Origin of the sequence: Parahaliea mediterranea (assembly GCF_017255185.1) — a bacterium.
In the GTDB taxonomy this organism is placed as follows: domain Bacteria; phylum Pseudomonadota; class Gammaproteobacteria; order Pseudomonadales; family Halieaceae; genus JAFKCZ01.
In genome coordinates this window covers 346,029-403,423 of the sequence record NZ_JAFKCZ010000004.1, presented here as the reverse complement: position 1 = coordinate 403,423, position 57,395 = coordinate 346,029, and the positions used below count along the sequence as shown (strand labels likewise).

The 57,395-nt window shown below is 65.8% G+C and carries 53 protein-coding genes and 1 riboswitch (2 of these 54 cut by a window edge); of the genes, 24 read left to right on the top strand and 29 right to left on the bottom strand.

Annotated elements, in window-relative coordinates:
• The 3 genes in view from JYP50_RS06600 to JYP50_RS06590 are tightly spaced (at most 54 nt apart) and all read right to left on the bottom strand, a layout consistent with a single transcriptional unit that may run on beyond the window.
• Window positions 1-834 carry the 5' portion of a general secretion pathway protein GspB gene (locus tag JYP50_RS06600; protein WP_206559692.1) on the bottom strand. The gene continues 78 nt to the left of window position 1, outside the view, so the window shows 834 of its 912 coding nt (coding positions 1-834); the start codon lies at window positions 832-834; its stop codon lies off the left edge, out of view.
• A 40-nt stretch (window positions 835-874) separates the two neighbouring features.
• Window positions 875-2,497, bottom strand: coding sequence for an AAA family ATPase (locus JYP50_RS06595; protein WP_206559691.1), 1,623 nt, complete (start codon window positions 2,495-2,497; stop codon window positions 875-877).
• Window positions 2,498-2,551: 54 nt separating this feature from the next.
• Window positions 2,552-3,127, bottom strand: coding sequence for a PadR family transcriptional regulator (locus JYP50_RS06590; protein ID WP_206559690.1), 576 nt, complete (start codon window positions 3,125-3,127; stop codon window positions 2,552-2,554).
• Window positions 3,128-3,269: 142 nt separating this feature from the next.
• On the opposite strand from JYP50_RS06590, the gene JYP50_RS06585 reads away from it, so the two are divergent.
• A complete protein-coding gene (locus tag JYP50_RS06585) occupies window positions 3,270-4,235 on the top strand; it encodes an NAD(P)H-dependent flavin oxidoreductase (RefSeq protein WP_206559689.1) in 966 nt (321 codons plus the stop codon).
• A gap of 139 nt (window positions 4,236-4,374) precedes the next feature.
• Here JYP50_RS06585 and JYP50_RS06580 read toward each other — a convergent pair whose 3' ends face one another.
• Window positions 4,375-5,070, bottom strand: coding sequence for a methyltransferase domain-containing protein (locus tag JYP50_RS06580; protein WP_206559688.1), 696 nt, complete (start codon window positions 5,068-5,070; stop codon window positions 4,375-4,377).
• Between the two features lie 139 nt (window positions 5,071-5,209).
• Between JYP50_RS06580 and JYP50_RS06575 the strand changes: the two genes are divergently transcribed.
• Window positions 5,210-5,455 carry a hypothetical protein gene (locus JYP50_RS06575; protein WP_206559687.1) on the top strand — a complete coding sequence of 82 codons (246 nt, stop codon included), beginning with the start codon at window positions 5,210-5,212 and terminating at the stop codon, window positions 5,453-5,455.
• A 282-nt stretch (window positions 5,456-5,737) separates the two neighbouring features.
• A complete protein-coding gene (locus JYP50_RS06570; protein ID WP_206559686.1) occupies window positions 5,738-6,406 on the top strand; it encodes a GntR family transcriptional regulator in 669 nt (222 codons plus the stop codon).
• Between the two features lie 3 nt (window positions 6,407-6,409).
• Here JYP50_RS06570 and JYP50_RS06565 read toward each other — a convergent pair whose 3' ends face one another.
• On the bottom strand, window positions 6,410-7,237 hold the full coding sequence (locus tag JYP50_RS06565; protein WP_206559685.1) for a sulfite exporter TauE/SafE family protein: 828 nt from the start codon (window positions 7,235-7,237) through the stop codon (window positions 6,410-6,412).
• Between the two features lie 95 nt (window positions 7,238-7,332).
• Here JYP50_RS06565 and JYP50_RS06560 point away from each other — a divergent pair, with 95 nt between their 5' ends.
• Entirely contained in the window at window positions 7,333-8,766 is a 1,434-nt protein-coding gene (locus tag JYP50_RS06560) for an alpha/beta hydrolase family protein (RefSeq protein ID WP_206559684.1), read from the top strand.
• A gap of 35 nt (window positions 8,767-8,801) precedes the next feature.
• On the opposite strand, the gene JYP50_RS06555 is transcribed toward JYP50_RS06560, so the two are convergent.
• Window positions 8,802-9,914, bottom strand: coding sequence for a DUF1214 domain-containing protein (locus JYP50_RS06555; protein ID WP_206559683.1), 1,113 nt, complete (start codon window positions 9,912-9,914; stop codon window positions 8,802-8,804).
• Window positions 9,915-9,934: 20 nt separating this feature from the next.
• A complete protein-coding gene (locus JYP50_RS06550; RefSeq protein ID WP_206559682.1) occupies window positions 9,935-11,089 on the bottom strand; it encodes a sulfotransferase in 1,155 nt (384 codons plus the stop codon).
• A gap of 162 nt (window positions 11,090-11,251) precedes the next feature.
• Between JYP50_RS06550 and JYP50_RS06545 the strand changes: the two genes are divergently transcribed.
• Window positions 11,252-12,331, top strand: coding sequence for a DUF481 domain-containing protein (locus JYP50_RS06545; protein WP_206559681.1), 1,080 nt, complete (start codon window positions 11,252-11,254; stop codon window positions 12,329-12,331).
• 1 nt (window position 12,332) lies between these two features.
• Here the strand turns inward: JYP50_RS06545 and JYP50_RS22105 are convergent, their stop codons facing one another.
• The 3 genes from JYP50_RS22105 to JYP50_RS06530 form a co-directional block, all read right to left on the bottom strand.
• Window positions 12,333-14,012, bottom strand: a complete 1,680-nt coding sequence (locus tag JYP50_RS22105; RefSeq protein ID WP_206559680.1) for a mechanosensitive ion channel domain-containing protein — start codon at window positions 14,010-14,012, stop codon at window positions 12,333-12,335.
• A gap of 70 nt (window positions 14,013-14,082) precedes the next feature.
• Window positions 14,083-14,940 (bottom strand): LLM class F420-dependent oxidoreductase, encoded by an 858-nt coding sequence (locus JYP50_RS06535; protein WP_206559679.1) that lies wholly within the window; start codon window positions 14,938-14,940, stop codon window positions 14,083-14,085.
• 139 nt (window positions 14,941-15,079) lie between these two features.
• Entirely contained in the window at window positions 15,080-16,132 is a 1,053-nt protein-coding gene (locus tag JYP50_RS06530; protein ID WP_206559678.1) for a 3-deoxy-7-phosphoheptulonate synthase, read from the bottom strand.
• A 140-nt stretch (window positions 16,133-16,272) separates the two neighbouring features.
• Between JYP50_RS06530 and JYP50_RS06525 the strand changes: the two genes are divergently transcribed.
• Window positions 16,273-18,729, top strand: a complete 2,457-nt coding sequence (locus tag JYP50_RS06525) for a prolyl oligopeptidase family serine peptidase (RefSeq protein ID WP_206559677.1) — start codon at window positions 16,273-16,275, stop codon at window positions 18,727-18,729.
• 12 nt (window positions 18,730-18,741) lie between these two features.
• On the top strand, window positions 18,742-19,146 hold the full coding sequence (locus JYP50_RS06520; protein ID WP_206559676.1) for a nuclear transport factor 2 family protein: 405 nt from the start codon (window positions 18,742-18,744) through the stop codon (window positions 19,144-19,146).
• Window positions 19,147-19,168: 22 nt separating this feature from the next.
• On the opposite strand, the gene JYP50_RS06515 is transcribed toward JYP50_RS06520, so the two are convergent.
• The 6 genes from JYP50_RS06515 to JYP50_RS06490 form a co-directional block, all read right to left on the bottom strand.
• Complete coding sequence (locus JYP50_RS06515) at window positions 19,169-19,732, bottom strand: NTP transferase domain-containing protein (RefSeq protein WP_206559675.1); 564 nt, start codon at window positions 19,730-19,732, stop codon at window positions 19,169-19,171.
• On the bottom strand, window positions 19,729-20,685 hold the full coding sequence (locus tag JYP50_RS06510) for an XdhC family protein (protein ID WP_206559674.1): 957 nt from the start codon (window positions 20,683-20,685) through the stop codon (window positions 19,729-19,731). The genes JYP50_RS06515 and JYP50_RS06510 overlap by 4 nt, the downstream gene beginning before the upstream one ends.
• 36 nt (window positions 20,686-20,721) lie before the next feature.
• The gene (locus JYP50_RS06505) at window positions 20,722-21,321 is read right to left on the bottom strand and encodes an IMPACT family protein (RefSeq protein WP_206559673.1); all 600 of its coding nucleotides are present in this window, start codon (window positions 21,319-21,321) and stop codon (window positions 20,722-20,724) included.
• A gap of 14 nt (window positions 21,322-21,335) precedes the next feature.
• Window positions 21,336-21,794: a hypothetical protein gene (locus JYP50_RS06500; RefSeq protein WP_206559672.1), complete on the bottom strand. Its 459-nt coding sequence runs from the start codon at window positions 21,792-21,794 to the stop codon at window positions 21,336-21,338.
• Complete coding sequence (locus tag JYP50_RS06495; protein ID WP_206559671.1) at window positions 21,778-23,814, bottom strand: tetratricopeptide repeat protein; 2,037 nt, start codon at window positions 23,812-23,814, stop codon at window positions 21,778-21,780. Before JYP50_RS06495 ends, JYP50_RS06500 begins: the two co-directional genes overlap by 17 nt.
• 187 nt (window positions 23,815-24,001) lie before the next feature.
• Window positions 24,002-24,499, bottom strand: a complete 498-nt coding sequence (locus tag JYP50_RS06490) for a DUF501 domain-containing protein (RefSeq protein WP_206559670.1) — start codon at window positions 24,497-24,499, stop codon at window positions 24,002-24,004.
• 61 nt (window positions 24,500-24,560) lie between these two features.
• Between JYP50_RS06490 and cobS the strand changes: the two genes are divergently transcribed.
• The 14 genes from cobS to JYP50_RS06420 all read left to right on the top strand — a co-directional run bounded on the left by cobS (window position 24,561) and on the right by JYP50_RS06420 (window position 39,086).
• Entirely contained in the window at window positions 24,561-25,355 is a 795-nt protein-coding gene (cobS, locus tag JYP50_RS06485; RefSeq protein WP_206559669.1) for an adenosylcobinamide-GDP ribazoletransferase, read from the top strand.
• Window positions 25,356-25,910, top strand: a complete 555-nt coding sequence (locus JYP50_RS06480; protein ID WP_206559668.1) for a histidine phosphatase family protein — start codon at window positions 25,356-25,358, stop codon at window positions 25,908-25,910.
• A 21-nt stretch (window positions 25,911-25,931) separates the two neighbouring features.
• Window positions 25,932-26,099: riboswitch (cobalamin riboswitch) on the top strand.
• A 106-nt stretch (window positions 26,100-26,205) separates the two neighbouring features.
• The gene (locus JYP50_RS06475) at window positions 26,206-28,077 is read left to right on the top strand and encodes a TonB-dependent receptor plug domain-containing protein (RefSeq protein WP_206559667.1); all 1,872 of its coding nucleotides are present in this window, start codon (window positions 26,206-26,208) and stop codon (window positions 28,075-28,077) included.
• Between the two features lie 25 nt (window positions 28,078-28,102).
• The gene (cobO, locus tag JYP50_RS06470; protein ID WP_206559666.1) at window positions 28,103-28,726 is read left to right on the top strand and encodes a cob(I)yrinic acid a,c-diamide adenosyltransferase; all 624 of its coding nucleotides are present in this window, start codon (window positions 28,103-28,105) and stop codon (window positions 28,724-28,726) included.
• A gap of 28 nt (window positions 28,727-28,754) precedes the next feature.
• Entirely contained in the window at window positions 28,755-30,206 is a 1,452-nt protein-coding gene (locus JYP50_RS06465; protein WP_206559770.1) for a cobyric acid synthase, read from the top strand.
• On the top strand, window positions 30,203-31,237 hold the full coding sequence (locus tag JYP50_RS06460) for a FecCD family ABC transporter permease (protein WP_206559665.1): 1,035 nt from the start codon (window positions 30,203-30,205) through the stop codon (window positions 31,235-31,237). The genes JYP50_RS06465 and JYP50_RS06460 overlap by 4 nt, the downstream gene beginning before the upstream one ends.
• On the top strand, window positions 31,237-32,016 hold the full coding sequence (locus tag JYP50_RS06455; RefSeq protein ID WP_206559664.1) for a heme ABC transporter ATP-binding protein: 780 nt from the start codon (window positions 31,237-31,239) through the stop codon (window positions 32,014-32,016). Before JYP50_RS06460 ends, JYP50_RS06455 begins: the two co-directional genes overlap by 1 nt.
• Window positions 32,013-32,528 (top strand): bifunctional adenosylcobinamide kinase/adenosylcobinamide-phosphate guanylyltransferase, encoded by a 516-nt coding sequence (gene cobU / locus JYP50_RS06450; protein ID WP_206559663.1) that lies wholly within the window; start codon window positions 32,013-32,015, stop codon window positions 32,526-32,528. The genes JYP50_RS06455 and cobU overlap by 4 nt, the downstream gene beginning before the upstream one ends.
• Window positions 32,525-33,571: a nicotinate-nucleotide--dimethylbenzimidazole phosphoribosyltransferase gene (gene cobT, locus JYP50_RS06445; RefSeq protein ID WP_206559662.1), complete on the top strand. Its 1,047-nt coding sequence runs from the start codon at window positions 32,525-32,527 to the stop codon at window positions 33,569-33,571. Before cobU ends, cobT begins: the two co-directional genes overlap by 4 nt.
• Window positions 33,568-34,434, top strand: a complete 867-nt coding sequence (locus JYP50_RS06440) for a cobalamin-binding protein (RefSeq protein ID WP_206559661.1) — start codon at window positions 33,568-33,570, stop codon at window positions 34,432-34,434. The genes cobT and JYP50_RS06440 overlap by 4 nt, the downstream gene beginning before the upstream one ends.
• Window positions 34,435-34,508: 74 nt before the next feature.
• Window positions 34,509-35,873 carry a DcaP family trimeric outer membrane transporter gene (locus tag JYP50_RS06435; RefSeq protein WP_206559660.1) on the top strand — a complete coding sequence of 455 codons (1,365 nt, stop codon included), beginning with the start codon at window positions 34,509-34,511 and terminating at the stop codon, window positions 35,871-35,873.
• An 8-nt stretch (window positions 35,874-35,881) separates the two neighbouring features.
• Complete coding sequence (locus tag JYP50_RS06430; RefSeq protein WP_206559659.1) at window positions 35,882-37,591, top strand: amidase family protein; 1,710 nt, start codon at window positions 35,882-35,884, stop codon at window positions 37,589-37,591.
• Complete coding sequence (gene glsA, locus JYP50_RS06425; protein ID WP_206559658.1) at window positions 37,588-38,604, top strand: glutaminase A; 1,017 nt, start codon at window positions 37,588-37,590, stop codon at window positions 38,602-38,604. Before JYP50_RS06430 ends, glsA begins: the two co-directional genes overlap by 4 nt.
• A gap of 116 nt (window positions 38,605-38,720) precedes the next feature.
• The gene (locus tag JYP50_RS06420) at window positions 38,721-39,086 is read left to right on the top strand and encodes a hypothetical protein (RefSeq protein ID WP_206559657.1); all 366 of its coding nucleotides are present in this window, start codon (window positions 38,721-38,723) and stop codon (window positions 39,084-39,086) included.
• 65 nt (window positions 39,087-39,151) lie between these two features.
• Here the strand turns inward: JYP50_RS06420 and JYP50_RS06415 are convergent, their stop codons facing one another.
• Window positions 39,152-39,892, bottom strand: a complete 741-nt coding sequence (locus tag JYP50_RS06415; protein ID WP_206559656.1) for a YIP1 family protein — start codon at window positions 39,890-39,892, stop codon at window positions 39,152-39,154.
• Window positions 39,893-40,041: 149 nt separating this feature from the next.
• On the opposite strand from JYP50_RS06415, the gene JYP50_RS06410 reads away from it, so the two are divergent.
• Window positions 40,042-41,268: a hypothetical protein gene (locus JYP50_RS06410; protein ID WP_206559655.1), complete on the top strand. Its 1,227-nt coding sequence runs from the start codon at window positions 40,042-40,044 to the stop codon at window positions 41,266-41,268.
• A gap of 28 nt (window positions 41,269-41,296) precedes the next feature.
• On the opposite strand, the gene JYP50_RS06405 is transcribed toward JYP50_RS06410, so the two are convergent.
• From JYP50_RS06405 to JYP50_RS06385, 5 genes are all read right to left on the bottom strand, one after another.
• Window positions 41,297-43,216, bottom strand: coding sequence for an acyl-CoA synthetase (locus tag JYP50_RS06405; RefSeq protein ID WP_206559654.1), 1,920 nt, complete (start codon window positions 43,214-43,216; stop codon window positions 41,297-41,299).
• Between the two features lie 25 nt (window positions 43,217-43,241).
• Window positions 43,242-44,396 carry an alpha/beta fold hydrolase gene (locus JYP50_RS06400; protein WP_206559653.1) on the bottom strand — a complete coding sequence of 385 codons (1,155 nt, stop codon included), beginning with the start codon at window positions 44,394-44,396 and terminating at the stop codon, window positions 43,242-43,244.
• Window positions 44,397-44,467: 71 nt separating this feature from the next.
• Window positions 44,468-45,019 (bottom strand): cupin domain-containing protein, encoded by a 552-nt coding sequence (locus tag JYP50_RS06395; protein WP_206559652.1) that lies wholly within the window; start codon window positions 45,017-45,019, stop codon window positions 44,468-44,470.
• A 21-nt stretch (window positions 45,020-45,040) separates the two neighbouring features.
• Window positions 45,041-46,057, bottom strand: coding sequence for a TonB-dependent receptor (locus JYP50_RS06390; RefSeq protein ID WP_206559651.1), 1,017 nt, complete (start codon window positions 46,055-46,057; stop codon window positions 45,041-45,043).
• Complete coding sequence (locus JYP50_RS06385) at window positions 45,982-47,310, bottom strand: TonB-dependent receptor (protein WP_206559650.1); 1,329 nt, start codon at window positions 47,308-47,310, stop codon at window positions 45,982-45,984. Before JYP50_RS06385 ends, JYP50_RS06390 begins: the two co-directional genes overlap by 76 nt.
• Window positions 47,311-47,466: 156 nt before the next feature.
• Here JYP50_RS06385 and JYP50_RS06380 point away from each other — a divergent pair, with 156 nt between their 5' ends.
• Entirely contained in the window at window positions 47,467-48,114 is a 648-nt protein-coding gene (locus JYP50_RS06380) for a TetR family transcriptional regulator (protein ID WP_206559649.1), read from the top strand.
• A gap of 54 nt (window positions 48,115-48,168) precedes the next feature.
• Here the strand turns inward: JYP50_RS06380 and JYP50_RS06375 are convergent, their stop codons facing one another.
• The 3 genes from JYP50_RS06375 to JYP50_RS06365 all read right to left on the bottom strand — a co-directional run bounded on the left by JYP50_RS06375 (window position 48,169) and on the right by JYP50_RS06365 (window position 49,622).
• Complete coding sequence (locus JYP50_RS06375; RefSeq protein WP_206559648.1) at window positions 48,169-48,606, bottom strand: GFA family protein; 438 nt, start codon at window positions 48,604-48,606, stop codon at window positions 48,169-48,171.
• Between the two features lie 132 nt (window positions 48,607-48,738).
• Window positions 48,739-49,272, bottom strand: coding sequence for an SRPBCC family protein (locus JYP50_RS06370; RefSeq protein ID WP_206559647.1), 534 nt, complete (start codon window positions 49,270-49,272; stop codon window positions 48,739-48,741).
• Window positions 49,269-49,622: an ArsR/SmtB family transcription factor gene (locus JYP50_RS06365; protein ID WP_206559646.1), complete on the bottom strand. Its 354-nt coding sequence runs from the start codon at window positions 49,620-49,622 to the stop codon at window positions 49,269-49,271. The genes JYP50_RS06370 and JYP50_RS06365 overlap by 4 nt, the downstream gene beginning before the upstream one ends.
• A gap of 342 nt (window positions 49,623-49,964) precedes the next feature.
• On the opposite strand from JYP50_RS06365, the gene JYP50_RS06360 reads away from it, so the two are divergent.
• Complete coding sequence (locus JYP50_RS06360; protein WP_206559645.1) at window positions 49,965-51,689, top strand: bifunctional diguanylate cyclase/phosphodiesterase; 1,725 nt, start codon at window positions 49,965-49,967, stop codon at window positions 51,687-51,689.
• A 12-nt stretch (window positions 51,690-51,701) separates the two neighbouring features.
• Here JYP50_RS06360 and sstT read toward each other — a convergent pair whose 3' ends face one another.
• The 4 genes from sstT to JYP50_RS06340 form a co-directional block, all read right to left on the bottom strand.
• The gene (sstT, locus tag JYP50_RS06355; protein WP_206559644.1) at window positions 51,702-52,910 is read right to left on the bottom strand and encodes a serine/threonine transporter SstT; all 1,209 of its coding nucleotides are present in this window, start codon (window positions 52,908-52,910) and stop codon (window positions 51,702-51,704) included.
• 45 nt (window positions 52,911-52,955) lie between these two features.
• Complete coding sequence (locus JYP50_RS06350; RefSeq protein ID WP_206559643.1) at window positions 52,956-55,202, bottom strand: xanthine dehydrogenase family protein molybdopterin-binding subunit; 2,247 nt, start codon at window positions 55,200-55,202, stop codon at window positions 52,956-52,958.
• Entirely contained in the window at window positions 55,199-55,681 is a 483-nt protein-coding gene (locus JYP50_RS06345; RefSeq protein ID WP_206559642.1) for a 2Fe-2S iron-sulfur cluster-binding protein, read from the bottom strand. Before JYP50_RS06345 ends, JYP50_RS06350 begins: the two co-directional genes overlap by 4 nt.
• 135 nt (window positions 55,682-55,816) lie before the next feature.
• Window positions 55,817-57,395: the 3' portion of a TonB-dependent receptor gene (locus JYP50_RS06340; protein ID WP_206559641.1), read on the bottom strand. Its footprint extends 773 nt past the window's final position; 1,579 of the gene's 2,352 nt are visible here — the last part of the coding sequence; the start codon falls outside the window, past its right edge — the gene reads right to left on this strand; the stop codon is at window positions 55,817-55,819.

The window sequence follows — 57,395 nt, the reverse complement described above, 5'->3', positions numbered from 1 at the left end:
TATCTCCACCACGGTGACTCCCTTGCCCAGCGCCTGGCCGGCGCGGGCGGTCTTGCCGTTGATCAGTACGGTGGAATTCCAGCCGCCACCGCGGTAATCGTGGGCGCTGTACAACAGTGTCGGAATGGCGTCCTTGCGCTGCTGCGACAGCTCCGAGAGGAAGGGCGCCGGGTGCTCGCTCAGTTCCTCGCCGCCCATTTCCCGCTGCGCGGCCCGCAGCAGGGCCTCGACATCCAGCGCCTGCTCTTCCGGCACGGCCGGTTCAGGCACGGCCGGTTCAGGCACGGCCGGTTCCGGCGCCGTTGCTTGCGCGGCCCTTTCCACCGAAGCCCTTTCCACCGCAGCCTTTTCCGCGGAAACCTTGCCCTGCGACCCCGGCTCACGCCGCGCCGCCGCTGGCGCGGTTTGCGCCCCGGCCGCGCTCTGCGGCGAGGCCGGCTCCGCGTACAGCGCGGCCACTTCCGGCGCCACCGCCGGCCGCGAGCCCGCGCCGTTGACCGCGGGCACGGGGCCTTCCCCTTTCACTTCCGGCTCCACCGCCCGCGGCGAGGGTGTGGCGACGGGCTGCGCGGGGAAATCGGCGGACGGCGTTGGCGCCGCGCGCTGCGGCGGGGCGGCTGCCGGCAGCGCGCGCTCGGCCACCGGCGCCGGGCGCCACAGCAACCAGGCGATCACGCCCACCGCAATCACCAACAGCAGGCCGAGCAGGCCCTGGCGCCAGGCGCTGGGCGCCGCCGTGGCCCCGGCGTAGTGGACGGTAGCCACCCCCGGCACCTCGCCGGGGGCGGCCCGCTCCCGCTGCGAGCGATTGATGGCGTCGAGAATCAGCGACACGGCAAATCTCCCCGGCTGGCGCCGGTACATCCGGACCCTGTCATGAGCGCTCTCCCGTTTCCAGTTGCGACAGCGCCAGGGAACGGGTGATGTCGATCCCCAGCTGTTCGTTGAGTTTGAGCAAGGTGCGCACCCCCACGACCCCATCGGCCGCGAGCTGGTTGGACGCCTGGAACAGGCGCACCCGGGACTGCAGCGCCTCGTTGAAACGGCCCTGGGTCAGCGGCCGGTCCTGGCCATCCAGGCGCGCCAGCATGCGCGCCACTGCGGCCACCGCCGGCCCCTCGTCTCCCAGGGACAGGGGACCGTCGAAGCCCTCGGGGGGCTGCCACAGCAGGTAGAACTCCCCCGACCACAGCGGCGTCAACTCGGCCAGCGGTACCACCGCCACCGTCTCCCCGGCCGCCAGGCGGGCCCGCTGCCCCTCGATGCCCAGCAACAGGGCGGCGGCGCGAAAACGCTCCGGCGTCACCAGTTCCAGCACCAGCGGACGGTCGTAACCCTGCAGGGCATCCCAGGTGCGCACCGCGTCGCGGTAGCAGGCCAGGCCCGCCACCGTTTCCAGCGGACAGGCCTGGTCCGGCGCCACCGCCACCGCGTGCAGGGCCCACAGCTGCTGCCCCGCCGCGTCCGGGGGCTGCAGCCAGGGCGCGGCGGTTGTACTCCCCTTGTTCGCGGCGGGCGCTTCCGGCGCGACACGAGCGGGTGCGGCGGCGGCCACCGCCGGCGCCTCCGCCCGCGGCGCGAGAGCGCCCCGGTTCCACAACCAGGCCCCGGCGGCGGCGATGACCGCCCCGACCAGCGCGGCGACCACCCAGGCCGGGCGCCGCCGCTTTGAACTTGCGCCCTCCTCGCCCATAACCTCCCGCGCCGCGGCCTCCACCATCGCGCGGTCGGCCCGCGACTTGTTGCCGCCGTAGGCGCCGAGCAGGCTGCGGTCGCACAGCAGGTTGATCAGTCGCGGGATGCCGCGGGAGCGGCGGTGAATGGCGCGCACCGCGCCGTCGGCAAACAGCTCGCGATCGGCGGTCAGGCCGGCCACCTGCAGGCGGTGGCGAATATAGGCCCGGGTCTCGTCCAGGCTCAAGGGCCCGAGATCGTAACGCGCGGTGATGCGCTGGTTGAGCTGGCGCAGCTCCGGGCGCCGCAGCATAGCGGCCAGTTCGGGCTGGCCGATCAGCACGATCTGCAGCAGCTTCTCGTGGTTGGTCTCCAGGTTGGTGAGCAGGCGGATCTGCTCCAGTACATCGAAGTCCAGGTGCTGGGCCTCGTCGATCATCAGCACCGTTTTGCGCCCGCGGGCGTGGTTGTCCAGCAGGAAGCGGTGCAGTTTGTCGGTGAGGCTCTTGAGGCTGTGGTGCCGCGTATCGCAGTCGATGCCCAGCTCGTCGCACACGCTGGCCAGCAACTCCAGGGCGTTCAGGGCCGGGTTGAGGATGATGGCGATGTCGGTGTCGTCGGGGAGCTGTTCCAGCAGGCAGCGGTTGATGGTGGTCTTGCCGGTGCCCACCTCACCGGTGAGCAGGATGAAACCGCCGCCGGCGCCGACCCCATACAGCAGGTGCGCCAGGGCGTCCCGATGGCGCGGACTCATGAACAGGTAGCGCGGATTGACCGCGATGGAAAACGGCGCTTCCCTCAAGCCGAAATACTGGTGATACATGTCAGGGCCTGCTCCACACGAAGGGGGCATTATGCCCAAGGGGCCCGGCGCAGGCTACGGTCGGGGCGCGGTCGGCCGGGCCGGGTTCGCGGATTCCACCTGCGCCAGCAACGCCAGCGCCTCGTCGCACCAGGCCAGGAACTGCTCGCCCTCGCGAATACCCGCCAGCAGGGCCAGGTACACGCCCTGGCGCCGCACCGGCAGCGCCTCCGGCTCGGCGTAGTGCCGCCGGCGGATTTTCTCGTAGAGGTAGAGCCGGCGCATCATGCCGTCGCGGCGCCCGGCAATCTCCGCCGCCAGGTGGCCGACGTTGTCCGGCGACAGGTTGTAGAGCTTGACCCACAGGTCGTCCTTCCCCGCCTGCACCCGGCTCTCGCCCCACACCCACTCGGCCAGCGCCTCGCGGCCGGCGCCGGTGAGCCGGTGCACGATCTTGTCGGGCTTGCCCTGCTGGGGCACAGTCTCCTTCTCCAGCAGCCCTTTTTCCACCAGCTTGCGCAACTCCTGGTAGATCTGCTGGTGGCTGGCGTGCCAGAACAGGCCCAGGGAGACGTCGAAGGCCTTGGCCAATTCGTAGCCGGACATGTCGTCGTCCAGCAGGGCGGTCATGATGGCGTGGGACAGGGCCATGGCGGCTCCTCGGCTAGTGCGGTGGGGCGAGCATACCCCGGAGAGGCGGCATATACAAAAACTTGCATATTTGTCTCCCGGGACTTAAATTATGCAACAAGTTGCATATTGGCAAGCACAACCACCACGGAGAACACGCACTATGTCCCTGCCCGAATCCCTGGCGCGCAACCTGCAGCTGCCCGCCGTCGCCTCCCCCATGTTCATCATTTCCAATCCCGACCTGGTGATCGCCCAGTGCAAGGCCGGCATCGTCGGCTCCTTCCCCGCCCTCAACGCCCGTCCCGCCGAGGAGCTGGACCGCTGGCTGGCGCGCATTACCGAGGAGCTCGACGCCTACAACCAGGCCAACCCCGACCGGCCCGCCGCGCCCTTCGCGGTGAACCAGATCGTGCACGGCTCCAACGACCGCCTCCAGCACGACCTGGAGTTGTGCGTGAAATACAAAGTGCCCATCGTCATCACCTCACTGGGCGCCAAGGAATTCGTCAACGAGGCGGTGCACTCCTACGGCGGGATCGTGCTGCACGACGTGATCAACAACCGCTTCGCGCGCAAGGCCATCGACAAGGGCGCCGACGGCCTGATCGCGGTGGCCGCGGGCGCCGGCGGCCACGCGGGCGCCACCTCCCCCTTCGCCCTGATACAGGAAATCCGCGAGTGGTTCGACGGCCCCCTGCTGCTGTCGGGTTCCATTGCCACCGGCGACGCCATCCTCGGCGCCCAGGCCATGGGCGCCGACCTGGCCTATATCGGCTCGGCCTTCATCGCCACCGCCGAGGCCAACGCCGAGCAAGCCTACAAACAGGCCATCGTCGACAACTGCGCCGACGACATCGTCTACACCAACCTGTTCACCGGCGTGCACGGCAACTACCTCAAGCCCTCCATCACCGCCGCCGGCCTGGACCCGGACAACCTGCCCGAGAGCGATCCCTCGGCGATGAATTTCGGCTCCGGCGGCGACAGCGCCAGCAAGGCCTGGAAGGACATCTGGGGCTGCGGCCAGGGCATCGGCGCGGTGAAGGCGGTACAGCCCACCACCGAGCTGGTGAACCGGCTCAAGGCCGAGTACCAGGCCGCCCGGGAACGCGTGCTGGCGGCCTAAGGAGCTATAGAAAAAAGAGGCTGCGTCATTGGCCGTGCAGTGGCCAATGGCGCAATCAAGCGCGGAAGTGATTGATTTTCCGCGCCCCTCTTTGCGGACATGCGCGGACATGCATCGCAGTCCCCTCGCGAGATTCAGGCTATGGCCACCTGGACAACCATCCGTGCATCAAGCCGGCCTGAAAAAACTGTGCCGGCGCCTCGAAGCCGCCCTCCTGAATGATTGAAGCAACACGCCGCGGCGGGAGAATCCCCACGTCTTTCGCGTAGGCTGCTTGCATCCGCTCGATGGCCTCGGGCGTGAAATCGGCATCCGACATCATATTCATCCAGGCACGCAGTAGTACGGCATACTCGGAAGACTGTACGTCGGCCGCCAGATCGCTGCTCGCCAATATACCGCCCGGCCGAAGCCTGCTGCCAATCTCGCGAAAAAAGGCCGCGCGCGCACGTTCGTCGAGAATAAACTGGGAGACAAGAAAGCTCGTGGCGACATCGAACTCACCGACCATGCCCAGTGACTCGAGGTAGCCTTGGTGGAAGACGCAGCGCTCCGCGAAGCCTTCTTTTCGTGCCAGCTGGCGGCAGAGATCGAGCATGGCCCCGGATGGCTCGACCGCGGTAAACGCCCACTCGGGTTTCCTCTGGGCAAGATAGGCCAGTTCCGCGCCGGTACCTACCCCGACACACAGAACATTTGCGTTTGCGGGCAGTTCCGCAAGCGCCGACTCCAGCAGCAAATGCAGACAACTGCGAATCGGCCAGAGTTTTGCCCACTGGTTATCGTAGCCCGCGGCCTGCTGGTCGAAGAGCGCTTTGATCTCGTCCTGATTCACTGTTCGTCACCTCATACCATCGGTCAGCCAGATTCTGCCCGTCTATCTGGCAAGGATACAATCTCGCCGGACTCCTGAGCGACAGTAACCTCGCCTATAATTTGCCGGCTACTCGCCAAAAAAGAAGGAGCGGTATCGCATGACGTTTACAGTGGGTTACCGCGCGGCTGAACCCGAAAAGGGCCGGGGCGCACTTGAAGCGTACACTCCCGAGCCAGATACTTCACGCGCCCACTGGGTCACCGAGGCTTGCTCCGGGCCACTGTGGACCTTGCATCGCATCGTCCCCAAGGTCTTTGAGCAGTACCTCTGTATTCGCCATCACGGCTGGCGCTGGCCGGAGGATTGCCAGCGTGAAGAATTCCCGGGCGCGGGCCCGGGCTGAACATCGAGCAGCGATCCAGCCACCCTCAGTGACCCTCAGTGACCCTCAGTGACCCCGGGTCAGGGCGCCGAGCCGGCTCCTCCGCGCGGCACCGGACTACAGGCGCCTACCGCGTGTTGCCTCCTGTGTTGTTTTGCGTGCATTTTGAATACAATTGCAAAAGTTTGTGTACGTGCAAATGAACGATCTGGCGGCCCTCTCGATCAGGGTCGGCCACGGTAAAGCCACAACCGTGTTCCAGCCGGCCCAATCGGCGGCACCCCGGGACGGGACCAACAAACAATGACCGCGACCATCGCCGAACACATCGCCCAGCAACTGGCGGACCGGATTCTCTCGGGGGATTTGGCGCCCGGGCAGCGCATCGAGGAGAAAACCGTCACCGAGCAATTCGGCGTGTCGCGCACACCCGTGCGCGACGCCCTGCGGCAGCTGGCGGCCACCGGCCTGGTCGCCATTCGCCCCCACCGCGGGGTCACCGTGGTCGACCTGGAAGTGGATCAGCTCAGCGACATGTTCGAGGCGCAGGCCGAGATCGAAGCCCTGTGCGCGCAACTGTCGGCGCGTCGCATGAGCGCGATCGAACAGCGCAAATTGCAGATGGTCGCGGAGGACAGCGAAGGCGCCCTGCCCGCCGCCGATCTCGCGCGCTACTCAAGCGCCAACGAGAAATTGCACAAACTGATCTACGCCGGCGCGCACAACGACACCCTGGAGCAGATCGCGATCAATCTGTGGAACCGGGTCGCCCCCTTTCGCCGCTCGATTTTCTTCAAGTTCGGCAACCGCATGGAGCACTCCTTCGGCGAGCACAATGCCGTGGTCGAGGCGATCCTGGCGGGTGACGAGGCACGCGCGCGGGAGGCCATGCACGCCCACATCACCAACTCCAGCGTCAACGCCATCGACTACCTGCTACAGCACGGCGGCGATGGCGATAAACCAGCCTAGCCCTCAGCCGGCCATCAGTGCCCGGTACAGCATGCGCACGGCAACCACCAGCAGGAACACGCCGAAAGCCAGGGTCAGGTGCCGCTGCGACAGCTTGTGCGCCAGCTTCGCCCCCAGCGGCGCCGTGAGCACCGTCATCGGCGCGATCAGGCACAGCCCCAGCAGGCTGACGTAGCCGAGATTGCCCACCGGCAGACGCGGGTCGCCCCAGCCGGTAACCACGTAGGTCACCGCGCCCGGCAGGGCAATCAACAGGCCGAACAGGGCCGAGGTGCCCACCGCCCGGTGCATCGGAATACCCATCATGGTCTGCGCCGGCACACTCAGGGTGCCGCCGCCGATGCCCATCATGCACGACAGGCCACCGATAAACACCGGCGGCAACTTGCCCGCAAGGCCGGCCGGCACACCGTCGCTCAGACGCACATCCCCCACCGGCAGTACCATTTTCACCGCCACCACAATGGCCACGACGGCGAAGATCAGCGACAGCGCCGAACTGTCCAGCTGGCTGGCCAGCACCGTGCCGGCCACCGCGCCGCCGAGGATGTACAGGCCCCAGGCCCGGGCCAGGCCGAAGTCCACCGCGCCCCGTCGGTGGTGGGCGCGGGTGGAGGAGATCGAGGTCAGGATGATGGTCGACAGGGACGTCGCCACCGCGATGTGCATGCGGATGGCCGGATCGACGCCCATGACCCCCAGGGTAATTTCCAGCACCGGCACGATCACGATACCGCCCCCCACGCCCAACAGGCCCGCCAATACACCGGCGGCAACACCCGTCGCCAGCATGGCTACCGCCAGCGGCAGCAACTCCATCCATCCTTCCATTGACTTCCCTCTTCCCAAAGACCATTGTCACGCGCATTGAAATATATGCACATTCGACTTTGTATACAATTAAAACCAATTGCATACTTATCTGGTTGCAGCAACCAGTAACCGCCACCCGGCGGGACACCGGGCATGGCCACCAGCATCGCAGCCAGGCCAACCAGGCCGGCGAGGTGCTGCTGAAATACCAGTATCACGGTGACGCCGAACGCGAGATCTGGTGGCATCGCGACAGCGCCGACCGGGACTTTGCGCCGCTCATGCGTCCGAAAGGTGAAGGTGACGAGGATACCTTCTTCAGTGAGTACATTCTCGGCACCGATACAACAATGACCAAGGCCTTCTACACCGAAACCGACGACACCGGGCGCGGCCGTATCGTGCGCGTATCGATCGACCAGGGCAAGATCGTCGAGCCCAGAATCGTAACCCGCAGCGACACCTACGATGTGGAAGCGGTGGTGATCGACCAGGTTAGCGACACCGTTGTCGGCACGGTGCATACCGAGGATCGGGCTGTGTACCGCTACCTCGACCGCGAATTCGCGCAAGTCCAGGCAAATCTGGAAGCCACTTTTCCGGGGACCACGGTGCACATTCTTTCCCAGACCAGCGACTTCTCCAGGGTCACCGCCATGGTCGCCTCCACCGAGGCTCCCAGAAAATACTATCTCTACGACCGCGAGGCCGGCAGTATCGCCGAAGTGGCGAATGCGTTGCCGGACATGACGCCGGAATTGCTGTCCGCCGTGGAGCGCTTTGACTACACGGCGCGGGACGGCCTGCCCATTCACGCCTACCTGACCCGGCCGGCCAATGGCAACGATGGCCAGGCCATGCCACTGGTGCTGCTGCCGCATGGGGGGCCAAACGCCCGGGATGACGCGGAGTACGATTGGATGAGGCAGTACTTTGCCGCTATTGGCTACGCCGTGTTCCAACCCAACTTCCGCGGTTCAACCGGCTACGGCAGCGAGTTCGAGGACGCCGGACTACTCGAGTGGGGCGGCAAAATGCAGCAGGATCTCGACGACGGGGTACAGGCGCTTGTCGAGGCGGGCCTCGTCGACCGCGACAGAATTTGCGCCATTGGCGCCAGCTACGGTGGCTACGCCGCCCTTATGGCAACCATCACCCAACCCGAGCGCTATCGCTGCGCGGTGGCCTTTGCACCGGTCACCAACCTGGGAGGCATGTACAATCACGCCCTGGAACAACACGGGACCACGGATTACTGGGTAAAGAGCATCGGCTCGCGCTTTGAGGAAGAGCACCACGAATCGCGCTCCCCCGCCCACCTGGTGACACGCGACACGCCGCCCATCCTGCTATTCCACGGCGACAAGGATACCGTGGTCCCCTATGGCCAGTCCTACCAGTTGTCACGCAACCTCAAGAAAGCGGGAAACCCGCACGCGCGCTTCGAAACCTTCGACGACGAGGACCACTGGTTCAGCCTGGAAAGTTCACGCCAAACCTTTTTGCACGAGGCCGGCGAGTTCCTTGGCGAACACATCGGCGAATGACGCAGGGCTCCCGATTGTTCGGGAGCCCACCCCGCCTACAACTCGCTGAACTTCACCACCCGCGCCTCGATGGGCGGGTGTTCTTCGGCGCCGATCCAGCGCCAGCACATCGTGCCGCGACTGTGACCCGCGGTTTCCACCCAGTTAGCATGCCCGGGGTCCCGGTGGGCCACCACGATGGTGACACTGCCATCGGGCTCGTAACGGGCGGTGTGCTTGTTTAAATGAATGGTGTGGTAGCGGTAATCCAGCGACTCCATCCACCAGTTCTGCAGCACGAAGTTCCAGGTCTGGCATTCGGGAATGTTCGGGGCCTTAACCACCAGGGCCTCGTCGTCCGCCAGCTCCCAGGCACTGTGGAAGTAATAGATGTTCGGGTCGCCGCCGATGGCCTGGCAGTAGGCCTGGTCCGCCGGCGCCACCTCGTTGGTGGTCGGCAGGAAGCTCTCCGCCCACTGCTCGAACAGGCCCGTGGTCATCTTCACGAACTGCACCGCGCCCTGCAGGCCGCGGTCGAGCTTTTCCGGACTCAGTGGCGCCGGCCGTTCCCGCTCCGCGCCAACGCGCTCCAGCACCAGCTCCGCGCGGGTTTCCCGCTTGCGGTCCTGGAAGGTCTGGCGCACATTCAGGGAGTTGGTCTCGGGTCCCATGCGCAGCCAGTTGCCCGGCTGCTCCCGCTGGCTGATGATGACCTCGAAGGTGCCGTCGTCGGCGATCTGCATCTCGCGGGAATCCAGGAAGCCGTCGGTCTTCATGCCGCCGCCGGAGCTGTAGCGATTGATCACCGTGCCGAAGCCCAGGTAGTCCACCGTGCCGCGGACGCCCTTGAGCCGGTAATCGTAGCGCGGATCAAGGGGCGCGCTCTGGTAGTAATTATCGGGGTTGTCGGCGCCCAGCTTGATGGTCTCGTGCGCAGGGCAGCGCAGCACCGGGAAAGCCGGATCACCGCCCTCCAGGAAACTCTCGAGCCCCGCGCGCAGCATGCGTGACAGGTAGCGGTAGCCCTCGGCCCGGTCGAAGGCCGTGGCGGGCGCCCTGTCGGCGAATACCAGCTGGCCGGCCTCCTTCAGGCCGTCGCAGAACTCCTCCCAGGCGCGGCCGTCCATCACCCGCGCCTCGCTGTCCCGCTGCTGTGTGTCTTGTGTCATCGTCATCCTCCCCACGCCGCTCAATCCAGGTCGAGCCCGTAGCGCGCCATGTAATCCACAAACAATGTCGCCACCTCCCCGCGGGAGATGCCGTAGTCCTCCAGTCGATATTCGTGCCGGCCGTGCTTGCCCTTTGGGTGTTCCCGCAGCCACCGGCTCATGCCCTCCCGCGCCAGCGCGGACAGCGGCGTGCCCCGCGCCGCGTAGATGGCCTCCACCGCCGGCCAGGGATCGGTCACGAAGGCATCGTGGTGAACATCCAGGAACTGGCCCGGATAGTCCGGCTCCAGGGCCGCCCGGTCCGCCTCGAAGGTGTGTGTGTAGATACGCAGCATGTCCATCCAGTCGCGGCCGACCTCGGCCTTGTCCACCGCGTCGGAACCGCTGCGCCGCAGCAGTTCGCTGAAGCTGCAGCCGGAACCCACGAAGGTCATGGGCGCGCGGTGGGTCTGCACGATGATGGCGTCCGGGTAATAGCGCAGGATCTCCCGCAGACCCAGCTGGTGAAACGGGGCCTTGAGCACCCAGTGCCCGGGGTGGCGATACTGCAACAGCTGCAACTGGCGGCGGTGACTGCGATAGGCGTCGCGGCGGCAGAGTTCGGCGTAGAGCCAATTGGCGTAACTCGGGATGTGGAACATGGCCGAGTATTCCACTGACAGAAAATCCCGGTTGAGCAGCATATAGCACTCGTCCGGCTCCTCGGCGTCGATCAGGTGGGTGCGGGAAAAGCCGGGTAAAAACTCCTCGGTCAGGGCAACACCCGCCGCGCGCTCGGCGATGCGCGGGTCGGTGGTGTAGGTCGCGGTCTCCGGGGGCGGCACCGGCGATTGTGCCTCCCACAGTCGCAGGGTGCGATTGCCGGGGTCCTGGTTGAGCATGTGGTGCAGTGCGGTGGTGCCGGTGCGCGGCAGGCCCACGATAAACACCGGCCGCGGAACGGCTTGCGCCTCCAAGTCGGGGTGCCGGGCCAGGTAGTCGGTAATTTTCAGGCGATTCACCAGGCCCGAGTGAATGGTCATCTGCGCGCGCAGGCGGCCGAATTCGTTCAGCCTGGCCTCGCTGTTCAGGGCCGCTATAAGCCGGTCCAGCGGTTCGTGGAACTCCTCCCCCCCGAAATCCGCCAGGCCGGTCTCCTGCTGCGCCGCCGTGATCAAAGTATTCTTATCCAGCACGGTACAGTCCACGTTGCCAACCGGTTCGGGCAGACTAAGGCCGCAGTGCCGGCCCTTCAAGCGCCGGCGGCGCGGATAGCGCGATATTGGAGTTTTTCGTCCACCAGCGGCGGCCGTGGTACAACATCTGATACCTGAACCGGCCAGCGGGGATGGGCTACTATGGTAGTCATGCCGTATTGCCGGGCCGAGGGGGTAGATCCGTTGAACGCCGTGATCCGCAAGTGGTGGTTGCCACTGACGCTGTTGCTGATGGTGCTGCCGTGCCAAGTATCCCATGCGCACCAGAAAACTGATCGCATTACCCTGTATAACGGCGATCGTATCACCGGCGAAATCAAATCCATGAGCGAGGGGCAACTGGTGCTGGACACCGACGCCATGGACAGCATTGAGATCGAGTGGCAGGAAATTTCCCGTATCGAGAGCAAGTACAACTACCAGGTCCGGCTGAGCAACGGCCAGCGCTACTACGGCGAAATCGGCAGCGGCGAGCGCCCCGGGGATATCACCATCCGCGATAGCGATGGCGCCCACAGCGTGGACTACCTGCAGATCGTTGAGCTGCAACCGGTCGAGGACGACCTCTGGGACCGCTTCGACGCCTACCTGTCAGCGGGTTACGACTACACCAAGGCCAGCTCCGTTGCCCAGGTGACCTTCAATACAAACCTCAGCTACGAGGACCAGCACACCCGCAATACGCTGGACGCGCGCACCACGATCACCAACACCAAGGACAACGACAGCCAAAGCAGCCAGGTACAGCTCACACGCCAGGTGTGGGCCGCGGACCGCGCGGAATATTTCCGCGGCCTGTACGGGAACTACGAAAGCAACGACGAGCTGGGGGTGGACTACCGCGTCTCGGCCGGCGCCGGCATCGGCCGCTACTTCGTGGACACCTACCGCAGCCGACTGCTGGGCGGCGGGGGCCTGCAGGTGTTGACCGAGCGCGGCGCGGAAGGCGGCAAGCAGGAAAGCGTCGAGGCCTTCCTCGCCGGCGAGTACGCCTTCTGGCGCTTCCACGACCCCGAGATGGACATCAGCCTGGGCGCCAGCCTGTACCCCAGCATCACCGAGAGCGGACGCCTGCGCGGCAGCACCGACCTGCGCATCCGCTGGGAAATCGTCAACGACCTGTACTGGGACCTGACCGCCTACGGCAGCTACGACAACCAGGCCGACTCGGACAACGACACCGACTACGGAATCAGCACCAGCCTGGGCTGGTCGTACTGAGCTACGTGCTCTGGTAGAAATGCACGTCGCGCTGCGGGAAGGGAATGGTGATACCCTCCTCGTCGAACCGCATTTTCACCGCGCGGGTCAGGTCCCAGTACACATCCCAGTAGTCCTCGGTCCGTACCCAGGGGCGCACCGCGATGTTGACCGACGAGTCGCCGAGGGAGTGGACCTTGATCGCCGGCTCGGGTGAGCGCAGTACTTTTTCGTGGCTGGTTACCACGTCCTGCAACACCGCCTCGGTGCGCGGGATGTCGTCCGAGTAACTGATACCGAACATCAGGTCCACCCTGCGCACCCGCTGCTGGGTGACGTTCTTGATCACGTCGCCCCAGATCTTGTTGTTGGGCACCACCAGAATCTGGTTATCGAAGGTCGCGATGGTGGTGGACACCAGGGTCATTTTCTTGACCAGCCCGGCCACGCCGGCCACCTCCACATAGTCGTCCACGTCATAGGGACGGTAGATCAGGATCATCGCCCCGGAGGCGAAATTGGACAGCGTATCCTGCAACGCAAAACCGACAATGAAACCCGCCACCCCGAGGCCGGCGAGCATCGGCCCCAGTGAGATGCCCATCTGCGACAGGGCCATCAGGAAGCCCAGCATCAGTACCGTGCCGCCCGACACCGACACCAGGATGTCCTTGAGCAGCGTGGAGATATTCAACGATGAACGGTCGAGACCGCTGCGCACCAGCCGGCGCATAGCCCGTGCAAACCAGAAAAACAACATCAGGGTGGCAATGAACAGGAGGAAGCGGAACACCCCGTCCGGGGCGTTTTCCACCAGGGTCTGGCGCAACTGTCTCCAGCTGTCGCGCACCATGCCCAGGAACACCCCGGTGTCGAACAGGCTGATCGACACCATGTCTCCCTGCTGCAGGATCACGGTGCGATAGGGCGTGCTGTCCAAGCCCAGCTGGTCCATCAACTCGATGGCCATGCGCAGGTCGCCCATGTGGCGCGCGCGTTCGATGCGCAGCTCTTCCAGGGCCCCGGAAAGTTCCGCCTGGTCCGGCCGCACCTTGACCCGCTTCTGCAGCTCCTTGATCGCCGCGCCGGCGAATTCCACCTTGCCCACCTGTATTTCGGCGTACTGGAACAACTCCTGTGGCAGGTTCTTGAGTACCGAAAGCTCGGGGAGGCCCAGCCCCTGCCGGCGCTGGGAAAAAGCGATCAGGGCTTCGTAGTAACGATAGCGCAGCTCCTCGAGCCCCTTCAGGTAGGCCTCGCCCTCGATACGCTCGACGCCGGTCAGCTCCTCGAGGGAGGCGGTCTGTTTGTCGATTCGCGCATCGAGGTCTTCGGTGCGCTCGAAGATCGACCGGCTGATATCGGCCAGGTCGCCGCGCAGGCGCTCGACCAGGGCGATGCGCTGCGGATCGGCCTCGGGCAGGGCCATCACCCTGGGCGTCAGTTCGTCCATCAGCTTGACCAGCTCCAGGCTGCGCAGGTCGCGGCGGTACAACAGGGGATTGCGGTCCTGGGGCCCCGCCACCTCCAGGCGCTCGGTGAGCAACTTGATTTCGCGCACCTGCTCCTCGACCTGCTCCACCAGGGGCTCGACCTCGAGCACCACCGGCGCGGTCGACGGGTCCTGCGCCGCGGCCCGCGGTAGCGGCAGGCAACAGCACAATGCGACCAGGGTCGTGAAAATCGATTGTCTAAGCCGCACGCCTGCCCTCCTCCCACATCGGCACCAGCACCACTGTTACAGTAGCACAGCTGGCTGGCGCCGGGCGGGGTCAGAGCTGGGGAATCAGGCGGGCGAACTCCTCGATCATCGGCATCACAATGTCCGGGCGATCCCAGTTCTCGACCCCGACACCGATGTTGCAACGCTGGATACCCAGGTCGCGGTAGGACTTGAGCAAATCGGCGGTCACGGGAGCCATCACCACCAAGGTGATTTCGACATCGTCCGGGTCGCGGCCGGCCTCGCTCACCTGGCGGCGAAAATCCGCGACGCCGGCCGCCACGTCGGGCATCGCCACATCGACGGGCATCCAGCCATCCGCCCACTCGGCGGCATGGCGCACGCCCAGCGGTCCCATGGCACCGAAAACGACGGGCGGGCCGCCGCGCTGGACCGGCTTGGGCTCGAACCACACCGGATCGAAGTCGATCAGTTCGCCATGGAACTCCGGCTCGGCTTCGCCGAACAGGGCGCGCTGGGCGGCGACCAGTTCCTTGATCGCCAGATAGCGCCGCTTCCAGGGCAGGTGGGTGGCGTTCTCGAACTCCTCTTCGTTCCAGCCCACGCCGCAGCCGATCAGCAGGCGGCCGTTGCTGAGCCTGTCGAGGGTGCCGATGGTCTTGGCCTGGGAGAACAATTCCCGCTCCAGCAGCAGGGCGATACCGGTCCCGAGCTTGAGCCGCTCGGTGGCGGCCGCCGCGGCCATCAGCGACAGATAGGGGTCCATCATTTTCTTGTAGGGTTCCGGCAGCTCGCCACCGGGGGGATACGGGGTGCGACGGGACACCGGAATGTGGCTGTGTTCACCGTACCACAGCGACTCGAAACCGGCCTCCTCGAGGGTGCGGGCGAGTTCCGCCGGCGGTGGATCGTCGGCGGTGTTCATGGAACTGAAACCAAGGTGCATGGGCGGTCCTCGTGTGTCTGCCTGTGATGCACCGAATGTATCGCCCCCGTCGAGCGGGCGCTAGCCGGGGGCCGTTGCGGCCCCCCGTGGTTCAGCTTTCTGTGCTTGCCGGGGCCTCTTTGCGCGAGGCGGCTGGCGGTTAGCCCCGGCGGGCACGCACCGCGCTGGCCAACTCCTCCAACAGCAACTCGGTATCCTCCCATTTAATGCAGGGATCGGTAATGCTCTGGCCGTAGGTCGCGGCGCGGCCGGAGACCACGTCCTGGCGCCCCTCCACCAGGTTGCTCTCGATCATCAGCCCGAACACGCTCTGGCTACCGCGGGCCACCTGGGTGGCGATATCCCGTACAACGTCGATCTGGCGCGCGGGAATCTTGCGGCTGTTGGCGTGGCTGGCGTCGATCATGATGCGCTCGGGCAGGCCGGCGCGGGCCAGCATGTCGCTGGTGTCGTCCACCGAGAACATGTCGTAGTTGGGGTGCTTGCCGCCGCGCAGGATGACGTGGCAGTCCTCGTTGCCGGCGGTCTGGAAGATGGCCGAGTGTCCCTGCTTGGTCACCGACAGGAAATGGTGGGGCTGGGACGCGGACTTGATCGCGTCAATGGCCACCTGAATGTCGCCGTCGGTGGCGTTCTTGAAGCCCACGGGGCAGGACAGGCCCGAGGCCAGCTCGCGGTGGGTCTGGCTCTCGGTGGTGCGCGCGCCGATGGCGCCCCAGCTCACCAGGTCGGCGATGTACTGCGGGCTGATCAGGTCCAGGTACTCGGTGCCGGTGGGCAGGCCCATGTCGGTGAGGTCCAGCAGCAGCTGTCGCGCCAGGTGCAGCCCCTTGTTGATCTGGAAGGTATTGTTGAGGTCGGGGTCGTTGATCAGGCCTTTCCAGCCCACCGTGGTCCGCGGCTTCTCGAAATACACGCGCATCACCACAAACACGTCCTGTGCCACCGCGTCCGCCGCGGCCTTGAGCCGGCGCCCGTAGTCGCGCGCCGCGTCCGGATCGTGGATGGAACAGGGCCCGACCACCGCCAGCAAGCGATCGTCCTCGCCGGCGAGAATATTGTGGATGGCCCGGCGGGCCTGCTGCACGGTCTCGGCAGCGGCCTCGCTCACGGCGATGTCGGCGATCAGCGTCTCCGGGGAGATCAGCTCGTTGATCTTGCGAATCCGCAAGTCGTCGGTGTTGGTGGTCATAGCGTGAAAACCTTGAGTCGAGGGGAACAGATGCTATAGGGTTGGCAGCGGGCCCGCCCCGCTGTGATTGGGCCAGCCCGCTAATATACCACTCACCCGCCGGGACTGCAGGCGCCCGTGGGGATTACCGGAGATATCCCGTGAAACTGAGACTCGCCACCGCCGCGTTGGGGATTGCATCAGCCGTTCTTTACCCCGCCATTTCCACCGCGGCCTCCACGGCTGCCTCGGCCTCGACATCGGCGCATGCCAGTCCCGCCGTCCCGGAGCAGCCAACGCTGGAACTGATCATGTCCGACCCCGACTGGATCGGCAACGCGCCGCAGTCGCCCCACTGGTCCGACGACGGTGGCAGCGTCTACTACCGCCAAAAGCGCGAGGGAGAGGATTTCAGCGATCTCTACCGGCTGGCGCTGGACGCGGACAGCGCGCAGAAGGTGGACGAAACCACGGCGCCCGCCGACAGCGGACGGGACAAGGTCTACAGCGCCGACCGCTCGGCGGTGGCCTGGCTGCGCCAGGGCGATGTGTATCTCAGGCACCTGCCGGACGGCGTCATCCGCCGCGTGACCGCCACGGCCAGCGACGAAAGCCAACTGCGCTTCAGTTCCGACGGCCGTCGCCTGAGCTTCCTTCGCGACGGACAGTTTTTTGCCTACGGGCTCGACACCGCCACCACCGCACAGCTGACCGACCTGCGCGAGGAAGACGACCCGGATGCCGAGCCGGCCTTCGATGTCCTGCGCGCGCACCAGTTGCGCAACTATCGCACCGTGGTGGAAACCCTGCGCCGCGAGGACAGCGCGGCCCAGGCCACCGGCGAACGCGACCTGCGCCCGCCACCCATCTACCTGGGGGACGAGTACCGGGTGCTCGAACGCCAGCTTTCCCCCGGCCACCGCCAACTCGCCCTGGTGGTCACCGCCAGGAACGGGGATGCCGGGCGCAAGGGCAGCATGCCCAACTACGTAAACGCCGACGGCTACGTGTCGGTGCGCGAAGTGCGCACCCGGGTCGGCCGCAATACCCAGTCGCCACAGACGCTGCTACTGGTCGACCTGGACAGCGGCAGCATCACCCCGGTGGACTTCGGCAGCCTTCCCGGTATCGACGAGGACCCGCTGGCCAGGCTGCGCAAGTCGGCACTGGAGTGGCACACCGCGCGGGGCGCCGATCGCGAGCAGGTGAAAGCGGCCCTGGCGGCCCCCGCCCGGCGCGATATCTCTGTTACCGGCCTGGCCTGGAGCCCCGACGGTCGCCACCTGGTGGCGCAAATCACCGCCAACGACTTCAAGGACCGCTGGCTGGTGACCCTCGACAGCGAAGAGGACGACGCCCCGGCGCCACGGCTTCAGCACCGGCTGCGTGACAGCGCCTGGATCAACTGGGCCTACAACGAGTTCGGCTGGCTGCGGGACAGCCGCCGCCTGTGGTTCCTGTCGGAGGAATCCGGCTATTCGCACCTCTACCTGAAGGCCATCGACGAGCGTCGCGCCCGGGCACTGACCGGCGGCGACTTCGTGGTCCGCGAGCCCGCCATCGATCCGGCGGAAAACTTTGCCTATGTGGTGGCCAACCGCGCGCACCCGGGCAACTACGAGGTCTACCGCGTGCCCCTTGCCGGCGGCGACCTGCAACAGGTCAGCGACCTGGACGGCGTCAGCAGCTTCTCGCTGTCACCGGCCGGTGACCGCTTGCTGATCCTGCGCTCCTGGTACGACCGCCACGCCGACCTCTACCTCGGCGCCAGCGACGGCAGCGGCGAGCTGCGCCAGCTCACCGACACCGTCTCCGCGCGCTACGACAGCATCGACTGGAACGTGCCCGAGATTGTCGAAGTGCCCTCTTCCCACGTCAACCGGCCCATCTACTCCAAGCTCTACCTGCCGCCCGACCACGACCCGGCGAAGTCCTACCCCGCGGTGATGTTCGTGCACGGCGCGGGCTATACCCAGAACGCCCACATGGGCTGGCCCTATTACTTCCGCGAGTTCATGTTCCACACCGTGCTGGCCAACGCCGGTTTCGTGGTGCTGGACATGGACTACCGCGCCTCCAAGGGCTACGGCAGCGACTGGCGCACCGCGATCTACCGGCAGATGGGCCACCCGGAACTCGAGGACTACCTCGACGGCATCGACTACCTGGTTGAATCCCAGGGCGTGGACCGCCAGCGGGTGGGCATCTATGGCGGCTCCTACGGCGGCTTCATGAGCTTCATGGCCCTGTTCCGGGCGCCGGAGGCCTTCGCCGCGGGGGCGGCGCTGCGCCCGGTGGCGGACTGGATGCACTACGAGAACGACTACACCCGGCGCATACTGAACACGCCCCTGGTGGACCCCGAGGCCTATCAAAAGAGCTCGCCGATCAACCATGTGGAGGGTCTGCAACGCCCGCTACTGATCGCCTCGGGCATGCAGGACGACAACGTGTTCTTCCAGGACTCGGTGCTGATGGTGCAGCGCTTGCTGGAGCTGAAAAAACCGGACTTCGAGATCGCCATCTACCCGCTCGACGGGCACGGCTTCACCAACCCGGAGTCCTGGCTGGACGAGTACCGCCGGATTTACAAACTGATGCAGGAAAACCTGCAGTAAAGGGATATCGCCATGGACACCGACATACCGCGCCTGCTGGCCGCCAAGTACGCCAAGTTCGTCGACGACCGGGATTTCTCGCGCATGCGCGAGATCATGACACCGGATTTCACCCAGCAGGGCCCGGGCTTCAGCGCCGGCAGCCTCGACGAATTCATCGGCAATCTCGAGTTTCTGCGCCAGTATTCGGCCACCCTGCACCTGGTGGGCAACCAGATCGGCGAGTGGCACAACGCGATATACACCGGGGAAACCTGGTGCGTGGCGTCACACATCTACGAGAAGGACGGCGTCCCGCGCAAACTCGACATGGGCATCCGCTACCAGGACGTGATCGAGGACAACCACGGCAGCTATCGCTACACCTCCCGCGACCTGAACGTGGTCTGGACCCAGGACCTGCCCTGCCAGGGCTGAGGTCAACGCGGTCCCGGTGCGCTCAACCGCCCAGGTCCGCCGGACGGTCCACGTCGCGCAGGATACCGGGGTCGTCCACCTCCAGTTCACACACCCGGCCGGCGTGGCGCGCGAGTACCCGCCGCGCGCCCGCATCCCCCTCGAGGCGCGCCAGCTCCGGGTAGAAGGCCGCGCCAAAGGCCACCGGGTGACCGCGCCGCCCGCCGCGGCTGGGCACGACAATGCGCCGCGGACCGGCCGCGGCCGCCACCGCCCGATAGGTCGCGGGCAGAACCCAGGGCATGTCGGCGAGGGCGATCAGCGCCGCGTCCCAGTCCGCCGCGGCGGCAATCCCCTGGGCCAGGGTATGCCCCATGCCCCGCGCCGCGTCGGCGCAGGCACAGGAATCCACCCCCAACCGCGCCAGCAGTTCGAGCGCCCGGGTATCGTCGGGGCGCAGGCAGACGCACAGGGACAGGCCGGACGCGCGCGCCGCGCGGATGCTCGCCTCGAAGACCGAATCGCCCCCGCCCAGCCGTGCGAAACGCTTGTCGCCGCCGAAACGGCGGCTGGACCCGGCCGCCAGCAACAGGACCCCGAGGTTCACTGCCCCGGGCGCCGGCGCTGCAAACTGGTCAACTCCGCCATGATGGCGACGGCGATTTCCAACGGTGTCTTGCTGCCGATGTCCAGGCCCACGGGGGCGTGCAGCGCGGCCAGCTGGCTGTCTTCAAAGCCCAGCTGACGCAGGCGTTCGAGGCGCTTGTCGGTGGTCCTGCGCGAGCCCAGCGCGCCGACGTACCAGGCCGGGCTGTCGAGGGCCTCCATCAGCGCCATGTCGTCGATGCGCGGGTCGTGGGTCAGGGTAATCACGATGGCGTGGGGGTCGGTGATGTGCTCGCGCACGGCGTCGTCGGGCATACCCGCGAGCAGCGGTACCCGCGGGCCGGCCCACTGTTCCCGCGGCACGGGGCGCGGGTCGCTCACCAGTACCTCGTAGTCCATCGCCAGGGCCAGTTCCGCCAGCGACTGGCTGAGCTGCCCGGCCCCCACCAGCAACATGCGCTGCCGCGGACCGAGACTCTGCACCACCCGCTCCGGGCTGACCTCCAGCGGGGCGAAGGCCCCGGCGGGATGCACCCGGCAGGCGCCGCTGGCCAGCGTCACTTCCCTGCGGATACACTCCCGCGCGGCCAGTGCCGTCAACGCCTGGTCCAGCCACTCCACATCGACCTGCCCCAGGCGCTGTAGCAAAACCCGCAGGCGACCGCCGCAGGGCAGCCCCAGGCGCTCGTTCTCCTCGGCGCTGACACCGTACTCGATGATCTGGGCCGGTACATCCGGCATGCTTCCCGAGCGAACGCGCTCCAGAAGATCGTCCTCGATGCAGCCACCGGACAGGGAACCACACTGACCCCCCGCGCCGTTGCAGGCCAGCATCGAACCCACCGGGCGCGGGGACGAACCCACCGCCGCGACGATGGTGCACAGCCATACCTCCTCCCCTGCCGCCAGCCAGCGCCTGGCCGCTTCCAGCACTTCCTGGTCAATTGCCCGCATGGTTCCCCGCCAAAATCCTCTCGATGGTGCCGGCTATTAAATCAGTTCCTCGAGGGAGATGCGATGAGCCGCGCACAGCGCCGCCAGCGTTTCCGCCTGCGCGGCCGGCGCACGCAGGTCGAGCTGAACCTGCTCGCCGTAACACACGCTGTCCAGGTAGCCGCCGTGCTGGTCCAGCCAGTGACGCAAGGGCTGCTCGCAGGCGAAGTCCCCCCGGGCACGCCAGCACGCCAGCTGCTCCCGCTGCCGACAGGGCGCCGCCTCCACGGCCTCCCTCGTGGCAGCGCTGTAGGCGCGCACCAGCCCGCCGGCACCGAGCTTGATGCCGCCGAAGTAACGCACCACGATGACCAGCACGTCCCCCAAATGGCCGTGCTGCAGGACATTGAGTATCGGCCGCCCGGCGGTACCCGCCGGCTCGCCATCGTCGTTCATGCCGGCACCGCGGGCGTCCGCCGGCGGTCCCAGCAGGTAGGCCCAGCAGTGATGGCGCGCGTCGGGGTAGTCCGCCCTGGCTTTGGCCACCGCGGCATTGACCTCCTCCCGGTTGCGCACCGGCAACAGCCGGGCGATGAACCGGCTTTTTTTGACAACGTACTCCGCCTGGTACTCGGCGATGGCGATTTTGTAGGACATTCGCGGCAATACACTCAGTGTCTGACGGTGATTTTAGGATCCAGCGGCTCGCTTGGGCAACGGTCGGTCACGATCGTGTATTTGTAAATCACACCCTCTTCCGTCTTTGGCGCCCCGGCATCAACCGGCTGCGACCGGAGGCTGCCGTTGTTGGTACAACGGCTGGTCGACCTGCCCACGAAGGGGTCAAAGTAGACGCAGTAGGACGCCCTGGCGTCCTCCCCGGTGGACATATCCACTGCCTGCCACTCCACCTGCCTGCGCTGGGCAAAATCGAGCAAGACATTCTCTGGTTCCACGTTTTGCGGGCATCCCCTTTCATCCAACTCGATTTTCACCGCCCCGGAGGCGGGCTGCGCCTTGATGGTCGCCGAGTTCAGGAAACACCCTGACAACAACAGCATCGCCAATGCGATCCCCCCGGTGCGCCAGGCCGGTCCGCCCTTATACGTTACATCACGGGTACTTTCCATTTCCAATCTCCTTGAAGGTGGCAGCCGCCGGCAGGGGGTCCGTGCCCCTCACCAGCGTTGCAAAACGCGGCTCTCGCCGCAAATCGGCAAAGTTCCTGTCCAGCGACAACAACGCTACTGGGTAGCCAAGTTCTACGGCAGACTCCAGTGCCGACACCGCCTCACCCATCCGCCCGAGGACGGTAAAGGCCACGGCCCGGTCATAGAGTTCATACATGGAGCGCTCGCCGGACTCCAGCGAGTCGTCCAGCAGGCGCACCGCCTCGGCCGCGCGGCCGAGGCGGGCCAGGTAGCTGGCGACCATGGCGCGCGCCAGGGCGTCGTTGGGGTTAATGGCAAGTCGCGAGTTACCCAGGTCGATAGCCCGCTCAAGGGCGCTCTGCGCTTCGTTTCGCCGTCCGGGTATCAACTGCAGGGTTTCCCCCAGGTAACCCCAGTACTCGAAATTTTCCGGCGCCAGTTGCACGGCCTGTTCATATTTGTCCGCGGCTTCGTGTATCTTTCCCGCAAAAAACAAACTGCCGCCGAGATTGGACAGCGAAATGGCCGTGGGGGCCTGGGCCACTGATCGCTCCCAGGCCTGCGCCGCCTGCCCCGGTTCACCGATCATGTAGAATGCCGACCCCAGGTTGTTCCAGGCCGTCTCGCTGTCCGGATTGAGACTGGCGACACGCTGCAGCAACGGTATTGCGCGTTCAAATTGCCCACTTTCAAAATAATAGGCGGCCAAATCGTTGTACGCCCCCCAGAAATTCGGCTGCAATTCCACCGCCGTCGTCAGGTCACTTTCCACCTGTGATGGTTGATTCATCGCCGCGAAAGTATTCCCCCGCCCCCGGTAGGCATCCACCGCGGCCGGGTTAAGCGACAGTGCGTTGTTAAAGGCGTCGAGGGCTCGACCGTATTTTCCCGACACCCGATACAGGTTACCCAGTGCGATGTATACGGAAACCGCTTCTTTATCGAGTTCAAGCGCACGCTGACAGGCGCTTTCACCCTCAAGGAAGTCAGCGCTACGGCGGTTGATTTCATACTGTTTCAGCAATCCGTCGCAGAGTCCGGCCCAAGCATCGGCGAAGTCCGTGCTGACTTCCAGTGCACGGCGAAAAAAAGACACGGCGGCACTGAGATTGGATTCATCCATCTGCTTGCGCAAATAGTCGCGCCCGTGCAGGTAATAGTCATAGGACACCGCTTCTATCTCGTATTCCCTGGTGAGCAGCTGGCTGGACTGTTCGGACAACACGACTTGCAGCGACTCAACGACACTGCGCGCGATATCCTCCTGCAGGGCCAGCAGGCCACCCATGTCCCTGTCGTAGGCGGCCGACCACACCTGGAAGCCACTGGCGGTCTCCACCAGCTGCGCGGTCACCCGGACATGGCTGCCGTCCCGGCGCACGCTGCCCTCGAGCACGTGGCCCACACCGAGGCGCTCGGCGATATCGCGCAAATCCACGTCCTTGTCGCGGAAGTAAAAGGAAGCGGTGCGCGCCGCCACGTTGAGTTCACTGAGCCGCGACAGCAGGTTGAGAATCTCCTCCGCCAGGCCGTCGCCGAGGTAGTCCATGTCCTCGCCGCTGCTCATATTGAGAAAGGGCATCACCGCAACCGAGGGGCGGCCCTGCTGAACCCCGCCGGCGCGCCCCCCCTCAGCCACCTGGCCCGGGGTGAGTCGATCGAGATAGAGGTAGCCCACCGACAAGGTCAGGGCGAGGATCAGCAACAACTCCAGTACAAAGGGCAGGGGCAGGTTCATCCGCCTGGACGGTGTCACCGTTGGCGGCGCGGCAACCACGCCCCGTGCCGTGAGATCGAAACGCCAGGCGAGCAACAGCGCCACCGGAAAGCCAATGGCGGTGGCCAGCAACACCAGGGTCACGGCATTGTCGGGCAGGCCCAGCATGGGGGAAAACACATCCGCCACCTGCAGCAGTGCCCAGGCACCCGCACAATAGAGGGCGGCAACACGATAGACGCCCCTGGATTTCAGCTCGGCAATGAACTGTCGTGCATCCATGACAGTCGACTTTAAGCCCTGCCAGGCCACGATCGGGATGCGCCGACAATACAAGCCTCGGAGCACACCGCCTACCCGCAACCCGGCGCGGGTGATTCAGCATTGGATAGCGCCACCGGCCCGGCATCGGTACGCGCCGGGTCATTCCCCAGTGTATGCCAAATTGGCTATCCGGCAACTGCGCCGGTCAGCGGGCCTGCTCCTGGAAATAGGCGTCGACCAGCTTGCCCACGGTATTGGCGACGACCAGGTGCGCCGCGTACCAGGTGTGCAGGCAGCGGATGCGGGTGAAATCCTCGATTCCGCCGATACCCCGGCGGGCCAGCACCGCGGTGAAACCCAGGGCCTCGATGCGCGCCCGCAAGACGGGTGTGATATAGCTGTCGCGCAACGCGATATGGGCCGCGTGGTCCGCGCGCAGGGCTCGCTGCAGCTCCGGGTCGGCGTCGATGCGCGCCTGCAGGCGGGCGATCAGTCCCCCCGCCTCGGCCTGGTCGATGCGATAGTTCAGCTGCGCATCAACCAGCCAGAACAGGGTGGGAAAGGGCTTGTCGTCGACCAGGGAGGCCACGCGGATCACCCGCGGCGAACCGTCGGGCGCGGTCACCGCGATCGCTTCCAGCCCGCGCGGCTCGCGACCGAGCAGGCGGGCGACTTCCGCGGTCTGTCGGGGGTCTGGCTTCAACTGCGAACCGCTCTCTAGTAAGGTGGGCGGCCGATTTTACGCCAGCCCCCGGATCAACGCCATGTCCACCGCCCCGCCGCCAGGCTCCGCGTCCACCGATCACTCCGAGTGGCAGGCGCTGGCCTGCGCCATTACCTTCCTCACCCGGATACCGGTGCCGCTGGCCACCCACAGCGACGCCCTGCTCGCCCGCTCGGTCATGTATTTCCCGGTGGTGGGCCTGCTGGTGGGCGCCATTGGCGCCGCGGCCTATTACCTGGCCACTGCCCTCTGGCCGCCGCTGATTGCGGTGCTGCTGGCGCTGTCCGCCATGCTGTTGGCCACCGGCGGCTTTCACGAAGACGGCCTGGCCGATACCGCCGATGGCCTGGGCGGCGGCTGGCGGGTGAAGGACAAGCTGCGCATCATGAAGGACTCGCGCCTGGGCAGTTACGGCGCCCTCGCCCTGGTCATGGCGCTGCTGCTGAAGGTGGCGACGCTGTCCGCGCTCGCGGGCGTCTCCGCCAACGCGGTGCCCGTGGCGCTGGTGCTGGGACAGGTGCTGGGACGCTGGGCCGCGCTGCCCCTGATCCGCCTCACCCCCTATGTCGGCGGCGAAGCCGGCAGCGGCCGCCCCCTGGTACCCGGGGTGGCCAACGGCCGCCTGGCCGCGGCCAGCGCCTTCGCCCTGGCCTGCGTACTGTGTTTGCAGGGGCAGGCGCTCACCGCCCTGCTGGTGACGCTGGCCGCGGTCATCGCGCTGTGGCGCCGCCACTGCCTGCGCCAGCTGGGCGGCCTCACCGGCGATACCCTGGGCGCCGGCAACCAGCTGGCGGAACTGGCGGTGTATCTCGTGTTGCTCGCCCTCGCCACCTGAATGCGCAACCGGACTCACCTGTTGTTGTTGCGCCACGCGCTGTGCGAGATCCCCGCCGGTCACTGCCTGGGACAGCTCGACGTGCCACTGAGCGCGGCCGGGGAAAAGCAGGCGCGGCAGTTGCGCGAACGCTGGCAGGGTGAACTGCCCACCCAGGTGTGGTGCAGCGACCTGCTGCGGGCGCGACAAACGGCGGACATCCTGCTGGCGGGCAGCGGTATCCGTCCCCGATTGGATACCCGCCTGCGCGAAATCCACCTCGGCAACTGGCAGGGACGGTCCTGGGACGCCCTCTACCGGGAGCAGCCGGCGCGCATGCGGCACTGGGGCAGCCACTGGCTGGATGCCGCGCCCCCACGGGGCGAGAGCGGGCGCGATCTGTGGCAGCGGGTGGCGGCGTGGCGGGAAGAGGTCCTCGAATCCCACCCCGGCGGCACGCTGGTGGTGGCCCACGCCGGCTCCCTGCGCGCCCTCGCCAGCCTGCTCGATGGCGGCGGCGCGGCGGCGATGTTCGACCACGCATTCAGCCACTGCGCCCCGGTGCAGTGGGTTTGACAAGCCCCCGGCACCGCACTAGAGTGGCCGCCCGAGCCAGGTGCCTGCCGTCCTTTCTCCGCAAAGGGCTGGGCGGGTTAAATGGGAAGTGTGGTTACGGTGGGCCCGCCCGCCCCATTCCACCGCTGCCCCCGCAACGGTAATCAGCACTGCTGTAAGCCCGATACCTGCCTGGCGCGCGCAACGATGGAGCGGAGGGCTTCATGCGAGGTTGCCCGGCCCTGTGCGCAGGCGCTGCGTTCCCCCGAATCCCCTCCCTCAGTCGCCAACCCGACCTGGCAATTGAGGCTTTACCATGAAAAGAATCGCCCCCCTTGCAGCCCTGGCCTGTGCCCCGGCGCTGTACGCCGCCACCGACATTCCCGCGCGGGACACCCGCTCGCAGTACAGCATGGAAGAAGTGGTGGTGAGTTCCTCCCGGGTGCCCATGCCCCTGCGCCAGGTGGGCACCTCGGTCTCGGTGATCACCGAGGAAGACATCCGGAACCAGGGCTTTGACAGCCTGTACAACGTGCTGCGCAGTCAGCCCGGTATCGCCGCGAGCAATACCGGCGGCGCCGGCAAGCCCACCGCCCTGCGCGTCCGCGGCGAGGAGGGCTACCGCACCAAGGTCTACATCGACGGCATCGATGTTGCGGACACCTCCGCCACCCAGCACGGTCCGCGCTTCGAGGAGATCCTCAGCGCCGGGGTGCGGCGCGTGGAAATCCTGCGCGGCCCCCAGGGCCTGATGTACGGCGCCGACGCCGGCGGCGTGGTCAATATCTCCACCCGCAGCGGCGAACCGGGCCTGCAGGGCGTGGTCAGCGCCGAGGGCGGCCGCTACGGCACCCGCCAGCTGACGGCGGATATCGGCGGCGGCAACGAACAGGTGGATTTCGCCCTGTCGGCCACTGACTTTGAAACCGACGGTTTCAATGCCCGCGGCGACGATACCTCCGCGCACGACGACGACGGCTACGACAACACCACCCTGCACGGGCGGGTCGGCTGGAACGCCAGCGAGAACCTGCGCCTGGAACTGGTGGCGCGCAACACCGAGGGCGAGAACGCATACGACGACTGTTTTACCGTCGACACCTTCGCCCCCACCGACGCCTGCGGCAGCGACTTCGAGCAGGACGCCTGGCGCGCGGCGATCGACTACCAGGCCGGGCGTTTCGGCCACCAGCTGGCCTACACCGGCAACGACACCGAACGCCAGAACTACGCCGACGGCCTGCCGAGCTTCGGCGCCGACGGATCGCTGGATAAATGGGGCTACCTCGGCAACTTCGCCGCCAGCGAGGACCTGCGCCTGGTGTACGGCGCCGAGCGCCTCACCGAGTCCATCGACGACGGCAGTTTCGACCGCGAACGCGATCAGGACAGCGTGTTTTTCGAAGTCCAGGGCGGCTTCGGCGACGCCCTCTATCTCACCGCCGGCGCCCGCCACGACGACAACGAGGACTTCGGCAGCCACACCAGCTACCGGGTCAGCGGCGCCTATCTCATCGACATGGCCGGCGGCGAACTGAAGTTCAAGTCGGCCTACGGCACCGGCTTCCGCGCCCCCAGTCTGTACGAGATCGCCTACAACATCAGCTTCGCCACCCCGCCGGCCTCCACCGTGGAGCTGGACGCCGAGCAGAGCGAGGGCCTGGATGTGGGCGTGGTCTGGGCCAATGACGATGGCCTGTATCTGGAGGCCACCTACTTCGACCAGCGCATTGAAGACGCCATCTATTTCGACCTGAACAACTACTCCGGCTACCTGCAGGACGACGGCAATAGCGACTCCAGCGGCGTGGAACTCATCGCCCGCCTGCCCCTGGGGGAGACCTTCTGGCTCGGCGGCAACTACACCTACAATGACAGCGAGGACGCCGATGGCTCCACCCGCGTGCGCCGTCCCGAACACCTGGCCAACCTCAGCTTCAACTGGCAGCCCCTGAACGGCGACCTGCTGCTCGCCCTGCACGTGCGCAGCGCTCGCGACGCCGAGGGCATCGACGGCGAGGCCCTGGACGACTACGAGGTGGTGGACCTCAACGCCAGCTACGCCCTGTGGCGGGGCCTGGAAATCTACGGCCGGGTGGAAAACCTCCTGGACGAGGACTACCAGGAAGTGCGCGGCTACAACACCGCCGGCGCCGCCGCCTACGCCGGCGTGCGCTACTCCTTCTAACACCACATCCGACACGAGGCCCGCAATGAGCGACAGCGACGACAAGCAACAGCGCAAGGACGCCAAACACAAGGCGGCCATGCAGAAGCAAAAGGCCAAGGTGGACGCCCGCATCGAGGAGGCCAGCCTTGAGCGCGGCGTCGCCGTGCTGGTTACCGGCAACGGCAAGGGCAAGTCCAGCTCGGCCTTCGGCATGGTGCTGCGCGCCCTGGGCTACGGCATGAAGGTGGGCGTGGTGCAGTTTATCAAGGGCAAGCAGCTCTCCGGCGAGGAAATCTTCCTGCGCGACCGCCTGCCGGAAGTCGACTTTCACCAGATGGGTACCGGCTTCACCTGGAACACCCAGGACCGCAGCGGCGATATCGCCGCCGCCCGGGAGACCTGGGAACAGGCCCGGCGCATGCTGGCCGACCCGGCCTACGACCTGGTGGTGCTGGACGAGCTGACCTATATGATCGGCTACGACTACCTGCCGGAGCAGGAGATTCTCGACGCCATCGCCAACCGCCCGCGGGAACAGAGCGTGGTGGTCACCGGCCGCGGCGGCGGCGCCGCCCTGCAGGAACTGGTGGACACGGTCTCCGAGGTCAAGGACGTCAAGCACGCCTTCCGCGCCGGCATCAAGGCCCGCCGCGGCGTCGACTTCTGAGGCCGCCGTGCCCGTGACCGATGCGCTGATGGTGCAGGGCACCACCTCCGATGCCGGCAAGAGCATCCTGGTCACCGGCCTGTGCCGCGTGCTGCGCCGCCGTGGCGTCAAGGTGGCGCCCTTCAAGCCCCAGAACATGTCCCTCAACAGCGCCGTCACCCCCGAGCAGGGGGAGATCGGCCGCGCCCAGGCCCTGCAGGCCCAGGCCGCGGGCATCGCGCCCCACACCGACATGAACCCGGTGCTGCTCAAACCCAGTACCGACTGCGAGGCCCAGGTGATCATCCACGGGCGCGCGGTGCGCAACCTGGGGGCGCGGGCCTATCACGACTACAAAAGCACCGCCATGGCCGCGGTGCTCGCCTCCTGGCAGCGCCTGCAGGCGGCCCACGATATCGTGGTGGTGGAGGGGGCCGGCAGCCCCGCCGAGATCAACCTGCGCGACCGGGACATCGCCAACATGGGTTTCGCCGAGGCGGTGGACTGCCCGGTGATCATCGTCGCCGACATCGACCGCGGCGGTGTGTTCGCCCACCTGGTGGGCACCCTGGAACTCCTGTCCCCCTCGGAGCAGGCGCGGGTGCAGGGCTTCGTCATCAACCGCTTCCGCGGCGATATCGCCCTGCTGCAACCGGGGCTCGACTGGTTGCAAGAACGCACCGGCAAGCCGGTGCTGGGGGTACTGCCCTACCTGCACCATCTACAACTCGACGCCGAGGACGCCATCGCCCCGGACCAGGGGGACAAGGCCGCCAACGCCCTGCGGGTGGTGGTGCCGGTCTTCCCGCGCATCTCCAACCACACCGACTTCGACGCCCTGCGCCACCACCGGCAGGTCGACCTCACCTACGTACCCACCGGGCAGGCGCCGCCCCCCGCCGACCTGGTGATCCTCCCGGGCAGCAAAAGCGTGCGCGCCGACCTCGACTGGCTGCGCGCCCAGGGCTGGGAGGGCTACCTGCAACGCCACCTGCGCTACGGCGGCCGGGTGCTGGGTATCTGTGGCGGCTACCAGATGCTGGGCCATCGCATCGACGACCCGGACGGCGTGGAAGGCCCGGCCGGTGGCAGTGACGGCCTGGGCCTGCTGGACATCGACACCACCCTAGCCCGCCACAAGGCCCTGCATCAAACCCGCGGCGCGCTGCCCTGCGGCAGCCCGGTCAATGGTTATGAAATCCACTGCGGTGTCTCCACCCGCCGCGCGGGCGCCGGGGAATGCACGCGCTTCGCCCACCTGGAAGACGGCCGCGACGACGGCGCCCGCAGCGCCGACGGCCAGGTGGCAGGAACCTACCTGCACGGCCTGTTCGACGGCGAGACCGCCTGCGTGGCGCTGCTCGAATGGGCGGGGCTCGAAAATGCCGAGGCGGTGGATCGCGACGCCCTGCGCGAGGGGGAAATCGACCGCCTGGCGGACTGCCTGGAGCAACACCTCGACCTGCCCGCCCTGTTCCCGCAATGGTGCGGCGCGCAATGATCGCCCACGCCCCCGTGGCTACCCGCCGGGTCCTCTGGGGCCTGAGCCTGCTGCTGCCGGTGATCCTGGTGGTGGCCATCGGCAGCGGCGCGGTGACCCTGTCACCGGGGGAGGCCCTGGGCGGCGTGCTCGCGTGGTGGCGCGGGGAATTCAGCCAGGCGGGGGTCATCGTGGCGCAGATCCGCCTGCCCCGGGTGCTGCTGGCGGCGCTGATCGGCGCCATTCTCGCCAGCTCCGGGGCCGCCATGCAGGGCCTGTTCCGCAACCCCCTGGCGGACCCCTCGCTGATCGGCGTCACCGCCGGCGCCTCCCTGGGCGCCAGCATTGCCATCGTCGCCGCGGGGGCCGGCCTGCAGGGCCTGAGCGGCATCACCGTGATTTCACTGGGCGCCTTTGCGGGGGGCCTGCTGGCGGTGCTGCTGGTATACCGGCTGGCCTCCTCCACCGCCGGCACCTCGGTGGCCACCATGCTGCTGGCGGGCATCGCCATTTCCGCGCTGGCCGGCGCCGTGGGCAATCTGCTGGAATTCCACGCCGACAGCGAGGTGCTGCGGCGCATCAGCCTGTGGCGCATGGGCGGCCTGGACGGCGCCGACCCGACCCGACTGGCCTTCGCCGCCGCCGTGTGCCTGGTGGTGGCGGGCAGCCTGCCGCTGTTCGCGACGCCGCTGAACGCCCTGTTGCTGGGAGAGTCCGAGGCGCGCTACCTGGGTATCGACGTGGAGCGCACCAAGATCGCGCTGGTGGTACTCGTGGCGGTCGGTGTCGGCGCCTCGGTGGCCCTGGCGGGCACCATCGCCTTCGTCGGCCTGGTGGTGCCACATATCATGCGCCTGCTCATCGGCCCGGACCACCGCAGCCTGATTCCCGCCTCGGCGCTGGCCGGCGCCATCCTGCTGGTGGTGGCGGACACCCTGGCGCGGGTGGTCATGGCGCCCACCGAATTGCCCGTGGGCATTGTCACCGCGATCATCGGCGTGCCGTTTTTCATTTCACTGCTGCGCCAGCGCGCGCAATACGGGATGCGGTGATGGCGGCGCTGGACGTGCGCGGCGCGAGCGCCGCTCCCTATGGACCGCCGCTGCTGGCCGGCATCGACTTCAGCCTGGCGCCGGGGGAAATCCTGTCGGTGCTCGGCCCCAATGGCGCCGGCAAGTCCACCCTGCTGCACGCCCTGGCCGGCGGCATCGACACCGCCGAGGGCGAAATACGCCTGGGGGGACAACCGCTGGCGCAGTGGCCCCGCCTGGCCCGCGCCCGTGCACTGGCCATGCTGCCCCAGCAATCGACCCTGGCCTTTCCCTTCCGCGTGGAGGAAGTCATCCTCCTCGGCCGCAGCCCCCACGCCTCCGGCGCCGCCGAGGACCGCGTGGTGCTGGCGGAGGTGATGCGGGCCACCGACACCGAACGCCTGCGCCACCGTCTGTATACCCACCTCTCCGGCGGCGAGCGCCAGCGAGTTCAGCTGGCACGGGTACTGGCCCAGTTGTGGCGCGCCGCGGACAGCGACACCCGGGTACTGCTGCTGGACGAACCCACCACCGGCCTCGACCTGGAACACCAGGACCTGGTCATGGCCTCGCTGCGACAACTCGCGGCCACCGGCTGCGCGGTCGTCATGGTCGCCCACGATTTCAATCTGGCCGCCGCCATGGCCCAGCGAGTGCTGGTGCTACGCAACGGGCGGCAGGTTTGCCAGGGCGCGCCGGCGGAGGTCTTCACCGGGCGCATGTTTGAGGAGGTTTTCCGCGTGCAGGTACACATCGCCACCCACCCCTTGAGCGGCGCACCGCTGGTGGTGCACCCGTGATGCACCTGGTGTTGGGTGGCGCGCGCAGCGGTAAAAGCCGCTTTGCCGAGCAGTGCGCCCGCGACAGCGGCAAAACCCTGTTCTACATCGCCACCGCCGAGGCCCGCGACGGAGAGATGCAAACGCGCATCGCCCACCACCGGGAACAACGCGGCGCCGCGTGGCAGCTGCGCGAGGAGCCGCTGCTATTGTCAGGCGCCATGGCGGAACTCGACGCCCCCGGCCACTGCCTGCTGGTCGACTGCCTGACGCTGTGGCTCAGCAACTGCCTCGCCGCGGGCCGATGGGAGGAACTGCGCGCGACCTTGCTGGACACCCTGCCGCAACTGGCGGCGGACGTGGTGCTGGTGAGCAACGAAGTGGGCCAGGGCGTAGTGCCGATGGGTGAACTTAACCGCCGCTTTGTCGATGAGAGTGGCCGACTGCACCAGGACCTGGCCACGCGGTGTCACCGGGTCACCCTGGTCACTGCCGGCTTGCCGCTGACCTTGAAAGAGATGAACACAGCATGACGTGGTACTACGGGGAATGCCCCGCCCCCAGCCAGCGACACCGCGACCTGGCGCGCAAGCGCCAGGATGAACTCACCAAGCCTCCCGGCTCCCTCGGCCGGCTGGAGAAGGTGGCGGTGGATTTCGCCGGCTGGCAGTCGCGGGCCATTCCCGAGCTGTCGCGGGTGGCGGTGCGGGTGTTTGCCGCCGACCACGGCATCAGCCGGCGCGGCGTGTCGGCCTTCCCCCCCGAGGTCACCGCCCAGATGGTCGACAATTTCGTCGGTGGCGGCGCCGCCATCAGCGTACTCAGCCAGCCGCTACGCGCGGATTTCGCGGTGGTCAACATGGGTACCTTCGAGCCGGTCGCGAACGCCCCCAAACTGCACAACCTGCAACTCGCACCGGGCTCCGCCGATTTTTCCGAAGAACCGGCTCTGTCCGCGGCACTGACCGAGCGTTGCCTGGAGACCGGCAAGGCCCAGGTGGACATGCTGGACTGCCAGCTATTCATCGCCGGCGAAATGGGCATCGGCAATACCACCGCCGCCGCGGCGATCTGCGCCGCCCACCTCGGCCTGGACGGCGCCGCAGTGGCTGGCCGAGGCACCGGCATTGACGATGCCACTCTGCGGCGCAAGCGCGAGCTGATCGACACAGCCCTGAACCTGCACGCCGGCGCGCTGGATGCCCCACTGGGCATCCTGCAGTGCCTTGGCGGACTGGAGATCGCCGCTCTCTGTGGCGCCTACCTGCGCTGCGGCCAACGCCGCATCCCGGTCCTGGTGGACGGCTTTATCGCCACCGCGGCGGCGCTGCTGGCGGCGGCCATCAACCCCGGCCTGCGCCCCTGGCTGATGGCCGCCCACCGCTCCAGCGAGGGCGCCCACGGCCGCGCCCTGGACGCCCTCGGACTGGACCCCCTACTTGACCTGGGCATGCGCCTGGGCGAGGGCAGCGGCGCGGCGGTGGCGGTGCCGATACTGCAGTCCGCGCTGCGCCTGCACGCGCAAATGGCCACCTTCCATCAGGCCCACGTCCAGGAGGGCGAAACACACACATGATCCGCCATTGTCTCTGGCTGCTGCTTTGGAGCAGCCTGCCCACGTTCGCCGCCCTGGAGGTCACCGACTTCGCCGGCCGCCGGGTGACGCTGGAACAACCCGCCCAACGCATCGTCGCCCTCGCCCCACACACCGTGGAGAACGCCTTTGCCGCTGGCGCCGGTAACAAACTGGTGGGCGCGGTAAGCCACAGCGACTACCCCGAGGCGGCCCGCGCCATTCCGCGAGTCGGCAGCTACCAGGCCTGGAGCCTGGAGAGTATCATCGCGCAACAACCCGACCTGGTGCTGATGTGGGGCTCGGGTAACGGTCTGGACGGCCTGCCGACCCTGGAGCGCCTGGGTATCCCGGTCTACGTCAGCGAACCGCGCCGGCTGGAGGAAATCCCCCGCACCCTGCGCGCCATCGGCCTGCTCGCCGGCACCGGCGAGGTCGCGGAACGGCGAGCGAGCGAGTTCGAGGACGAACTGGCGCGCCTGCGACGGGAATACGGCCGCGAGAAGCCGGTAAGCGTGTTCTACGAGGTGTGGAACAAGCCCCTGCAGACACTCAATGGCGAACACTACGTCAGCGATGTCATCGCACTCTGCGGCGGCCGCAACATCTTCGACGACGCCGACTACCTGGCGCCGAAAATCAACGTGGAGGCGGTACTGGCGCGCGACCCCCAGGTCATCCTCGCCAGCGGCATGGGCGCCGCCCGTCCCGAGTGGCTCGACGAGTGGCGGGCCTACCCCCACCTGCGGGCGGTGCGAGACCAGGCGCTTTTTTTCATCCACCCGGACTTGTTACAGCGCCCTACCACGCGCCTGTTGCAGGGCGCACGGCAAATGTGCGAACAGCTGGCGACCCTGCCCCGGTAATCCATCCGATTTGATCTATACTCCCTATGAGGTCGGAGTACCCATGGAGCCAATAACGATCACAGGATGTTGCCATGCCCTTTCCCAGGACAACCCTCGCAGCGGTACTGGCCCTCGCGCTGTTGCCACCCGTTGTCGCGCTCGCCGCCGACGCCGACCGTATCCGTGAACTCGAGCGCCAGCTCGCCGAACAAAAGACACTCATGCAACAGCAGCAGCGTATGCTGGAACGCATGGAAGCCGAGCTGCAACAGCTCAAAGGCGCGACGACAACGCCACCGGCCCCGGACGCCATGCGCCAGGCCGCCGGTAAAGCAGCCACCGGGACAGTAGCGCCGGACCACGCCCTCGACCTGCAGCTCTACGGTCACCTGCAGCTGGACGCGATCCATGATTTCAAACGGGTCGACCCGGACTATGAAGCCACCCTGCGCCCCTCCACCATCCCCACCGTGGACGGGATCTTCGGCGACGATGGCTCCACCCTGCTCAGCGTCCGCCAATCCACGATGGGCCTGCGCGGCAGCGCCGATACCCCGGCGGGACTGGTCAAGGGCTGGTTCGAGTTCGACATGTTCGGCACCGGCAGCAGCACCGGCGACACCACTTTCAACCTGCGTCACGCCTGGGTGGAGATCGGCGGACTCGGCTTCGGCCAGACCAACTCCAACTTCATGGACATCGGTATATTCCCCAACGTCGTCGACTGGTGGGGGCCCTCCGGCATGGCCTTCAATCGCAACCCGCAACTGCGCTATACCTGGGCGCTCGGCGAGGACGAGTTCGCCGTGGCGCTGGAGCAGCCCAACGCCAGCTTCAACACGGGCATTTTCGGCGAGATATCCCCGGCCTTTGACGACGCGGCCACCGCGCGCACCGAACTGCCGGACCTCACCGCCCGCTATCGCCTGGCGGGCCACTGGGGCCACCTGCAACTCGCGGGCGTACTGCGCCGGCTGGAATTTGAAACCCGCGGCACGCCGGACAACGAACCCACGTTCGAGGACACTGGCTGGGGCCTCAACGTTACCGGGGCGATCAACAGCATCGGCCGCGACCAGCTCAAGTTCGGCCTGGTCTACGGCGAAGGGATCGCCAGCTTCATGAACGACGGCGGCGTGAACCTGGCGCCGGAAAACTTCGAGGAAGAACCGGTGCCGGTCCTGGGCACCACGCTCTACTACGACCGCTACTGGTCCGGGCAGTGGAGCTCATCAATCGGCTTTTCCATCAATGACGCCGACGCGCGCAACCAGCAGGCCGACGCCGAGTTCGACAGGGGTATCTACGCCAGCGCCAACCTGCTCTACACGCCCTACCCCGCCCTTCTCATCGGTCTTGAAGCCCTCTACGGCCGGCACGAGGACGTGGCCGGTCGCAGCGGCGAGGACTTCCGCACGCAAGTGACCTTCAAACACAAGTTCTCCACTCATTTCTAGGGGACCACATGTTCAGCCCAACCGCATACACCATCGCCGGCCTTGCGCTATTGGGGCTCGTATCCTGCAATCGGCAGGACGCGCCCGCGGAAACCAGCCAGGCGGACTTTGACGTGGTCGAGGCCAGTTTCGCCGACATGCAGGTCGCCATGGCCAGCGGCGACACCACTGCGCGCGCCATCGTCAGCCAATACCTGGCGCGCATCGAGCGTTACAACGCCTCCCTGGGGGCCGCCATCAGCGTCGCCAGCGATGCCCTGGCACAGGCCGATGCCCTCGACCGGGAACGCGCCAATGGGCAGGTGCGCGGGTCCCTGCACGGCATTCCCATCGCGCTGAAGGACAACATCCACACCACCGACCTGCCCACCACTGGCGGCGCCATGGCCTTCGCGGGCTACACACCTCCCTACGAGGCCACCCTGGTGACAAGGCTCCGCGAAGCGGGCGCCATCATTATCGCCAAAACCACCCTCACCGAGCTGGCCAACTGGGTGGCCACCGGCATGCCCAACAACTACAACGCGGTGAACGGCTACGGCTACAATCCCTACGACCCGCGCAAGGACCCACGCAAGGGCTTCGACGACGGCCGCGGGGTAATGGATACCGGCGGCTCCAGCTCCGGCATCGGCACCGCCGCCAACCTGTGGGCGGCTAACGTGGGTACCGAGACCTCCGGCTCCCTGCAGATACCCGCCAACAACACCCGCCTGGTGGGTATCAAACCCACGGTGGGGCGGGTGAGCCGTCACGGCATCATCCCCATTACCGCGGACCAGGACACCGCGGGGCCAATGGCCAAGTACGTCGCCGATGCCGCCGCCCTGCTGGCGGCCATGGAAAGCGACGACCCCGGGGACCCCGCCAGCGGCGTGTGCCCCCACCCCGGGCCCGGGGGGTATAGCGCCCACCTGCGCGCCGACGGCCTGCGCGGGGCCCGCATCGGCATCCCGCGGGCTTTCTTCTACGATGCGATCACCCCCCCCGGCGCAAACACTCCGCGCGGCGGCCTGAACACCGACGAGCGGGCCGCGATGCGCGAGGCTATCGCCGCGCTGAAGGCCGCGGGCGCCGACCTGGTGGACCCGGCGAACATTCCCTCGGTGCTGGCGGAAAACCCCAGTGACAACCAACTGCTGTTCGGCAACTGCTACGACCTGCCCCAGGGCAAGGGCGGCGACGCTCATTGCTCGGTGATTCTCAAGTACGGCATGAAACGCGACTTCAACGCCTGGCTGGACAGCCTCGGCGACAGCGCCCCCCTGGACTCCCTCACCGCGCTGCGGGAGTACAACCTGGCTCACGCCGACCGGGGCGCAATCCGGTACGGCCAGGCGGAACTCGACATATCCGACGAGATGGACGTGGCCGCCGACCGCGCCCGCTGGCGCGCTGACCGCGACAAGGATATCCGCCTGTCCCGCGCGGAGGGCATCGACGCCGCGCTGGACGCCCACGACCTCGACGCCCTGCTGTTCCCGGCCTGGTACGGCGAGAACATTGTCAACAAGGCCGGCTACCCGGTGATCGCGGTGCCCTTCACCGCGGTGCCCAATACCCTCGACCCGCCCCTGCCCGAGGGCTTCGGCGCCAAACCCATACCTTTTGGCATCACCTTCGTGGGCACCGCCTGCAGCGAGCCGCGGCTGATCGAGCTGGCCTACAGTTTCGAGCAGGCCACCCGGGGCCGCAAGCCGCCAGAGGCCACGCCATGACGTGGCGGCTCACGCTCGCGGCCTGGGCTCTCGCCGCGTGCCTGCCCGGCGCCCCAGTCCAGGCCAGTGAGCGGGCCGCCATTCAGGCGGCCATCAACACCGCCTACGAGACCTACAAGGGGCTGGAAGCCGGGGAGACCGCCCAATACATTCCCGCCCTGGCCGCCGCCGACCCGGACCGCTTCGGCATCGTGGCGATCACCGTGGACGGCGAGGTCATCAGCCGCGGCGATACCGAACAGCCCTTCGCCATCATGAGCGCCGCCAAGCCCTTCACCCTGGCCCTGCTGCTGTCGCAGCAGGGCCGCAACGTCGTACTCAAACGTATCGGCGTGGAGCCTACCGGCCAGCCCTTCAACGCCCTGGCGGGGGTGGAGCGCCGCGCGCGCAAGCCCCTCAACCCGATGGTGAACGCCGGCGCCATCACCGCCGTCAGCCTGCTTGAGGCCGATGACGCCGATGCGCGCTGGCAATTGATACGCAATGGCTACAACCGTTTTGCCGGCGAGCCCCTGACCCTGCTGGCGGCGGTCTACCGCTCGGTGGGAGCGAGCAACTTCCGTAACCGCGCGCTCGCCAACCTGCTTAGCGACCAGCAGTGGCTCGGTGCCCCGGTGGACGAAACCCTGGACGTTTACAACCGCCAGAGCAGTGTCGCCGTCACCGCGCGGCAACTGGCGGTGATGGGCGCCACCCTGGCCAATGCCGGGGAGAACCCGGTGACCGGCGAGCAGGTGCTGGCCCGGGATCTGGTGGACGAGGTGCTTGCGGTGATGATGATGAACGGCTTCTACGACGAGTCCGGGCGCTGGGCCTACAACGCGGGGCTGCCAGCCAAGAGCGGGGTGGGCGGCGGCATTGTGGCGGTGGTGCCGGGGAAGATGGCCCTGGTGGGCTATTCGCCGCGACTGTCCACCGCCGGTAACAGTGTCCGGGGGATGAAGGCGCTGGAGGCGATTTCGGCAGAGCTGGGCTTGAGTTTGTTCAGGCCCGGTTTGAATAGCAACCGTTAGCGATGGCGGCCAACTGTGCGCTGCCGGCCGGCACCGGCGATGTGGGTCACGGCCATCGGGGCTTGGCAAACGCCGCCGGTGCGGCTAGCTTAGGCTCAGGACCCAAGGAGAACGCCATGAATCGACACGATCGCAAGCACCCTGGAGCCGCCCTGCTGCTGGCCGCCGCCACCGCGCTGGGCGCCAACGCCCTGCCCGCCGCGGCCTTTGAGTGGCCGTGGCACGAGCAGGGGGAGGTGCGCTACAGCTATTGCAAGGGATTCGTGGTGGCCGCCCTGGGCGACTTCCCGGTGGAGAAACTGTCCCGCACCCAATTGTGGCTGGCCTGGAACCAGATCAACCGCGAGGGCATTGCCCCCGCCACCGCGCCGGACAGCGACTACCAGGCGGGATACCAACAATTCCATCAGTGGCTGGGTGGCGGAAGCCTGGATCAAGTACGGCAGATCGCCGATGGGGATTGCGCGCTGGGCCGGAACTGAACACCGCGACCGGCCCCGCCTGACATGGCGGGGCCTGTACGCCAGGCGCGCGCCGGCAGCGGGCCTCAGCCCTCGTCACCGTCCTTTTTCGCCCCTTCCTCCAGGCCCTTGAGGAATTCCCCGATCTGGCGGCCTGCCTCTTCCGAGCTCATGTCCTCGAAGCCCTCGAATTGCCGGCTCATTTCCGACATACGGTCGGCCATCTGTCGCGAGGCGTATTCGCTGCTGATGTTGGAGATCAACAGCAGGCCGCCGAGAATGCCGAACACGATCATCGCCGTGCGGCGTTCGCGCTGGTGCACCGCCACGCTGGCCTCGATCATCAGCAAGGTGCCCCAGGCGACGCTGACCATTACCCCGATATAGGGAATGATCGACAGCAGCGCGCCCACCGGGTACACCGCCGTGGCCGCGGACCAGCAGCGAAAGGCCGTTTCGTAATCCCGCTCCGAGCCCATCAGTTTCCAGATCACAAAGAGGATGGCCGCGGCGATAAAGGCGCCGATGACGGCAAAAATCGGGTAGATAATGATCCCGGCAAAACCCGCAGCCAGGAAACCGTGGCCGGAGGTGAACAGTGACCACACCGCAGCGATGATCCCGGTGGCCACGGCCATGACCGCCACGAAGATTACAGGCTCGGTGAAGCCACCGCTGCCCGGCATGTCACGATAAAATCCGGCCGGGTTGGTAAGCACCTCCCGGGCCTGTTCGATGACGCGGTTGATATCGAAGGTGCCCTGCGACTGTGGCGCTGGCGGTTCCGTTTGCTGCTGTTGCTGCTGTTGCTGCTCTTCCGATTCCATGGTCGGTGCCTCCTGTGAATGAGGCGTTCAAAAATAGCAGACCACGGCCTGGGTTCAAAGGAGAAAACACTCACCGTTGCCGTGCGCAATCGCGAGGGTACTGCTAACCTTGTCGGCTCGGGAATCCACTTGCTGTCGGGAGGCCACCGTTGAGAACTTTCAGGCTGATGCTACTTTCGGTCGCGCTGCTGGCCTGCAGCGCCACCGCGGAACAGTACACCATCCACTATGACGTCAGCGTGACACCGGAGCGGGGCGAGGCCGCGGTGACAATCACTCTGCGCGGCGACTCACTACCGTCCAGGATCGAGGTGCATTTCGACCCGGACCAGCACCGCGATTGGCGCGCGGAACCGGCACTGGACATCGACGACGATGTGGCCACCTGGCGGCCGCGGGCTTCCGGGGACAGCCTCAGTTACCGCTTCGCAATCAACCACAAGCGCGATGGCGACAGCTACGACGCCATGATCACCGACGACTGGGCGGTTCTGCGCAGCGATAAACTGGTGCCGCCCATGGCGGTGAAGGTGGCCAAGGGCCTGCAGGCCTCGGCGGAGCTCGACTTCGACCTGCCCGAGGGCTGGTCCTCCGCCGCCCCCTACGAGAGCCTGAGCGACGCCGATAATCGCTATCGCGTGACAGACCCGGGCCGCCGGTTCATTCGCCCCAAGGGCTGGCTGATCCTGGGATCCATCGCCAGCCGCCAGGACGTGATTGCCGACGTGGGGGTGCGGGTCGCCGCCCCCCGGGGCCAGGATATCCGCCTGCAGGATGCCCTGGCCTTCGTCAACTGGACGCTGCCCTACCTGAAGGAGATTTTTCCGGACTTCCCCCCGCGACTGCTGATTGTGAGCGCCGACGACCCCATGTGGCGCGGCGGCCTCTCGGGGCCGAATTCGCTGTTCATGCACGGCGACCGTCCACTGATCAGCGGCAACCGCACCAGTAGCCTGATCCACGAGCTGGTGCACGTCGGCACCTCCATCCGCGGCACCGACAAGAGCGACTGGATCGTCGAGGGTATCGCCGAGTATTACGCGGTGGAAATCCTGCGACGCTCGGGGGGCATCAGCGAGCTGCGCTTCCGCGAGACCCTCGATGAACTGGCGCAGTGGGGCAAGGAGTCCGACGGACTGTTCACCGGCCGCTCATCCGGCGCCACCACGGCGCGGGCGGTGGGGGTCATGCGCCAACTGGACCGGGAGCTGCGCGAGCTGAGCGAGGGCAAAAAAAGCCTGGACGATGTCGCCACGGCCCTCGCCGAGGACGGCGGCAAAATCTCCGTGAAGGCATTCGTGGATACCGCGGAACGGCTCGCCGGGGGCGACCTCGAATCCCTGGCCGATATCAAGTCACGGATCACCGCCAACTGACGCCGCCGGGAAAGCCCCGGCCGGATGTTCAGCGCTCCACCGCGCTCTTGAAGATATATTTGGCCAGGGCGCTTGAAAGTGCTCGGGCATCGCCATTGGCAATTGCATACCGGGCCACTATCCCGACCCCCGATTCCTGCGCCACCGAGAGCGATGCCAGCGTCACCCCTGAACTCTCCGCTTCGGTCCGCACCACTGACTCCACCTCGCGAAAGATCAGCGCGGGCTTGAATATCTTGCCCACCGCGGTCACTGGCAAGGTGTCGACCAGGCGTATGGCCTTGGGAATCGCGGCTCGCTCGCTGATGGCCTCACTGGCGTACTCCATCAATGCCTCCTCGCGAACGCTACCCTTCACATGAAGCTGGACATAGGCTACCGGCACCTCTCCCGCGTGGGCATCCGGCCGTCCGACCGCCGCACTCATTGCCACATCCGGATGAGAGGCCAGGGCTTCCTCGATCACCTTCGGGTCGATATTGTGACCGCCGCGGATAATCAACTCCTTTTTACGACCGGTCAGCCAGAAGTAACCATCCGCATCCCTGCGCGCGAGATCACCTGTATTCAGCCAGCGTTTCGTATCTCCGGGAAAGTGTATCCAGGCGGTGGTATTGTGCGTCGCCTCAAGATAACCAGCGAATACATTGGGGCCGCTGATCGCCACCACTCCGACCTCATCGGTATCGGCTTCGCGTAGGAAGTTACCCTTTTCATCGAGTACCACAACACGCATCTTTTCCCAAGGCAGACGCAGGCCGATGGAGCCTGTGCGGGCGTCTGCTCCAGGTGGATTCAGCGAAGCAACACAGGTGCTTTCAGTCAAGCCATATCCCTCGCGCACGCGCATCCCGGTTTGTTGCTCGAAGTTGTCGAGCAATTTCAGCGGCATCGGTGCCGCGCCGCAGATGGCGTAGTCCAGGCAGGACAGGTCCATCCCCTCCCGCGGCGACTGCAATAAACCGGCAAAGATTGTGGGTACACCCGAGAAAGTGGCCACCCGATGGTGAGCGACGATCTCCCAGAACCGGTCCATTAGCCCGGCGGCACGATAGCCCTCTGGCGGTCCGAGAAGCAACTGCGCGCCGGCCCCGAACACCGCCAGGCCGGAGCCGAGCTGGGCGTTGACATGAAATAGAGGAAGGCAGGCGAGAAACGTTTTACCGGGCCGGTACAACTGAGCGAAGACCGCCTGCAACTGGATCGCATTGGCAATTTCATTGCCGTGGGAGTGCGTGGCGATCTTGGGCAACCCCGTGGTCCCGCCAGTGCAGAAATAAGAGGCAATATCGTTGGCCCGCGGTGGCAAAAAATGCAGAGAGTCTCCGGATTCCCTGGCCAGTTCGAGGTGAAAATCAAGCACGGGGACACCGTGTAATTGCGTCGGCAGGCCTGATTGCGCGCATTCGGCGCCGGCATTGCCACAGCCGCCGGCGCTGTGGTGCAGGGGATTCACCGCCAGGATACCCCGCAAGCTCGACACTTCCATGGCCGCCATCGCACCGGACACCCTGTTCCAGATCTCCGGTTCGGGTTCCGGCCCCAGGGTAATGAGCCAGCGTGTATCCGCGGCCTGTAGCAGCTGAGCCATCTGGGCTCCATCAAGCTGGGTGTTGACCGCAAAAACAATGCCGGCGGTCTCTCCACCCCAGATGGCGAGATGGGTTTCCGGCAGATTTGGCAGCACATAAGCCACCACTTCATTCTCCTGCAAACCGAGTCGGCGCAGCATATTGGCGGCACGGGTGATTTCCGCCCGCCACTGGCCATATGTCCATACTGCCGGCCTGAAATGGCTCTCGACCTTAGGCACGAATGACAAGGCAGTGGCATTGGGGGCGATAGCCGCCCCGGCACAAATCATTTCATAGGTATTATCGAACCTGCCGAAAGGGTTTGGCTGGGCTTGTTCGATAGCGACGATATCGCCCAGGCAAGCAACACTCATTGTGCAACTCCCGAAACAACCGATCTCAATTGAGTTCCTTGCGATCACCATCGAGCATCAACAGCAGCCATTCCGTGATCACACGGTTCACCAGTTCTTGATTGCCGATGTGGCAGTGACTACCGGCGTGATCCGACGCGGTAAACAATCGGCTGCTGAACGAGCGGACATTAACCAGGGTGCGAGCCTGACTATAGAACTGTTCCAGGGGAACCAGGTGATCGTCCCTGGCGCCCAATAGCAGGTAATCCTGCCTCAACTCATGGGAAATCCCGCGCGTATTCATGCGCCGGCCCCACTGCATATACTCGAAGGGGCTTGCGGTGCCACTGACATGCAATCCGTGGTCCACGGCCCAGCCTACCACAGGATCCTTTGCCGCCCCCTTGCCCATCGCCCTGTTGACCAGTGCATTCGCTCCAAGGTCAAGCAGGGTCTGCAATACCCTGGCTTGTCGCTTTCCCAGTCGGGACGCGAGGCAGCCGAAAAAATCCTCCAGGACGTCATCGGCGATGACGCGCTTCACCCTCGGCTCCTTGGCCGCTGCACGGGTCGCCAGGCATCCCCCCAGGGAAATACCCATCAGTGAGCACTCCTGTAGTTCAAAGTGATCCAGCACCGCGCCCACCGGCTTTTCCCAGTCGGGCGTCATGTGCATGCCAAGCACCTTGAGGGGGTAGCCCTGACCTGGCCCCTCAAAAAAGATGACTCGGAACCCGCACTTGGCGATGGGCGCAAACTGGTGGATCAATTCCTCGGCGAAGGAATCGAAACCGCCGTGAACGACCAGTGTATCCAGTAGTGCGCCCTCGGGCTCGATCACCAACGCCGGCAGGAAGCCGCCGGGGTAAGGCACCTCGACCCGCTCATAGTCTACGTCCCAGGACACCCTGGCGTGGTTTTCCCTGAATTTTTCATAGGCCCGCATCTTGTCTGGATCGGAATTCAGCAGGAAAAACTCGGCCGCACGGTAGTAAAATCCAGCCTCGGCCCAGCGGCTATCCTGCTCGGCACGCTCCGCACATCGCCACATCACCCGTTTCCAATCGCCAAAGTCACCGATCTCCGCCGCCGCCTGACGCAACTCGGTCTCTGGCAAATACGGTAACCATCGATTCAGTTGAAAATTGAAACTGACATCTGCATGAAAGTCTCGGTAGCCCACGATTTGTCTGTACACCGCATTTACTCCCAGGGGAAAACTGTTAATAGCAAGATGCCTGGCCGGTCACTGGAGTCTCACAACCAGCACTAACCCGGGGGTTCAACGGCGTCGGTTCGGTCCGCGCCCAACAGGACGAAGGCCATGGTCACCGGCTTACCGGAGCGGTTTCGCCAGGCATGGCGGGTGCCGTTCTGGACAACACAATCACCCGCTCGCAGGACACGCTCGGCGCCATCGTCGAGTTCCAAATGAATCTCCCCCTCCAGCACCACGCCAAAATCGACGGAGTCGGTGGTGTGCATGCCGGGGCAATCCAGCTCCAAGTGCTCCACAAAGCCCGGCAGGGTCGCCTCCAGTTCGGCCACGGATGCCTCGTTTACCTCAAAAGCCGCCTGGCCATCCCGCACCGGTGGCAGTACGATCATCCGGAACACTACGCCATCGCGCCGCGGGAAGTACCCCGGCACTCCGGGAAACGGACCGCGGTGAGGTACGGTACGGGGACCGTCGGTCGACCACAACTCAAAGGTTTTATAGCCGGGATACATGGCCACTTCCGTCGGCACGACTTCCTCGTCCGAAAGAAAGACGGCCTTACCTTCGCTATCGTGGCCAGTGATAATCTGACGCATGGTCATCAGCAAGTTCTCCACAAAAAATCAGAAGCTGTATTCAAGGGTAAGTCCATAGGTACGCGGCGGCCCATAGGCCCTGGAGCGTCCATCGAACAGCGCCACCTTTGGACCTATGGTGACCACTTCCTCTTCGTTGCCGAGGTTCCGTCCCCAAATCGCGGTACTCCATCTGGCATTAGCCGCGGTGTATTTCACAGTGGCATTGAATACAGCCACGCTGGGGCGAATCGACTGGGGGCTGGTTTCATCGAAATAGGTGGCAATCTCCCCCGTGCCGCGGTAATCGCCGCGCAGGGTAATCTCGGCCCCACTGCTCAGTACGATGTCGTAGTTGAGTGCCACGGTGGCCGTCCAGTCCGGTGCGTTTTGCACCGGGTTACCCGCCACATCCACACCGCTGTCACCCTCGCCGCGACTGAAATCCGTGTACTCGTGCTCGTAGTCGGCAAAGGCGAATTGCAAGTACAGGTTGGGCGTGAAATACGCCTGCCCCTCCACCTCATAGCCCTTTATTTCCGCCTCGCCAACATTTGCCGCCACGGCGACGGCTTGTTGATTGACAAAGGTTGACTGAATATCTTCGTAGTCGGATTGGAACAGCGTCAGGTTCAGTCGCAGACTATCCCTTAGCAGGTCCATCTTCATACCGGCCTCATAGGTGGTAACGTACTCGGGATCCACCGCGTTCACGGCGTCCGCGGACGAGGGTTCAGCATTGAATGCCCCGCTTTTATATCCAGTGGCCAGCGAGCCATAGGCCATAATGTTGTCACTGAAATGATGCGTAAGGCTGATTTTGCCAGAGAAGTCATCCCAGTGGTCGCCGATCCCGGCCTCTACGCGCCCTGCATCGAGGAACAGGAACGCCAGCGGACCCTCGGCATCGGTGATGCCGAAGTACTCCTTTTTGTCGTAGCTGTAACGTCCGCCCACCAGCAAACCGGTCTGGTCGGTGATATCGACAGTCACTTCCCCGAACACCCCATAGCTGTCGGTTTGGTTATCCTGCACCAGGCGCTGGGTCGTTGCGATATCGTCCATGGTCGGCAAGGGTATGAAGCCCAGGAACGGTGGCGGATTGACACAGGCATCCGGGAAGAACTCGCAAAGCCCTGTAGAAAGACAGTGTCGGCAGAGCGCTCATGCTCTTCATGGAGGTAATACAGCCCCATCTGCCAGCCAAACGAGGCAGCGTCCTGCAACTCATTGTTCAGGCGCAACTCCTGCGAGTATGTGGTGGCATCGTTGGTCGATTGCTCCAACACCAGATCGTAGGGCGTACCGCCGAGATCGGTATTCGAATCGTCCTCTCCGTTGCGGTAGGTAGTGATCGACACCAGGCTCAGGTCACCGATATCCCAGCGAATATCGGCCAGGGCGCCCCAGACCTGGCGGTCATAGCCACCGCCGGTGGTCGAATTGATCACCTTCCAGGGGTCGCGACTGACCTCCTCATATTGAACAAAACCCCAGCCGGTAAACGGGGCCATGCCCACCGGCTCGGCGAATACATTGGTCTTGCGTGGAGAAAATGCGTCGCTGTGAAAATCGGCCCAATGTGCCTTCAACAATACCGCCAGGTCATCCGCGGGTTCGAACAACAGTTGCCCCCGGAGACTGATATCGTCCTGGGCATCGATGTCCTCGCCGGTAAAGGCATGCTCCGTATAGCCGTCCCGCGCGCTGTATTTTCCGCTGAGGCGCCCCGAGATGCCGTTGCCCAAAGCGCCGTTGACAAAAGCTTCCACCGCCCTGAAGTTATAATCCCCCAGATCGGCGATCACCCCGGCATCGAAGTCCTCGCTCGGCCGTTCGCTCACAAAGTTCACTACCCCGGCCGTGGCATTGCGGCCGAATGTCGACCCCTGAGGCCCGCGCAGCACTTCGACCCTGGCCACATCATAGATGTTGCCGTTGTGCATAAATCCGCGGGAGACCACCTCGCCGTCAACCATCACCATCACTCCGGAATCCTCAGAGGCACCGCGATTACCCGAATCGACGCCGCGCAAGCTGATACCGGACACATCGGCCACGGCGGTGGTCACCGTAGCCCCCGGGGTAAATGCCAGCACATCGCGGGTGGTAGTGGCACCCAGTGCGCGCATATCGGCGCCACTGAGCGAATTAACCGCCACCGGTACCGACTGCATACTCTCCGTCACTTTCCGGGCGGTCACCATGACCTCTTCCAGCAAACCAGCGGACTGCCCACCGCCCTGCGCCCGTGCGCCCGCCGTCGCCAGCAGGACCGCGGACACGGCGGCAGCCAGAATCGATAACTTATTTTTCATGCGACTAATCCTCAGGGGCTGCGTTGCGAAACAAGATACGAACGTTCCACTCACGAGTCAAGTAATTTTGAACGAACGTTCCGCACCCTCTATAATCGAGGCGGACCGAGAGTGCGTTGTCGCGCAGTGCGCGACACGCCAACCCAGGAGAAATCAGTGACAACAAGGAAAAAGAGCGCCACCGCGACCCGCGACAAGCTACTGGATGTCGCCGAGCGATTGTTTGCCGAGCGCGGTTTCGACGGGGTGTCCGTTCGGGATATTACCGATGCCGCTGAGGTCCGCCTGGCCAGCGTGAATTACCACTTCAAGACAAAGCAGAACCTGTTCAAGGAGGTCATACAGCGGCGCGCCAGTGTACTCAACGATGACCGCAGGGCGGCCCTGGAGGAAATCGAACTCGACACCCTGTCGCCGCAACAGGGCGTGCAGGCCATCGCCCGCGCCTTCATCTATCCGATTTACCAGCGCAGCACGCTGGGCGACCCGGGATGGAAAAACTACTGCCGCCTGATCGCGCAGCTGGCGGCACTTCGAAGCAGCTCCGAATTGACCGCAGAGACATTCAACCCCGTGGCGCTGGATGTCATCGACAGGTTACGTACCGTGCTGCCCGACCTGGATGAGCGGCGCGCGCACTATGCCCTGCAGTACCTGATCGGGGCCATGGTCTACGTGTTCTCCGAGAACGAGCGACTCGACATCCTCTCCAACCGGGCCTACAGCTCCCATGACCTGGAAGCCCTGTGCGCGGACCTGGTGACATTCGTGAGTGGCGGCATTATCGCCATGCTGGCATCCTGAAGATGCCTAACCGGCGCACTGGAACTCCCCCCAACGACAGGTACCGCGCGCTCCTCAGTGCTCCAGAAGCCGGTCGATATGAACATCGGCGAACCACAGCTGTAGCCAGCGCGTGGATTTATCCTCGGGCCCTAGCATTTTAGGCGACGCCGGCACTTCATCCCCAAATTCCTCGGAGAAGATTCGGCGATTCACCGCGGCAAACAGGCGCTCCCCCTCCCGGTAGCAGGCACCCACCAGTACGCCGCAGCGGGCACAGAAAATCATCTCGGCCTGCCCGGAACCCTGCCGGTAACGGGTAACGGCGGCCTCGTCCCGAACTGCAACGCGCAGCCTGCCCGCTGGATCGGACAGGTAACTGGCGCCGTGCTTGCAACAGAAATCGCAGTCGCAGGCGCGGGGCTGGTAGTGCCCCGGCTCATGACTCAGCGCCGCCGCCACCGCCAGGTTGCCGCAGTGACAGCTGCCCTCAATGACCTGGTAGGTGCCCATGACGAACTCTCCCGCATTGCCCTGTCATCATTGCAGCATAGCCCACCAACCACTGGCGACGAAACTCCAATCGCGATTGGCGAGCTGTCCCGCCAGCGCCGCTGCGCGCACCCGCTTTCCCGGCACGGCGGCTCAGGCCGGGAGTCTCCGATGGTATTCGGCTTTCAGTTCATCGACCCTGTCCCAGAAAGGCGCCGGATCCTCGCCGCGCAAGCGGGCCGCCAGGATATCGAGGTGGGCGTGCCAACCGGTGCTGACCGACAGCAGGGTCGAACGCTCAATCACCCGGTGATGGATAATGGTCAACAATACCTCCGCACCCCGGGGTTCCAACTCGAAGGTGACTTCCCCGGCGTCACTCCAGGTAAAAGAGAGTTTACGCGGTGGCTCCAGCTCGGTGATCCGGCTTTGCATACGATGCTCTTCACCGTAGTTTTCCGGACGCCGGCCCGGCGGATTGGTCAGTTCGTCGTTGCGCCAGATCAGCTCAAAAGACGCGCCGACCGCCATTTCCATGTCCCCCGCCGCCAACCACAGGCGCCGCAGATCGCCCTCCGTCAGGTAGCTCCAAACCCGCTCGATGGGTCCCGGCAGCAGGCGGTTGATCTTCAGGGTGGCCGGCTCGACAACCTCGCCATAGGCACTCGCATTTGCGCTTTCGCTCATTGATCCTCTCCTTGCTGTGTTGGTGGCTGCTCACGCAGCAGCCCTTCGAGCCTGTCCAGGCGATCCGTCCAGTACCGCTCGTAGAAACCCAGCCACTGATGGGCGCTGGCCAGGGGGCCGGGTTCCAGGCGGCACAGGTGCGTGCGACCGTGTACCTCGCGGCGCACAAGCCCGGCTTTCTCCAGCACTTTGATGTGTTTGGACGCCGCGGCCAGCGAGATGGCGAAAGGTTTCGCCAGCTCCCCCACGGTGCGCTCCCCCAGGGCGAGCTCTCGCAGCATGCGCCGGCGGGTGGCGTCGCCGAGGGCGCGAAAGACGGTATCCAATTGCGGCACTGTTAATTCAACCATAAGGTTGAATATAGGCCCCCGCAAACAAATAATCAACCACTTGGTTGAATATTACCGGTTCGCCTGATGAAGGCCGTCGGCGTTGTGACGCCCCTGTCACCAGGGGTTCTGGCAGCCGTACCACGCTAGCGGATAAGGCGGCCCACAACGCCCTTGAGCTCTGCGACAAAGTCGGGGAGACCACTCCTGCCCCTGGCGGTAGTCACGACCGTGATGGCGGGCACCAACAACTGTGATACCCGTCACAGGCTCCGCCGGCAATTTGGAAGTGTCACTCCAGCGTCATCTTCTCTCGCTACCGTGCCCGAATTTGGCACAGCCAGGGAACCGTTTGGAGGTCTGTTGAAACCCGACAACCAGAACCACACACCACTGGGCGACATAATCCGCCAGCGGCGGATTCACACCCGCTTCCAGTCCATTGTGGACCTGCGCACCATGATGCCAATGGGTCACGAGGCCCTATCCTGTGGCGCGGGCAACCTCTCTCCCGTGGTCATGTTCGAGATTGCCGAACAGGGCGGCCTACTCGGCAAACTGGAATCGCTGTGCGCCACCCTGGCGTGCGAACGCTATCGCGGTGACGGCGAACATCGGCTGTTCCTGAATGTACACCCCGAGGCGCTGCTCGATACACAGTACCGCGACGCAGTGTTTCACACGATCATGCAGAGCCAGCACCTCTCTCCCAGCCTGGTAACTCTCGAGCTTTCTGAGCGCCAGTCCTATATCGATCGCGACGGCATGGCCCGCTGCCTGGGCGACTGGCGCGAACACGGTTTTACCTTCGCCGTGGACGATGTCGGCATCGGCTACTCCGGCCTGCATCGACTGGTGGAAATCCAACCGGAGTACATCAAGCTCGACCGGTATTTTGCCGAGGCTGTCCATCGGGACGCGAACCGGCGCGCCATTGTCCGCGGCATGGTTTCGGTCGCGCGCTCACTGGGCGCACGGGTAATTGCAGAGGGCGTCGAAGGCGTAGAGGAAGCCGTGACCCTGCGCGAGCTTGGCATCGATCTCATGCAGGGCTACCTGTTCGAGCGCCCCTCCGCGCGGGTACGGCACCAGCGCTTCACTGCCCTGCCCGCGGCACGCGGGCCGGTCAAGCATCAAAGCCCCACGATTTCTCACCTGGTCGTGGAACGCGTGCCCGCCGAGGCGGCTACGCGGCTGGAACAGGTCATCGAGCGCTTCCACGAAGACCCGGACCTATGGAGTATTCCCGTGGTGAAAAACGACCGGCCACTGGGCGTCATTACCCGCAGCGCAGCGCTGGACCTCTACACACGCAGTTTCGGCAAGGAACTGCACGGGCGCAAAGCGGTTGCGCAATTCATCGACCAGGCACCGCTGATCGTATCCTCCAACACCACACTCAGCGCGGTCAGTTACGAATTGACGGAGAGTACCGACGACCACCTCGTGCAGGAGTTTATCGTCGAGCGCGACGGCCACTACCTCGGCCTGGTAAAAACCGGAGACCTGCTGCGCCAGATCACCGACCAGCAGATCCGCAACGCCCGCTATGCCAACCCGCTCACCCTGCTACCGGGCAACGTGCCGATCAACGAGCACGTCGAGCAGTTGCTGGCGCGCCGCGGCAACTTCCATGTCGGCTACTGCGACATCAACGATTTCAAGGCCTTCAACGACGCCTATGGCTATGCGCGGGGCGACGAGGCGATCAAGCTGCTGGCCGCCATCGCCACCGAGCACTGCGATGGCAACGGTGATTTCGTGGGCCACGTGGGCGGTGACGACTTTGTCCTCGTGCTGCGCGATCGCGACGCCGAAGCGCGCTGCAGGCTGATTTGCACCGCTTTCAGACAGCAGGCTCAGCGCCTCTACGACCACCGCGATATCGAACAGGGAGGTATCTGGTCCACCGACCGCAGCGGCGCGCGACACTTCTTTTCCACCATGTCCCTGTCGATCGGCCTGGTGTCACCGGACGCGTCGGTGCTGGACTGCGCCCATGAAGTCAGCGCCCTGGCCACCGCGGCCAAGAAGCAGGCCAAGACGCTGCGGGGCGGCGGCGTATTCGTCTCGCGCCGCCGCAGCTAACAACAGGGCCGCTCAATCGCCGGCCGGCGTCCGTTCCGGGCCAATCCGGTCCACGGCATAGGTATAGACCACATCAGTGCTGGAGTTCAGCGCGGTTTCGGCGGAATCCTGGATCACGCTGATGACAAACCCGACCGCCACCACCTGCATGGCAATGTCCACCGAGATGCCGAACAGCGAGCAGGCCAGCGGCACCAGCAACAGGCTGCCCGAAGGAACACCGCTGGCGCCGCAGGCGGACAGCGCCGCAATCACGCACAACAGCAAGGCGGTAGTGGTGGAAACCTCGATCCCCAGGGTGTTGGCCGCGGCCAGGGTCAGGACGGTGATAGTGATGGCGGCGCCGGCCATGTTCACCGTGGCGCCCACCGGGATGGTCACCGAATAGAGCTCCTCGCTGATGCCAAGCTTTTTCGCCAGGTTGAGGTTCACCGGAATATTGGCGGCGGAGCTGCGGGTGAAGAAGGCGGTAATCCCTGACTCCTCCAGGCACTGGAAAACCACCGGATAGGGATTGCGACGAATGACCAGGAACACGATCAACGGGTTCACCAGCAACGCCACGACCAGCATGCAGCCGACCAGCAGGGCCGCCAGGCTGGCATAGCCCGCCAGAGCTTCGAGCCCGGTGGTGGCCACGGTGAAACACACCAGGCCAAAAATACCCAGCGGCGCCAGGCGGATCACATAGCGCACAATGTCGCTGACCCCGTCCGCCAGGGTCTGCAGGTTGTCCTTGAACACCGCGCTGGCCTTGCGAAAGCTGAGCCCGAGCAGGATGGCCCAGGTCAGGCAGCCGAGGAAATTGCCGCTCAGCAGCGCGTTCACCGGATTGTCGATCAGCTTGAACAGCACGTCCGACAGCACCGCCGTCACCGCCACCGGCGGACTGCCCTCGGCGACGTCGGTGAGGGCGATCTCCTGGGGAAACAGCTGGCTCATGACCACCGCCACCACCGCCGCGCTCACCGTGCCCACCAGGTAAAGCATGAGGGTGAGCAGGGATTTGCGGCCGTCGGCGCCGCTCTCGTGCTTGTTGGCGATGGCGGACATCACCAGCAGCATCACCAGCAGCGGGGCCACCGCCTTGAGCATACCCACGAACAGCCGTCCCAGCAGGCCGAGGGGCTGCGCCAGGCCCGGCAACAGCGCGCCACACACGGCGCCCAACAGCACGCCAATCAGTATCTGGGGCACCAGGCCCCACTTCAATGGATTCATTCACGTCCCCGGAGGTGTTTGTTATGCCGGGGCGATTGTAACAACTCACACGTCGAAGTGCCTGGCCAACGGCAATTCGCGGATGCGCTGGCCGGTGGCGGCAAACACCGCGTTGGCAATACTCGGCGCGGTCGGGGGCACACCCGGCTCGCCCACCCCCGCGGGCAGCGCCTCGCTGTCCACGATGTGGGTGCGGATCACCCGCGGCACCTGGTTCAGACGCGCCACCGGATAGTCGTGGAAGTTCGACTGCCGGGCCGCGCCATCGGCGAAGGTGATCTCCCCGTTCAGCGCCAGGCTGAGGCCGAACACCATGCCGCCCTCCAGCTGTGCGTGTACCCGGTCGGGATTGACCACGGTGCCGGCGTCGATCACGCCGTGCAGTTCCTCCACCACCAAAGTGTCACCGTCGACGCGCACCTTGCTGGCCACCGCCACGTAGGACAGGAAACTGCGGGTCACCGCCAGCCCCCAGCCCTGCCCCTCGGGCAGCGTCTCCCCCCAGGGGATGTTCGCCACCAGCTGGCGCAGCACTGCCTTCATGCGCCCGGTATCGTAGGGATACTCGGCGATGGCGCGGCCGTAATTGCTGAACTCAAAACCCTCCGGCGCAAAGTCCAGGTGGCGGTCGTCGCCGATCATCTCCTGCCAGTACTGCGCCGGATCGCGGCCGGCGGCGTGGGCCAGCTCGTCGACGAAGCTGCACACGCCAAAGGCAAAGGGAATGTTGTACACCGAGCGCAACCAGCCAATGCGCACATGGGCGGGCGCCTCGTGGCTCTCAATGCGCAGGTTGGGCGTGGCGAAAGGCACGCTGCCGAAGGTCTGGCTGAGCCAGCCGTCCTCCAACCGGGTGACCGCGGGATCGAAGGTGGCTCCGATCGCGGGCGTGGCCTGGCGCGCCAGCCAAGCGGTGGCCCGGCCATCGCCGTCCAGCGCGCCGCGAAAATACATCGCGCTGCAGGCGTGGTAGTAGTCGTGGCGCACGTCGTCCTCGCGGGTCCAGGTCAGCTGTACCGGCCTGCCCACGTGGGCCGCCAGGCGGGCCGCCTCCACCGAGAAGTCGGGCTTGGACTTGCGCCCAAAGCCGCCGCCGAGCAGGGTCACGTGGACGGTTACCGCCGCCTTGTCCACGCCCAGGGCGCTGGCCACCGCCGCCTGTGTCGCCTGGGGATTCTGGGTGCAGGCCCAGACCTCGCACCGCCCCCCGTCCACCCGGGCCAGGGTCGCCGGCGGCTCCATCGGCGCGTGGGCCAGATAGGGGGTGCGATAACTGGCCTCCAGAACCTGGTCGGCGTCGCCAAGGGCTCTCTCCACATCGCCGCGCTCCCGCGCCACCCGGCCGGGACCGCCGCTCACCCGGGCCTGCAGTGCGTCCAGATAGGCCGCTGAGTCGTGGTCGCTGTGGGGACTCGGGCGCCACTGTACCGCAAGCGCTTCACGGCCCTTGATGGCGCTCCAGGTATTACTGGCGATCACCGCCAGTCCCTCCACGTTGTTGAAGGCCGGCGGCCCTTCCGGGCCCTGCAGTTCCACCACGTCCAGCACGCCGGCCACCTTGCGCGCGGCCGCGGCGTCGTAGGCGGCGATCCGTCCGCCCAGGTGCGGCGTGCGCTCGATGCTGGCATAGACCATGTCCGGCAGCGCGACATCGATGCCGTAGGTGGTATTGCCGGTGGTCATGTCGTGCAAATCGACAATCGGCACATTCCGGCCGATATAGCGGAAATCCTCGCGCCCCTTGAGCGGCAGGTCATCCAGGCCGGGCAGCGGCAGGGCCGCCGCGCGCGCCGCCAGTTCGCCGAAACCCAGCCGGCGGCCATCGGCGTGGTGCACTTCGTGATTGCGCGCCCGGCACTCGGCGAGCGGCGCCCGCCAGGTGTCGGCGGCGGCCTGCTCCAGCATGCGCCGGGCGGCGGCGCCCATCTGCCGCATGGTGGCGTAGAAGTTGCGCACCGAGCGCGAGCCGTCGGTGTTCTGGCTGCCGTAGGCGGCGTCCCCGAGGGCCTGTATCACCCGCACCCGCGACCAATCGGCCTCCATCTCGTCCGCCACTACCTGGGGCAGGCTGGTGCGAATGCCGGTGCCCATCTCCGAGCGGTGGGCGACAATCTCCACGGCGCCGTCCGCCCGCAGGCTGACAAAGAGGTTGAGCCGCTCGCCAGTGGCGGTCGCCAGCACGTCCATCGCCCGGCTGGCGGGGCTGACGGCCGCGCCCAGCAACAGCCCCGTGGCACTGACGCCGGTCAGCTCCAGGAAGCGGCGGCGGGACAGTTTCGACAGCGTGCTCATGCTTCGCCCTCCCCCGCCCTGGCTTCCGAGGTCGCCCGCGCGGCGTCGCGCAGCGCCGCGCGGATGCGGGGATAGGTGCCGCAGCGGCAGATATTGCCGCTCATGGCGGCGTCGATCTCGTCGTCGCCGGGATTGGCGTTGCGCGCCAGCAGGGCGCTGGCGGCCATGATCTGGCCCGACTGGCAGTAGCCACACTGGGGCACATTGCGCGCGCGCCACGCCACCTGGACCGGGTGATTGCCATCGGCGGAGAGCCCCTCGATGGTGACGACCTCCCCCTCCGCCGCGGCGGAAACCGGCAGCTGGCAGGACCGCGTGGCGCTGCCGTTGAAGTGTACCGTGCAGGCGCCACACAAGGCCTTGCCGCAACCGAATTTGGTGCCCTTGAGGCCCAACAGGTCGCGCAGCACCCACAGCAGCGGCATGTCCGGTTCGGCGTCCACCTCATGTGTACGGCCATTGATCTTCAGTTTCATCACCCATCTCCCAGTCATCTGCGTCCGAGGTACAACAGCATAGCAGCTGGGCACCGCGGCGATGACCCACCCGTTAACGCAGGCGCGAAAAACAAAAAGCCCGGCGCGGGGCCGGGCTCGTCGACGGGCGGGATCGGCTCAGAAATACTTGCGCACGGTAAGTCCCACGGTGCGGGGCTGGTTGGTGCGGTAGGCCAGGCGCGCGCGCCCGCCGCGCTCGCGGTCGAAGGACAGGTCGACGTTCTCGTCGGCCACGTTGTTGACGTAGAGTACCGCCTCCCAGGTATCCCAGTTGATGCCGGTGCTGAGGTTGATCAGCTCGTAGGAATCCAGTTCCAGGTCGACGCTGGTCACCTCGTTGCCGGTGGCGCCGCCATAGGCCAGGCCCGAGGTAAAGTCCCCGGCCCCGGCCACCTGGTCACTGGGCTGGGTGTAGCGGTCACCCACGTACTGCAGCTGTGCCGACAGGTACATTTCATTGGCCCCGAACAACGCCACCGGGAAGGTGTAGGTGACCGAGGTGGACATCTGGAACTCAGGCACCGAGGCCAGGCGGTTGCCCTTTTCCACCCCACCGAGCACCGCGCCTTCGCTGTTGGTCACGGTGGAGTCGAATTCGGCCTCCACGTAGCTGCCGTTGAAAGTCACCAGCAGGCCGTCCAGCGGGTAGGCCGACAGCTCCCACTCGGCGCCCAGGGTGTGGGCCTCGGGCACATTGAAGGAGATGCGCGAGGAACAGGAACCGGCGTCCAGGGTCACCTGCAGGTCCTCGATATCGGTGTAGAAGATCGCGGCGTTGAAGCTCAGGCCGCCAAACAGGCTCTTGAAGCCCAGCTCGTAGTTCCACAGGCTCTCGTCGTCGTAGACCTGGAAACTGCCGAAGGTGCGCTCGTCACCCGCGTCACAAAGAGTCCGGTTCAAGGGGTCGTTGACGCCGCCGAGGCGGAAGCCCTGGGAGGCCTGGGCATTCACGGTCATTTCGTCGCTGAGGGCGTAGCTGGCCATCAGCCGCGGGTTGAAGCCGTCCGACGAGGTATCGTCGGTCTGGTCGTCGCCGTTGGAGAACAGGCCGCCGCTGGTAAAGCGCCGCTCCTCCTCGAAGTCGTACCAGCGGCCGCCGAGGGTCAGGTTCAGGCGCTCGGTCAACTGGTAGCTCATCTCGCCGAACACCGCCATCTGCTCGATATCGTAGGGCAGGTCGGAGTTGTAGGGCGAGTCGGGGCCGTAGCCATTGGCCGCCCCCGCCGCCGCGCCGTCACCCAGCGTATCGTCGGTCACCGCGTCGTAGCCCGGGGTGGGCAGGCGCTGGGAGTATTTGCGCTCGACATCGGAGTAAAACACCCCCGCCACCCACTGCAGGTCGCCGGCGCCGTTGGAGGCGACGCGGAACTCGTGGGTGACCTGCTCGACGTCGGTGGCGTCGTGCAGGTTGGAGGGCAGGCTGACGGCCGACTCCGGAAAGCCCAGGTCAATGGACACCGAGCCGGTCAGGGCGCTGGCGTCGCGGCTGACCAGGATGTCGCGCTCGGTGTAGCTGCCGGTGTAGGTCAGGTCCACGCCCTCCAGGCTCCAGTTGACCACCAGGTCGGCGATCAGGGTCTCGTCCTCGAAGCCCTCGTCCAGCAGCAGGTACTGCTCGCGCTCGTCGAGCTGGATCGCCGGCCGCGTGGTGGTGTAGGGGTTGGCGAAAATGTTGAACACTTCCTGGCGGTTGAAA

Excerpts from the sequence above, each read along its gene's own strand:
- JYP50_RS06575 (WP_206559687.1), top strand. The coding sequence starts at position 5,210 with ATGACGTTTACAGTGGGTTACCGCGCGGCTGAACCCGAAAAGGGCCGG.
- JYP50_RS06565 (WP_206559685.1), bottom strand. The coding sequence starts at position 7,237 with ATGGAAGGATGGATGGAGTTGCTGCCGCTGGCGGTAGCCATGCTGGCG.
- JYP50_RS06350 (WP_206559643.1), bottom strand. The coding sequence starts at position 55,202 with ATGAGCACGCTGTCGAAACTGTCCCGCCGCCGCTTCCTGGAGCTGACC.
- cobT (WP_206559662.1), top strand. The coding sequence starts at position 32,525 with ATGACGTGGTACTACGGGGAATGCCCCGCCCCCAGCCAGCGACACCGC.
- JYP50_RS06415 (WP_206559656.1), bottom strand. The coding sequence starts at position 39,892 with ATGGAATCGGAAGAGCAGCAACAGCAGCAACAGCAGCAAACGGAACCG.
- cobS (WP_206559669.1), top strand. The coding sequence starts at position 24,561 with ATGTCCACCGCCCCGCCGCCAGGCTCCGCGTCCACCGATCACTCCGAG.
- JYP50_RS06505 (WP_206559673.1), bottom strand. The coding sequence starts at position 21,321 with ATGTCCTACAAAATCGCCATCGCCGAGTACCAGGCGGAGTACGTTGTC.
- JYP50_RS06435 (WP_206559660.1), top strand. The coding sequence starts at position 34,509 with ATGCCCTTTCCCAGGACAACCCTCGCAGCGGTACTGGCCCTCGCGCTG.
- JYP50_RS06535 (WP_206559679.1), bottom strand. The coding sequence starts at position 14,940 with ATGCACCTTGGTTTCAGTTCCATGAACACCGCCGACGATCCACCGCCG.
- JYP50_RS06460 (WP_206559665.1), top strand. The coding sequence starts at position 30,203 with ATGATCGCCCACGCCCCCGTGGCTACCCGCCGGGTCCTCTGGGGCCTG.
- JYP50_RS06570 (WP_206559686.1), top strand. The coding sequence starts at position 5,738 with ATGACCGCGACCATCGCCGAACACATCGCCCAGCAACTGGCGGACCGG.
- JYP50_RS06430 (WP_206559659.1), top strand. The coding sequence starts at position 35,882 with ATGTTCAGCCCAACCGCATACACCATCGCCGGCCTTGCGCTATTGGGG.
- JYP50_RS06480 (WP_206559668.1), top strand. The coding sequence starts at position 25,356 with ATGCGCAACCGGACTCACCTGTTGTTGTTGCGCCACGCGCTGTGCGAG.
- JYP50_RS06465 (WP_206559770.1), top strand. The coding sequence starts at position 28,755 with ATGGTGCAGGGCACCACCTCCGATGCCGGCAAGAGCATCCTGGTCACC.
- JYP50_RS06475 (WP_206559667.1), top strand. The coding sequence starts at position 26,206 with ATGAAAAGAATCGCCCCCCTTGCAGCCCTGGCCTGTGCCCCGGCGCTG.
- sstT (WP_206559644.1), bottom strand. The coding sequence starts at position 52,910 with ATGAATCCATTGAAGTGGGGCCTGGTGCCCCAGATACTGATTGGCGTG.
- JYP50_RS06555 (WP_206559683.1), bottom strand. The coding sequence starts at position 9,914 with ATGACACAAGACACACAGCAGCGGGACAGCGAGGCGCGGGTGATGGAC.
- JYP50_RS06520 (WP_206559676.1), top strand. The coding sequence starts at position 18,742 with ATGGACACCGACATACCGCGCCTGCTGGCCGCCAAGTACGCCAAGTTC.
- JYP50_RS06500 (WP_206559672.1), bottom strand. The coding sequence starts at position 21,794 with ATGGAAAGTACCCGTGATGTAACGTATAAGGGCGGACCGGCCTGGCGC.
- JYP50_RS06420 (WP_206559657.1), top strand. The coding sequence starts at position 38,721 with ATGAATCGACACGATCGCAAGCACCCTGGAGCCGCCCTGCTGCTGGCC.
- JYP50_RS06440 (WP_206559661.1), top strand. The coding sequence starts at position 33,568 with ATGATCCGCCATTGTCTCTGGCTGCTGCTTTGGAGCAGCCTGCCCACG.
- JYP50_RS06395 (WP_206559652.1), bottom strand. The coding sequence starts at position 45,019 with ATGACCATGCGTCAGATTATCACTGGCCACGATAGCGAAGGTAAGGCC.
- JYP50_RS06405 (WP_206559654.1), bottom strand. The coding sequence starts at position 43,216 with ATGAGTGTTGCTTGCCTGGGCGATATCGTCGCTATCGAACAAGCCCAG.
- JYP50_RS06375 (WP_206559648.1), bottom strand. The coding sequence starts at position 48,606 with ATGGGCACCTACCAGGTCATTGAGGGCAGCTGTCACTGCGGCAACCTG.
- JYP50_RS06495 (WP_206559671.1), bottom strand. The coding sequence starts at position 23,814 with ATGGATGCACGACAGTTCATTGCCGAGCTGAAATCCAGGGGCGTCTAT.
- JYP50_RS06390 (WP_206559651.1), bottom strand. The coding sequence starts at position 46,057 with ATGGACGATATCGCAACGACCCAGCGCCTGGTGCAGGATAACCAAACC.
- JYP50_RS06585 (WP_206559689.1), top strand. The coding sequence starts at position 3,270 with ATGTCCCTGCCCGAATCCCTGGCGCGCAACCTGCAGCTGCCCGCCGTC.
- JYP50_RS06365 (WP_206559646.1), bottom strand. The coding sequence starts at position 49,622 with ATGGTTGAATTAACAGTGCCGCAATTGGATACCGTCTTTCGCGCCCTC.
- JYP50_RS06545 (WP_206559681.1), top strand. The coding sequence starts at position 11,252 with ATGGTAGTCATGCCGTATTGCCGGGCCGAGGGGGTAGATCCGTTGAAC.
- JYP50_RS06530 (WP_206559678.1), bottom strand. The coding sequence starts at position 16,132 with ATGACCACCAACACCGACGACTTGCGGATTCGCAAGATCAACGAGCTG.
- JYP50_RS06595 (WP_206559691.1), bottom strand. The coding sequence starts at position 2,497 with ATGTATCACCAGTATTTCGGCTTGAGGGAAGCGCCGTTTTCCATCGCG.
- JYP50_RS06590 (WP_206559690.1), bottom strand. The coding sequence starts at position 3,127 with ATGGCCCTGTCCCACGCCATCATGACCGCCCTGCTGGACGACGACATG.
- JYP50_RS06370 (WP_206559647.1), bottom strand. The coding sequence starts at position 49,272 with ATGAGCGAAAGCGCAAATGCGAGTGCCTATGGCGAGGTTGTCGAGCCG.
- cobO (WP_206559666.1), top strand. The coding sequence starts at position 28,103 with ATGAGCGACAGCGACGACAAGCAACAGCGCAAGGACGCCAAACACAAG.
- JYP50_RS06455 (WP_206559664.1), top strand. The coding sequence starts at position 31,237 with ATGGCGGCGCTGGACGTGCGCGGCGCGAGCGCCGCTCCCTATGGACCG.
- JYP50_RS06510 (WP_206559674.1), bottom strand. The coding sequence starts at position 20,685 with ATGCGGGCAATTGACCAGGAAGTGCTGGAAGCGGCCAGGCGCTGGCTG.
- JYP50_RS06385 (WP_206559650.1), bottom strand. The coding sequence starts at position 47,310 with ATGAAAAATAAGTTATCGATTCTGGCTGCCGCCGTGTCCGCGGTCCTG.
- glsA (WP_206559658.1), top strand. The coding sequence starts at position 37,588 with ATGACGTGGCGGCTCACGCTCGCGGCCTGGGCTCTCGCCGCGTGCCTG.